Raw genomic sequence first — 57671 nt, forward strand, 5'->3', positions numbered from 1 at the left:
GTCAATACCTGTGATTTGCCGTGTTTCATCGGGGGTAAAGACTTGGGCTTGCGGGTCGACTTGTGTCCAGATTTTCACTGTGGTGGTGCGCCGCATCACCTTCACATCAATCACACCTTGACCGGTAAAAAGCCCCGTTGCAATGGTTCCACCTTTTCCCCGTGCCACAACATTTTTTGTCCCAGCCGTAATGTTTGGAGGAATCTTGAAACTCCCTTCAAGGGTGCCTTTGCTATTGGCAACAAGGCGGCTTGTTGGTAAGACATTCACGCCATCAAAGCTAAGGCTGTCCAAGATTTCACCACTGCCAAAACCTTCAATCTTAAAGTTCAGCTTAATTTGTCTTAAAAAATCGATTTGCTCCTTTGCTGTATTCACCAAATCATCACGGATTTCTGTCTTAACGATGCTTCTTCCACGGTTCTGCCCCATATTCAGTTGATTGGTCACACCAGAGAGCCAATCAGTGCGCTCAACATGCCAAAAATCTGTCGCGGGGGTAAGGGTGACTGTACCAGGGAGGGGCGCAAAATTTTGATAAGGATTGATCTTTTCACAAGCGGTTGTCAATTCTTGCGCAATGATCACTTCATTGGTCCAGTCAAGCGTGACAGGTGCGTTCAAGGGGGCAGTATAAAAGGTTGGATCAATGGCGAGCTGCAAAATGCCGTTGCCTACAGCCCCCGTTTGTTGAAAGCCTTCATCTCTATAAGCGTCATCGAGAAAGGGGTCAGCAAACATGCCTTTTTTGGCAACAGGTTCTTTAGAGTCCACATTGCTTTTAATGCGCTCTAGTTGCATCAAGCGGTCAAGGGAGAGCACCCGTTGAAAATAGCGCCACATCTCATCATAAGGGGCAACCCGTGTGCCATCATTGACCACAACCGGCGTTTCAAGCCAATTGTTGGTGATCGTTGCAAGAGAGAGCACATCATCAGGGACACTTGGTGCCATGGGTTGGTCTGATGAAACCCCTTTGATGTAAACCACATTGCCCCCTGTGTTAAGACCAATACGGTCAATGCGGGGGAGTTTGTAAGTGTAACTCACAATAATATCACCACTTTGCGCTCCACCTGAGACGGTGATTTCCTGTGCTGTGACTTTATCAGCCGTGATTTTTGCGCGATAGCGGTAAGTCACCTTATAGCTGCTCCCTGCTAAAGGTTCGTCTCCCACGGGAGCCCAATCAATGGTGTCTCCGGTTTTTTTAAAATCTGTGCCTTCTTTAAATTCCTTGCTTCCTTGAACGACTTTGATAAACGCGGTGATGCTTTTATCAGGCACACCATCACGCCCGGAGGCAACCGCACCACGGGTGACGTTAACGGTTTTTTCTTTTGTCAACAAAAGAGACTGAATATCAGCAATAGGAAAATAATAGGGTTTAAAGGTAAAACTTGTTTTCCCTTTTGGGGGTGCAAAAATATGCGTTTCGCTTGGAACAACGCTTGTCGAAAAGTCTTGCACCTCTTCATGGCGCAAGGCGGCAAGGCGTTTACGTTTAAAGCCATTGATATTGGCTTCTCCTTCTTGAATACTAAACACTTGGCAACCGTTATTGGCTCCCAATGCACTTACACGGCAGCCACTCACGATATAATGCCCATGGGCGCGGTCATATGTCGCAATAGCTTGCATGGCGGGTTCAAGTAGTGAGGGGGATTTTTGATCAATGAGAACACCATCTTGCAAAATGTAAACGGGGAAAAACGTGCCTTGCTGGTCATCATCTTTGAGAGCCCAGACAAGTTTTGCGATCTCGCGTGCCGCACCTCCTTCTCCTTCTGCTAAAGTGCCCGGAACTTGCCCCAAGAGCTGTGGATCATCTTCATGAGTTATCCATTTCTTTTGTAGCTTTACACCGATTTCTATACGTCCAACCATAGAAACATTCTCTAAGACGGCATTTGAGACGGGAAAGATATCGCCGGCGATATAAATCTTGCCCTCTGTTAAAGTGACGGTTTGCTTATCTTTATTGACAAAGGCATCTGCTCGTTCAACACGGTCTCCTTCTTGTGCCACAAGGCGCCCCAAACGGTCATGACGCCCCCTTATGATGGTTTGAACTTCATTGAGTTCTCCCGCTTGAAGAAAAGGGCGCTGTCCATAAAACACAACGCTTTGTTGTTCATCTTTGCTAACGGATCGATCAATTGCAAAAGGCAAACCACTTTCATGCTTCATATTAAAACCTCAATAAAATTTTGAATTGTTCGCGAACATCAGCACGCAAAGGAATGTTGATAGGTGTTTTAAGGATCTCTACTCCACCACGCAGTTCATCAGCCCCTAGCCAAAGTTTGCCAGGAGGTGTTTGTTCTACGAGAGAGCCATGAACGAGGAGAGAAACAGAGGCGGCATGTTTGTCATCAACATCTTTAAAATTGGTGCGCGCTGCAAGAAACAACATTGTCCCTGTTGTGGAAGGGTTAAATTTGTTGCCACAATGGCTGTAAATACCCTCTAAAGCTGGTTCGACAGGCGCTACAGCATAGCATCTGCGATACCCAATCAGAGCGTTATCGAGATCTCTTAAAGCCAAATAAAGCGTGCGGTTTTGGAACCATTCTGCCATCAATATGTCGCGTTCGTGTTTTTTAACCGAACACCATGGAAAATTTGCCATGTCCCAGGGATAGTCAATTTGGTCCCAGCTTAACTCTTCGTCACCATCATCAATCCAGTTACCAATCAATGTGCCTTCTTCTTTTGTGAGAACGTGGTTGATTTCTGTTGTGCGTCCAAAGGAAAACAATGTTCCTCCAGCTGTTAAGCGAACACCGCTCTCATACTCCAACATGCACTCATCAAGGCGTGACATATTGCCTTCCATAGCCCCCACATCATAACCATAGGTCCCACGGCGAAAATCAGAGCGCAAACTTTTGGAAAGGTCGGTAATTGCTTCAATAGCTTCAAGGCTTTTTCGTTCAGGCAAGTGATCAAAGTAGAGTTGAAAGGAATTCCACCATGCCCGCCCCGTCCATGCGGGTTGAAAGCGTGCAGAAATCTCTAACCATTCAAGCCCCATCTCTATTGCAGCTATAGAGCCGCGAATATTTTGCCATGCAAGACCCTGATCAATTAAATCATAAAGGTTAGAGAAATAAGGGCTTAATTCTTGTAAGCCATATTCGTCTATTAAAAAGGGCAACCAAGAAGGCGGACGCGTGATAAATTTCGCGCGGGGTATTTCTTCGAGTGCCGTTTTAACGTGAGGGTCAAAAGCCATTGCTTCGGCAAAACAACGTTCAAACAAACTCGAATTCGGTGGCAAAAGTGAAGAAAGCATCAATAAGCACGCCCCCCTTCAGACAAAACAATATCCCCTAGTGCGACCGCTTCATCCGGTGCGACCAAAATATCCTCACAAGGATGCGTTATGTTCACATGGTGAACGCCCTCAACCATCAGGCGGCTTAATATCCAACTTATTGAGAGATCACGCCCAAGCCTTTGCGCACGCGCCCATTCTGCTCTTAAATTCTGCTCCGCTCTTTCCAAAACAAAGGCGCCTTCATCCGGTAACAACCAAAAATCAGCAGAAACATTGATCATCCGCTGTACTGCGCTTTTCACAAAGATGTGGTCATTGGTCATTTTAACATGGGGGCAATCAAGGGCTGCTTGCACCTTGGCAATTAAAGCCTCATCAGCCACCCCTGAAGGGGTGTCACTAAAAAGCGCAACATGAATAAGCGGGCTTTTACCCTCACGATAAACAAAAGCATCTTTGACATGGATATCACTAGAGAGAGCAAAATATTGATAACGGGGCACTGTACCCCCTGTGGAATGCCCTTGCCGGATCAAACGAATGCGGCGACGCAAACGCTCATCATCTTCATCCAAAAGGCGCGTAACCCCGTGAAAATCCCCCAAATGATCTAAACTTGTGCCATGCGCAAATGTGAGTAAATTATCCCGCGCCACTTCATTCATCCGCTGGCGCAATAGCAACTCTTCATAAGCCGCCGCTTGCAATTGAATGACCACGGGATCATAAGCGGTTTTTTCCACATTGTAAGGGATATGATGCGCCGCAAAAAGCTCAGTCAAACGCTTAATCTTTTGCGCTAAAAGCCTTTCAACAGAAAGCTCTTCAATCACTTGTGGTAGCGGAAGCTGTAGAAGGGGTAAATGTTCAAGCTCTGCCATAGGAGACCTCTAGCGGAAATTGTCTCTCTTGCCCATGGGACCAATCCCCCAAATGCCCATCGGGGTAAAAAATGCCCCTTAAAACAAAGTGGAATGTTCCCTCACGCGTTGCTTTGGTCAAATCAATCCTCTGCAGTGAAAACCCAGGCTCTCCGCATTCTGGATCATCGAGCGCTTGCACAATTTCTTGATAAAGACGTAAAATCGTTGCAGGATCAGCATTGGCATCTTGGAACTCCTTAACATCACATCCATAATGGCGACGCAAAACCCGTGTTCCCACCCGTGTCATTAAACATTTATGAATGGATTGTTGGCAATGATCCCAACCATATAAGAGAGAGCCATCCTTTTCGCTCATCCCGCACCGCATGCTTTAAGCCCCCTTTGTTGTCTTTGTGGTAGAAACCGTTGGGGGGGCAGAAACAACAGGTGCTGGTTTTTCAGCAATCTGACCAAGAAGAAGCGGATATTTCGCTGCCTCTTCATTTAAACGAATTTCCTCACCCTTCCCCGGTGAACGCTGTCCTGCCACAAAATCGGCATTGGTTAAAATAACATAAGTTTTCTCACGCATCATAAAACTCCTTTAAAGAGGGCTAGAGGTTGTGGAGGGACCCATTTTGACCCCACCATGTTTGTGGCTTGCTCCAACAGATTTTTGATTGTGCTTTAAATCTTCTGCTTGAATCTGCACGCAGTCCGTTAATTCAACACGGGTTGATTGGTGGCAAAGCATGAGCCCTTGTGCACTCAAACGGACTTCGTTTTCCCCATGGGAGAGAATAAGTTCATCTTTAGTCATTCGCAGTGCACCCCCTGCATAACAAAGCGCAAGCTCTTGGAAAGAGCGTGCTGGATTTTGTGCATCATCACTATAGCTATCGCGTACAACCAGAGACGCAGAGCCAATTTCGCCATGGGGATTTAACAAGCGCACTGGATCACCAATGTTTAAAGGCATATTGCTTGAAACAGCACCAGCAGCTTCTTGCACCTGTAGCCAAGGCGATAAAACCGCTTGTCCATTGGCACCTTCACAAGAAAGCTTCACCCGCACCCTATGCCCATCAATTTGCGCCACCCGCCCCATCATGTGCTGGTTGGCAAGACAGCGTTCAAGCGCATCAAGGCGCTTCATGATTTGCCGAAAGGTCTCGCCCAACAAATGCGCATCATTCATGCCAACACCTCATTATCACATGAAATCAAACCACCTTTGAGTTGTCGTTTGTCTTCACCCGCAAAAATATCTTTTCCTAAATGATGCAAATCTTGATGCCATTCCACCACACTGATCGATACACCGCGCTGCTTAATCGCCGCAGAAATAATGGGGTCAATTGACACATCCCGCGGGACACTCAAATGCGTTAACCCCCACAATTGTCCGCTATGGCATAAAACCCCTATCGCTTCTGCCAAAAGCCAACTGGAAACATCCCGCTCTTTACCTGTGGTGATAATAAAAGCCCCTAAATGAAGATCAGCACTCATCTGTCCAGAAGGCATAGGATTTAAACGACTTTCTAACACCGCAACACGCACAGCTGGCGCCACAAGCATCTGTGTTTCAAGCTCTTCTAAATTAAAACGCCCAAATTGACAGCCGCAATCACGCACATCTGGCAAAGCGCCTTTAAGGCTCTTTATCACCGCTTCACGAAACGCATTAATGCGCCCTGCTTGTGTGATCGTTTGTCTCATGAAAAGACCCTTTCCAGCCAATCTTCTGTTGCTTTGACAATTTCCACTTTATTGTGCTCTGAAAGCCCTAAATAGGCACGTGCCGGCATGGTCACTTGATGCACACACACAAAGCGGTGTGCCTTGCCGCTTTTAAGAAAGAAGCGCAGGGCTTTGCCTTTTTTCGGGAAAATAGCCCCACCCAATTGATGAATCCGCGCATAAACCAACCCAGAGCCCACAATCACCTGTTCTGGTGAAGCTTTCATATCAATGGAGCGTGAAAGCGCCCCACTGGCATAAAGAATGGAGGTGCGAGCATGATTGTTTTTCCACTTCTCTCCTTGGGCAGACGTTTTTTCGCTTTGAATGCGCCGCCTTGTGCTCTCTTGGATGAGACGCCCAACCCCTTGTGATAAAGTTCCCATCGAGCTATCAGCGCCCTTTTGTAAAAAGGATAAAGCCGCTTCAAGCCCGCTCTCTTTAATCTCAATATGGGTTGAAACAGACATGTTATCTTCCCATCAAACGCGGTTTGGCATGGAAAAAAGCCCCATCACGAAGCGGTCCATCTTCACTCATAATTTTAGGTTCATCGACCCCCAGACCCGCTTTGCCTTCCGCAATGCGTTTCAAGAGTTCAACCGCCTGTTTGTAGCGATCTTCAATGGTTGTGGTCAGTGCCGTATGGCGTATGGCTAAATTATAAACAGCAATATTGACACAAATCATGCCAAGAGCCGCCGGCTGTCCAGCAATCGGGACCAAGTAGCGATGAGACAAATGCACATCAATCTCACCACTTGCTTGGTTTAGAGCAAGGGCAATAGCTTGATCGAAAAGCACTGGATCAGAATTCTCATCATCAAAAGCACATAAGTCTTTCAAGAAATCATCACCCCAGAGCTCTTCAATCAATGTTTTGCTTGCATAAGCCATGTTTAAAAGTTTCCCTTAGACAACTTCTTGCAGCAACACACCGGCATCTTTTGCTGCCACCAATTCGCACACCCGTTCACCCACACGCACCCGTTTACCACCCGATAAACCAATATCTGGATCAGAGATCACCCCAGAGATACGCTCACCCAACTGAGCACTAAAGCCCCAACTGATGACCGATCCATCCGCCTGTTGCTTGGTGGGATCAATATAAAGCAAAGCGATCTTATTGCCCCAAACGCGCGCCAATTGCGCCGAACGCCCTTTGCGAGCTAAATTCACTTGCGATTCACCAATGAGTAAACGATCGGGGTGTATTTCCATCAGATCAGCAAATTGCGCTTTGGTGACAAAACCATCAGCAGTGTCACCCCCCTTAACGGCTTTAATGATTTTGGGATGACGTTTGAGTTTTGACCAAACAACTTTACCCATCACAATGGTGTTGGGCGTATAGACGAGGGCTTTGTCCTTCGCCTCATCTAAAGTGGCATAAGGATCAGATTTCTCATAATCACTGAATTTATTTTCACCCTTAAGGGTCATCACCCGCTCTGGTGCGTAATTTTCACTTCTTTGCACAAGAGCTGCTACACGCACTTCACGCCCCAATTCCAGCAAATTGGCAAGTCCCTCTACAGCGGTTTTTTCGGGATTATAACGAGAGCGCTTTTCTGCCCGTGCGCGGGCTGCTGCTTCAATATCTGAATTGGGAATAAGGTCATCAAGCCCGTAATCTCTCACACTAGCTTCCCGTTCAAAGGCAGAAAATTCCACCACATTCGGGCGCCCTTTTCGCCCAACCTCAAGTTCAGGAACGGTAAAATTTTCCGCTAGAGGAAATTCACTATATTTAAACACTTCACTTAAAACACCAACACGGGGCAAAACTTTATCGCCAATAAGAGAACCTGCTGGATTGCGATACCCAATAGCAATCGCGGTAAGTGTTGGATCAATGGGAAAAGGTCTGTTCATTTTAAGCCTCGCTTAATTAATTTTAAAAGAAATAACATCACCAGCAGAACCATCACTCATGGCAATGCCAATAGTGCGATCTGCTGCTTCTGCCTTAATAGCCTGCCCCTTGAGGTCAGAGGTTAAAAAGTCACCAAAGGAAACATTGCCTCCACAAACCACTTCGCCCCAACCACATTGGCCAACATCAATCATCTCACCAGCCTTGGCTTCACAAGACCCTGCAGTGCCTAATAATTTATCACCCTTACCAGTAGCCGTTGCCACCATTCCATCACCGCGCGCTGCAACAATGCAATAAGGTGAGATCTCTGCAAAAGCGCGAAAAGATTTCATCAAAATTGTCGTACTCATGATTGGCGCTCCTTTTGCTCGCTAATATAATCAACTGCTTGGCTAATGGTGATGTCGAAGCCTTGTGCTTTCTGCTCTTGTTGATAATGGCGTGCCGCAAGCGCAATATCTTCTGGCGCAAGCTTTGCTTCTTGCACCAAGGCACACACTTCTAAAGGGCTTGTTGAGGCAAGCGCCGGCAACTTCTCAACCAAAGTTTTAAAATGTTCCATACCCCCTTCAAGGCTACAAAGGGCACGATATTCTTCACGTGCAGCAGGCAAAATCTTGCCCTCTTCAATCGCTTTGTCTAAAAGACTCTCAATCGTCGCCTTTTTTTGCTCTTCCCGCAAAAGTGCTAAATCTTCTCGCGCTTTTGTTAATTGGGTATTTAATTCCACCCGTTCTTTTTCGCGTGCTTTAAGCGTTGCTAAAATTTCTGCAGGTTTTGCATCTTCTGCCAGCTCCAAAGCACTGGCAATGGCTGTTAAATCCATCATTTTCTCCGTCAAGGTTGTTGGGGACACCACAAGGGGTATCAAAGGGGGTGTTAAAGGGGTTTCACGGCTTAAAGCCGTCATCACAAGGGCAGGACGGTTCACCAACCCTGCCCCTGCCAAACTTAAAATCTCACCATTTTTAGAATGACGAAACTCAGGGGAAAGATAGCGATACTCTCGGGCAATAATCTTTTTAGCTGCCATATCGGTCCATTTAACCCGACCCCAAATCGCACCATCCCGCTCTGCGAGTTCTTCAATCCAACCGCTAGCCGGCGCTTCCAAGCCGTTCCTCGCTCTGTGATGTTGCCCATGCTCATAATCAATCACAAGTGGTCCTTTATTGGCTGCAAAAGCCTTTAAAATCCTTTGTGGGTCATAATGCCATTCCCGCCCATCACGTGCCTTCACATGGGGCGCTTTAGGCAATAGCTCGACCCATTCCGGCGCTTGGCTAACGGTGGCGTCTTCACATAAAATATCTTGGCATAAAACGTCTGGGCAAAGGTCAATGAACGCGGCATAAAATGTTTCAGCATGCCCATCTTTTTGATCTTCGTGAAATTCCTGTTCCATACATTGCCTATTGCTTTACAATCGTCATTGGCAATACAATGCATGAAACTTACTCCCACCATAAGCCTGACACTGTCAGTCAAAAGAGCATTTCTTTAAAAAAGCACTTTTTTCTCTATTATTCTCCTTGTGAGAAAAACCCCCGTGCCAAACCATCCCATAAAATCCTCTTCCCAGTCACTTAAAGCCTCTTCAGAAAGTCGGTCCAATTCGTCGTGATGTTTTCCACCCTGCTCTTTTCCAACCCCTTCTTTTCTTGTCACAGAAACATCAAAAACACCCCCACAATCAGCACAAACATGAGCCTTTTGTTGCCCCGCATTATCCTCTTGTTCTCTCTCATCATCAGGTGCATTATCAGGAGCCCTTAAAACATCCTCTTCTTTTGTTGGTTGCGAAAAGCCAATCTTATTGCGCACTTCTTGCGCCCCAACACGCAATCCTAAAGGCACAAGTTTTTCTAAAGCATCGCTAATGGCTTTAATATCTTCATTTTCCGAAATCGGCCAATAGACAAGGGGAGTGCGCTCTTGGCGCCCAAAATTAATCTCAACAAAGGGCACAATCAAATCACGATTAGCTGTCAAAGCCAATTGCCGTGCATCAGCTCTGGCAATATCATGGCGCACATTTTCATGAATGCGTGCTTGCGAAAAGGACGCGCCATCATCCGTCGTCATGGTTTGCCCCAATACCCCTTTAGAGATCTGTCGATCTAAATATTCCGCCTTTGCGGCAAAAACCGCATTGCCACTGCCCCCTGCCGCTTCAATAAATTCAATCTCCATCTCTTTGGGAATAATCGCTGCCGCATCACTGGATAAATCACGCACAGCTTGAATAAGAACCCGCCGTTCCTCATGAGAAGAGCTTGCACCATATTTCCCCACACGCAAGGGCATGCCGTAAACTTCTAAGAACGCCATCCAATCTTTCAAGGTATAAGACTTAAACAAAAATGCCCAAGCCGCAAGCCGTGCAAGCCCAGAGCGGATAGGTAAGCCACTTTTCAACTTGGGTCTGTGAATGGAAAATTTATAAGCAGGCAACTCTGTTCCGTACAAAGACCCCTCTTCTTTTAAACGCAAATGAAAGCCATCACGCCGGTCCAATTGAAAAAACCGCTGATCACGCCATTTCCAAGCAACCGGCCACCATTCCTTGGCACTCTTGTCCCACAAGGTTTCAACAATCGCATAGCCTTTTCCCAAAGCATCTAACAAATCCGTCACATAATCATCAACAAAGGTAGGTGCACTAATCATTTCTCGAACAGCATCGGCAATTTTTTTGTCCTGTGCACTGTTGCTTGCAGCAATCACCCCAGGCTCCACCCCTGTGAGAGCATTTTTACGCATGCCAAGCACAGCACGATAATGTAAATCACGCTCTTCCATATCATCAGCAAGTTGGAAAAACTGCTCTGGCTGCCCCCGTGCTGCCTGTTGCAAAATATCAGCAAGTTGCGCAGGTGTTAAACCACTGACAATGGTTTGTGACCATACATCACGAATACCGCCAATGCTTGGACTTGCCACCTCCCGCTCCAACCCTTTGATATGAAGCGCCCTACCCCATTGATCAACCAGTTTTACCATCTCATCATCCCATCAATATATCTTTGATCTCGTCGTTGAAAAAAAAGGCGTTGAAAAGAGTGGGCTTTCATTAAAACCATAAACCTCTCTCACAGGCGTATATTCGTAAATTTCAGGCGCCTGCCGACTGGCAAAATAAGCCAAAGCGCAAGCAATCGCGCTATCACCATGGCGCATAAAACCGTCACTGCCTTTAAAACGATGATTGTCTGGAATTTTCACAATGCCATTAACATAAGCAAGCGCTTGATGATCCGCAACAATGTCACTATCGCGCGGCAAAACAATGGACCCATCACCAAAAGCTTCCAAATAAGCCGGCATTTCTTTGCCATACCAACTTTGCGACAATTGTACTTCCCTCACACAAGCCCCATAACGCTGCGCTGCTTTTTCTGCTAAATAAGCCCCATTGCCACGTGCATCCAAAGCGCCCCCCAACAAACGCGGCAAACCACTAACCACATAAAATAAAATCTCTCTTTGTTGATCAAACGGCATATTGCGCAATTCCACCATAAACCGGACACGGCGCACCAAATCTTGCCCCACTTCCATCACCACAATCGACGTTGCATCGCCGCTGCGCGCAAAATCAACCCCAAAAACATGTTGGCGCCGCCGGTCAAGCCTAACATGCAAAGGTTTTACATGCTTCTCACACCAAGCAAACGCCACTTGACTTCGTTGATCATCCGATTGATTTTTAAAACCATCCGCACAAGCAAAACGCAACACCGCAATATCTCGCGCACAACAATTTTCAATCTGTAAGCGTGTTAAAGCCGCCCCTTCTTGATCTGCCGGTATGGCATCTAATTCTTGGCGCATAGCACTCAAACGCACCCCATAAGAAGCGCGGATTTGCTCTTCCCATTTTTGCTCAGCTGCTAAACTCCAACCCTCCCCCTTCATGGCACAAACCCGTTTAAACAAGCCATTTTTAACCGCCTCACCAAAGGGATAACAATGCAGAGAAAAAGGAACTTTGCCCGCACGTGCCTCACGGATCAGTTCATTGAAAGGATTAAGCACACCATTGTGTGTTGAGATCACACGGATCTTGCCTCCCCAAATCAACAAAGCATTCACCGCATCCAAAACAGAGCGCACATCTTTATGAAACGCCGCCTCATCAATCACCACAATGCCCTGGAGACCACGGATATTTTCAGGACGGCTTGAGAGTGCCTCAATCCGAAAACCTGAAGCAAAGCGCACGCGGTAAGCAGAGATATATTTTGTCGACCCATCCTCTTTTTGATCAGAGAATAAAAATTCCTCCACATCACCACTATTGCTGGTAAGTGCTGAAGCAAAATTGCTCACATAACCAATAAATTCCCGCCCCTTTTCTTTGGTGTCGCCAATGTAAAAAACATTATCGCCACCAGCTTCACGCGTCGCTGCCGCAATAAGGGTATCATCCAAAGCTTCCGCAAAAGTAATGCCGGTCCGCCGCCCCTTTTCAACCAATTTTAATGGTGACTTATCTTCAATCCATGCCCGTTGATGCGCCATCAAAATCCCTTCCTCCAAAGGATCTTGCTCTTTTGGAAAAGTACTCGCCTGCCAAATATCAAAACCGCTCTGATGATCAAAGACATGACTTTTTGAGAGAGGCTGTTCAACCATTTTTTACCCCCAACACTTGCGCGCGAATAGCCCGTGCCGTCTCTTCTGAGAGCCCCGCTGCTGCCGCTGCCACCTCAACCGCTTTGCTTGCCTTGCTTGTAAAATCCTTTTCCAACTTTTGCCGCCTCGTGGTCGACAAATGTTCAGCAGCCAAAACCCCTTTAAGCGCATTCGCCAACTCTTGAGCAGCCTTTGGCGAAAGGCTTTTCCCACTGCTTAACGTGGAAAAAATAAGCTCTTTAATCGCTGCGGCTGTTAACAGAGTAATATTGTCAGAAGCTTTGGCATCAAAGCGCTGAGAAAGACTTGCCGCAATTTCACGGGTTTGTTCTAAGCGGCGTGACATCACCGCTAAACGCAAAGAATAACGATTAAAACTGGAAAAAGAGGGAATAGAAAAGCTTAAACCCGTTTCTTTTTTTAAAGCCTTCAAAGCCGCTTTAAACTCACCATAAATAGCCATTTGTGTCTTCTCACGCCCATTTAAAGCTTCAGCAGCCGCAGCAATAATTTGATCACAAGCTTGCGGCAATAAATCAATCGCCGTTAAACGTCCACGCCCGACCTTGCGCATCCCTCACCTCGTCTTTTATTGATGAACGTTTGGGACGTTTAATCCCCTCAATGGAAAAGCTCCGGTCTAAATGACGCGCTCCCCGTTCTGTTAACGCCGCAAGAAAAACCGAACCTGCCTGTTTTAACGTGACAGCACCTTGATCTTCCATAAAAGCCAGTTCATTGTGCACAAAATCGCGATCACGCCGGATACCATAACTGTATAACAACCGCTCAATCATCGCACTCGATAAAGTTTCGCTGCGCTCACAAGCTAGCCCTTTTAAAATAATCAGCCGCGCTTCTTCACGGATGATTTTATCCATATCTGCTTTCATTTCTTGGCATTCTCCAGTAAAAACTCTTGCAAGCGCTCACCAATGGCTGCCACCGGTTGTAATTGCGCAGAAAGCGTGTTGAGACGCCCATTCAATTTCTCCATATTCACTTCCAATCTTTGCAACGCATCGCGATCAGGCAAAAAGTCCATCTCCGTTTCTAACTTTTGTACACGCTCTTTAAGCACAACGAGATCTTTCAGCATTTCCCGCGCACCTGAAGAAAAATAGGCTCTCAAAACCCCACAAATCGCAATAACCGATAAAAGCAAAGACAACCAGCCATTGGCAACACTGATATCCAAATTCACGAACCCCTCCTTGACTTCATTAAAATGGCTTTGACAGCTGCTCGTCTGTGCTGTTCACAGATCAATAAAGCAGTGCGATCACGCCCCCAATAGTGCACCACTTCGCGCCCATTCAAAGCACGCTCTGGCAGTAAAACAGGGCGGGCACACGCCATGCGAACAACAGGCGGCAATGCAACCGATAAAAACTGATAAGCAAAACTATCCCTTGGCTTGGGTGTTGAGCAAGCGCACACGCTCAAGCCCAATGCCACAGCCAGTAGTTGGCAATACTGCATTGACCTCCTCCATTTTTGTAAGCCTTTGTCTTAAAGCAGAAATCACCCCTTGCGCTTGATGCTCGGCTTCAAACGCGGCTTGCCTTTGTCGCTCCATTTCAAGCTGTGCACGTGCTGAAACCTTGGCAATCTCCAACTGCCAATACACATCACGCGCTCTTTCCGCCTTTAAAACTTGCGCTTTCATAAAGCCAAAAGCCGCTAACATCACACTTGCCAAAAAAAGCAAACCAAAAGACAGTTTTGAAAGTAGATTAAACATTGCGCTTATCCCCCCACCCCGTTATCTCCACCCCATCATAGGAGCTGCTATGCCGCTTATGGGAATGTTTCCTATTAGAAAAATCCACAGAACCAAAACCGCGGTGCACACCCAAATTGCCAACGATAATCGCCACCATCGAAGGAATAGAAATGCCCGCCATATCAACAATATGCGGTGCCCCAAGCAAACCACCAGAAACGAGCAAAAAAATAACCCCCCAAGCAAACCAAAAGGACCACCATAAATAACGCCGAGACCCCCGATAAGATGGCTTCATGTCTCCACCTCGCATGACAGTCCTAAAAGCTTTTTGGCGCGATTTAAATAAGTCAAACGCTGCACAAGTCCATTCTTGCCCCCATTAATCGCCTTGGTAATCCTCACAACATCATCTTGGTCAGCAAGCTTGTTCAAGCCTTTCATCTGCCAAAACCAAACAGCCGACCAAAGCGCTGCTGGAAACTGTTCCAGCACTTCTGGAAATGCCTCACAATCAACCGCTTGTTCATCAACTAAGCGCCAAAACTTCGTAAAACGACGATAATTATTCCGCCCCGTTAATTGGATCAAACCACGCCCCTTAAAGCGCACACCATCCCCAGGGTTGACATTGCCTAAATCACGCCGCCCCTCATAAGCGCGCCCTGAGGCATATTCACGCAGGGTAAAAAAGCCATCACTCTCATGGGCACATTGGCTTAAAAAATGCGCAACACGCAAATGCGTCGTGAGTGCGCCATAAGACAAAGCTTCAGGCAACACACGTGCCATTTCAACGATAATAAAATCTTGGCGCGCATGATGCGTCAGTTTAGGCGCAAGGCAATGAAGAAAAGAGGCATCTATTGAAACCATAACAAACCACTCAATGAATAAAATTCATCGCAGTTTATTGGATTTCAAACCACTAATATAAGCCTGACACTGTCAGTCAAAACTCTCAATACTCATAAAACTCTGGAAATAATAAACCTTGTGGCTCTTGCAAAGAAATTTTCTTCTTCAAGCGATAAGCTGTACGCACATGCATACCAGAAACCGCAGCCGCTGCATCTACCGACCAGCCCTTTTGCAGCGCTTGCATCATTTTTTGCCGCCGTTCAGCATCTCTACCAAGGGGGATAAGAAGGCGCACACCAGAACCATTAAAACAAAAATGGTTGATGAGTTGCTGCGCCTCTTCAAACCCAACAATTTCAATCAACCAATCCGCATTCTCAAGACGCCCAGGGATATAAACTTCTCGCCCACCAAAAGCCCGCATCATATTCCATGCTGCTTCACTGCCCGCAACATCAGCTATTTCACGCAATAAGGCAGGAAAATCGCTATAGATTTCCTCTTGCATGCATGCTTACCCCTCGCTTTTAACACTTTTACGGATTTTCCGCCCCCAAACATTCATCACTTCTCTAAAGTCGCCCCCACTCATCTCACCCAAAGCTTTACCACTTAACGCCATAACACTTTGATGAAAAGATTCCACATCAAACACAGCATCGGGATTCAAACGCTTCCATTGGGCACACAAAATCAAATATCCTGGCATTTTCTGCCATGAATCTTGAATCTTTTTCCCTTTCCAGTCAACCCCACCCTCACGCTGCAACCAACCTTTCAACGCCTCAATAGCTCTGCATGCATCATCGCTATCGCGTAAAAAACGAATATGATCAATCCCTGTCTGTCTTTTCACAAAGGCAAGCAACGCTTTATCTGAACGATCACGAATAATGCCAAGATTCCACCCAGCAATCCAGAGCGCCTGGAGCTTCTTAGCATATTTACCCTCTAAACGCTTCACATTCGGCTCAAAACCACACGCTTTCATTTCAGCGACGACTAAACGCTTCTCTAAAAAGTTCAAATCTTTCGCCGATTGCTTGCCTGTCAAACGATAGAGCAGTGCGCGATAGGTCTCATCATCAAGACCTAAGGCGCGTTTTCCCATATGAAGGACAGCTAAAGACATGTCACCCCCTCACGTCTTCGCCAGATCAATGGTTACAGCACGCCAAGCGCTTTCCAAACTATCGCGCTCATAAAAACGCACATATTCCTTAGATGTCGTCACTCGGATCGCTTCACGGATCGCCCGCATCGCCTCTTTCCAGCGTGGATCATCAATATCCAAACGCAACAGCATAAAGATCTCCCCCCGATTCACCTTGCCTTCTTTATCCGTATTAAAAGCACGCGTAATAATCGCACGGATTTCAGGACGCGCATCCGCAGACCATTCATTTAAACACTCATCAAGAAGGCTTTTGGCAATTTGCAATTGCGGTCCAAAATCAACACTTTCCTGTACTTGCACTTTAATGCGTTGCAAACCATCAAAGCTTGTGTAAGTACAATTGCCCTTTTTGCCACGCCGCTCCACACCATATTCTTGCGCAAGCAAGCTATCAAAATCACTCAAATCCGCAATCGTATGGTTGTTAAAACGTGCAATCCTTGCCGATAACTCTTTCGCAAAACCCATAATTTTGCGCACCGTTTCATCCTCTAACAAATCCGCAGGGCGGATCAGGCTTACCGGCACCAAAGCCCCTTTTGCATCCTTCATATAACGCGTGCCTTCAAGTTCAATTTGTGGATTCATCACCAATGTCCTCCTTATGTTTTTTGAAACCGACGAAATGGCACAACATCCCCTGAAGAAGGCGCACATCCCGCTTTCAATTGCCAACGACACCGCATAAGCTCATGACCTAAAATGTGGTTATAGCCTGCCAAGCGGCGCAAATACTCATTTAATTCTCGAACATCTTGTCCATGCAAAAAAATCCCATCCATTTCATGTTTTAACAAGGCAGAGCGCAAAGCAATCAAGCAATCTCTCACCATATAAGGGTTCCGTTCCATCATTTTCCGCCTCCAAAATCCATATAAATCACACGATTGCTCTCATCCGCATCAGAGCTGTCACACTCAGCCAAAACTTCTGCAACTTCAGCTTCCAAAACCGCATCCGCCTCCCCCAAACGGTGAACACTCAACTCCAATTCAAGCAATAACGCCAAATCAACACACAATTTAAGCTTTTCTCCAATATCAAAACCGCATTGATAATCGTCATAAAGACCAACAAGCGTATCGGATAATTCTTTGTCGCATAAAGGGATCATGCCAATTCCTCCACGTTGCGGTTTTTCCATGCGGCTTTGACATGTTTAAGCGTCACCTCACTCTCATCCCCAAGAGCTGCCATACGCGCCAACATCATAGTTTTATCAATCTGCCGTAAAGCCCCAGCTTTCAAACCAATACCGGTCAAAAACTTTATCGCACCAGCATCTTCAATCCCCCAATCGTGAATGCGCGCCGCAATATCCTCACTATAAGGTTTGCGACGTTTCAAATGCATCGCCAATCGGCTTTTAATTTGTGCATAAGAAGGTCCATTTTGACGATGCACGAGACGTCCCGAAATCTCATCATTGCCAACCAAAGCAAGCCCCGTACCATTGATATCAACAAAGTGACGCAACTGATTAATCGCCTCATCCGTTAAATTTTGCGCCTCATCAACGATCAACAATGTTCCACCCCCCACACGCTCTAATCTCTTGCCAATGGCACGCGTTAAGCGGGTGGGATTATATTCCACCACTTCCAATTCTGCTGCCATATCATTCAAAATACCATGAACACTGCGCGTATGCGGACTTGCTGTCACCAGATAAACATGCGGGCGGGTAGAGCGGTAATAGCGGCAGGTTTCCGTCTTGCCACTCCCCGCATCAAGCGTAATCATCACCATATCCCCCGTACTTTGTGCCAGTGTTAGCGTGTCAATGATTTCACAAGCTATACGGTTCTTTTGAAACGCAGGCTTTTCTGGGATTATCTCCAAAAGCCCTGCCGTTTCTTTTAATGTTTCAACCCATTGTTGAACCTTCGCATTTTGCTTGCCCAATTGCCCCGCATAACTGCCCGCATACCACTGCGAAAAGGTGCCATCCGGCATGCCAATGCGCCGCGCCACCTCTGCCTTAGTCCAATCATTCGTCTGTGCCAGAGCGATCACCGAATCCACAAGCGTGTTCCATAAAGCAATATCATCACTATTGCGGTTTTGGGCTGTCCCATCGGGCTGTTTTTTAGGGCGCGCCCAAGGATTTTTATCAACGGTTGCATTTATCGCGTACTTCATATATATTCCCCTTTCGTATTGATTTAGACATCGACAAGGGGAAGGCTAAAATCTTGCCCCTTGTCTTTTGTCTTCAATGAACATTTAAAACCGTACGCGATACTAAAACGGCTAACCTGACAAATCCCCCTCTCTTTCTCACACATCGGAGAACTTGCTAACTTCAAGGCTCCGCGCTCAAATCAAGGCAAAAGAACCTGAAAACTTAATTATATTGATTAGACTTTGAAATGGATTAAGACTTCTCCTCCCCCCTTTCTTTATTAACGCTTCAAGCTGGTACGCGATACAAAACCAGCCCCCCTTATAGGCACTCTTGTAAGTCCCCCTCTCTTTTCCTATCTTCTAGGAAACTTGATCACTTCATGCACCTCACTTGAAGCGCTAAGGCGTCTTAAAGCTTGGTGCAAATGTTGACTAAATTCTTGCGCATCCAAAGCCTCATCATCCCCTAAAACCGCATCATGAGCCTTTAAAGCGAGATTCCCCGCATTCTTTGGCATCAAACGACTTACCTTTGGGGAAACAGAACGCTTGGATTTTGCATCATCACCCCTCCTTGCAACTTTTGCATAAACATCCGCCAATTGATCCGGCGCAAGCTTTGCTGCCAACTGCTTTTCTGCTTTAACAGCTCTCACATATTCTTTACGCAAACGCCCATTCAAACGCGCTGCCTGCTGGTCGTAAAAACCCACATCCGCAAGGCAAGGTGCTAAACAAAGCAACTGATTATTCAAATCATAAACCCGCAAATCTTGGTGCAAATTATCCGGGTCAAAGCGCACAATCACCTTTTCTCCCGCATAGCTATTCAACGCCCGCGCCCAATAACGATTGCCATAAAAATGAATCTCACCTGTCCCCTTTTGCGTACGCAACGCCTCTGAAGTCAAAAGCCATAAAGCCCTCTGGGCTGCACTTGCTTGCCGAACTATCGTTCCCTCTGCTTGCAAACTCTCAGTAAAGGTCTCATCAAAACTGCGCCCCGCACAATTAACCGCTTTGCGTCCCGCTTGCGCATTATGTGCCACAATCTGCGCACCAACATGGGCTTTAAACGCTTCAAATCCTATCGCGCGCCGCCCATAATCTTCCGGCTTGGCATCCGGTTTATTGCCCGTATAAGCCCCCGCACATAATGGGTGTTTTGAAATCGCTTCTGCCAAATCACGCCATGCCCGCTCAATCGGTTTCGATTGTCCGCTATAAGGGGTGGTCCATTGCAATTGAATACCCAAACTCGTCAAAAGACCCTGCGGTTCATCCGCCTTAATCTTAAAACGAAAGCGGTTTTGCACACCTCCAGAAATCCACTTGCTGGTAAAAGCACGCCCATTATCCAAGGTCATACGCTCTGGTATCCCATAAGCCTCCACCATGTCCCCAATCACCAAACGCACGATTTCCCAAGTCTCAGCATCCGATAAGCGCCATGATAAAATCTTCCCCGAATAAAGATCTTGAATGGCAATCAAATAAAGCCGCACAGGCTTCTCTGTCCAAGGAACGCTCACAAAAACATCCAGCTTATGCCCGTCCATATTCACAGCTTGTAGTGCATGCAAGCTTGAGCGATCACGCCGTTGGGCGGGATAAAGCTTTTTTGCCGTCTCCTCTCCCTCACGCGCTAAAACCACAACCGCTTTGGAAACTTGCGCCTTAAAACGACGCCGCAAAGCCCGCTCTGAAGGAATAGGCTCCCAACCTTTCTCCCGTGCAACCGAAACCATCCGCCGATAACACGCCGAAAAAGCAGGGCGAGAAGAGCGTAAATAATCCGAACATAAAACCTCCCACGCCCCCTCATGACAGGGCGCAAATTGCGAAACAGTCTCCTCACCATAACAAGGCGCCAGCGCTGCCAACCAATCAGGGCGCTCATATCCTTCAACCATCTGCCGCCAATTAAAAAGCGACATCCGGCTAACCCCAAACTGCACCGCACACAAACTTGCTGCATCATGCACACCCATACCGGCATGAAGTAAATCCTCCATAAAGCAAAGTGCCTTCAAACGCTCTTCACAGCGCCTTTTATGCGCCTTTGAAAGCCCTTCATAACGCACCCAAACACTTTCCTTTTGCATGCTCTGTTCTGCCCTTTGCAAAACATCAACACTCCCCTCCCGCAACAACAACGCCGCCCGCGCCCCCTCCGGCAATAAAGAGATGTGATACTCCCAAACTGGCTTGGTCTTGCTTTCCACCTTCCGTGAGAGTTCAGAATTTTTTCTCCAATATGCCCGTCCGTGGTTTTCAAGACTTTTATATGTTTTTGGCAATCCTGGCAAAGCCGCTTCAGCCAATTCAGCAATACTAAACCACTCTTTCATGGCTGCCCCCGTCTAATACGAACCGGAACCGCACGCATCGCTTTCAACCGCGCCGCAATCTCACGCTGTTCCTGCTGCAATCTTGCAATTTCTGCCAAACGCGCTTCATCCCCTTGCAACAACAGCAAACCATCTTCACTCACCACCTCATCCCAGAGCCAAAATGCCTCTGTCGCCCGCACAAATGCCTTAAACCGCGGCAGGGAAATATCCACCTGCTTACTTTCCGCAACATAAGCATCCAAACTCGCCTTACTTAAACAACCAATGCCTAAATAATGCGCCATACGCTCTGCAATCACACTGCGCTCAACCCGGCATTCACGCAAAGCCCGCGCCATCGCCCGCTTAATGCGTGAGCGAAACCGCCCTAAATCAATCTGCGCAACGGGTTCACGGCAAGGAAAAACCGGACGTTGAAAAAAATCAAGTTGATGAGAACCACGCGTCTTCATGCCTGCCCCTCCCCCGATTGCTTGTTCAAATAATCATAAAACCGTGCCCGTGTCTGTGCATCCGCTCTCTGCCACACACTCAACAATTGAGCAAAAATCCGTTCCTGCTCATTAACTTTCGGGGGTATATTAATCCCATTGACCAAATCAACAGCCCGCCGTAAATCCCCCTCAACCTGTTGCAAAGCAATTGCCACCCGCCGCTGCGCAACCGGCTCCATCTTCGCCAACTTCAACAACTGCGCTTGGTTATCCGCCAACGCCGTCCCCCGCAAAACAGACCGCAACTCCGGCTGTAAATGCCGTGCAATACAGTTGAGACGTTTTACAACATCTTGAGAAAAACCAATGCGGTCCGCCACATGTTTAGCAAAAGATAAAACTGTCCCTTTGCCATCCTTTCCCTCTATTTGAGCAATAGGTGCAAGTTGCACCAATTGCTCAAAATCTGTTTCACCACCGATCAAAGGTGCAACTTGCACCTTTGATTTTTTATCCCCTTCACACCCAGTTTCATGGTGCTCTGAAGAACCATCTTTGGGCAAAGGGACAACTTGTCCTTTTGCCACTTTGTCCTTTGTATATTGATTACCACCGATCAAAGGGTAAACTTTACCCTTTGATTTTCTGTCCCCACCAACCTTAATCTCCCCATACTTCTTTTCCCACAATTCACGGTAAGTCTGGACAAAAAGCGCACGGTCAATAACAGACAATTCATTGCGAAAGAGGTTTTCTGCCACTTCTAAAAGCGCGGCATTCTCTTTATCTGCTTGCACCACAACCGCTTCAATGGCGCTATACCCTAAAAGCTCCGCCGCCCGTAACCGATGCGCCCCCGCAATCAAAGTATAATGCCCCTCTTTAGCATTGGGGGTATGGCGCACTGTAATCGGGTTCATTAACCCCTCCCGCGCCATCGATTGCGCAAGTGCCTTGGCATGCTCATCATCAACAGGGCGTATACGCTCCGGTACAACAATCAAATCTAAAGCAATCTCTTGAAACTGTGCCATCACGCCCCCACCTTTCTGATCTCTTTAAAGAATAAATCCATCGCACGCCCCGCCCATCTTCGATAAGCTTTCGCAAAAACGGGTTCTTCCAAACGCCGGTTAATCACTTGCATAGATAGAGAAATAGAAGTCCGCTGACGTGCCTGTATCGCAACAATACGCCGCCGCGGCACCTCAAACTGATAATGCAAAATATGAATAACAATCTGTCGTGCTAACGCCGCATCAAATAAGCCATGCGGAGGGTCAATAATATACCGGATTGGCAGATGCTTAAATCCACTACTCACGGCTTTTAAAGAACAGGAAAGCATCACCTGTAAACGTTCAACTTCTGAATAAGGATTAATGATATCGCTTCTGACATCTGGGGTCCATAAATTACAAGCAGCAACCATAACCACCCCCTATAAAAACAATATGACCACCATCTAACCGCCAGAACCAACCCATGCAAACGGCTGTTCTATGATGCAACTCTATGCAATTTATCTTGCCTATTTCGTACTGATCTTTAGACATTGATAAACCTTTTTATCTTATGGTATTTAAATTCATGGCAAATGCGCAAAAACGCAAAGCCGTGTAACGAAGTTCAAGCAGCATTCCCACGCAAAGCAGAATGCGCACGCGAATCTGTATTGGCATGTTTTGCTGCTTTAAAAATGCGACGGCGACTTTTGGGGTAGCGGTCGCTAAAAACCTGCTCGACGGGCAAACCGATAAAATCGGCAATGGCGCGTTCGGCTTTCTCGTTAGACCGTGTCCAAATGTGTTGAACACTGGATGACGAGAGTTGATAAGCTTTCGCGAGCTCCGCCAAGGTCATGTTACGGCGGCGTAGCTCGGCTAAAATACTATGGCGATCCCATACTTGAATGCATGTTTGGGTGGTTGTCATAAACTTCGCTCCTGCTTCAAACGGATGCTCAAACCATCCGTTTTTTGTGGGGTTAATTGTAAAATATCTGCCCTCTATATCGGGCGGTAATTAGAGGTATAATGCAAAAAATGCATTAAGTCAACGCAATATTTGCATTATTGTGTAATTTGTGGCAAAAAAAGAAATTGAACCCAAAACAGAACAGGCAAAGCGGTTACGTTTGATACGAGAAAGCTTAGAGCTTAATCGAGATCAGATAGCTACCCGTTTAGGTATTAAAAAAGCAATTTATGACCATGCTGAAAGAGGGACCACTTTTCCCAATGTGGAATTTTTGACTGCTTTATCACAGCAATTAAATGTCAACTTAACTTGGCTAATTACAGGTGAAGGCGAAATGTTTATGGAAGTAACGAAAGTTACAGATTTAGCGCCTACTATCCCTGCTGGACTCATGAAAAAGCTTGGTCGCATAGCTTATACAACCTATCGCGATGCTAAAATAAAACTCCCCCCTGAAGATATAGCGGAACTCGCGGCGGAACTTTATAAAAAACTGCAAGAGCTGGTTCAAGACATTAATGACACGGAAGAAATAGAGCTTACTTTGCCTCTCCTAAAATTGCATTTAAAGCGTCAAATAGAAGCTGAAAGAGCACATCTAGAAACTACACAAAATACGGCTTAATGCCTCTCTAAAATGAAAAATTGATATGAAAATCTTTTTACATTAAAAAAATAATATAACCATTTGATTAATAAGTATATATTACCTCTAAAAGGAGATAATCATCAATAGGTGAAAATCTTTTTTGCTTTTTTGGTCATTTTTGGCTGATTTTGGAATCAATTGAACTTTTGGATTGATTTTTTTCAAAGGGTCTTCAAAGGCGGTTTTCTGGGCTTTCACAGACTTTTCAAAATTTTTCACAGGGTTTTCAAAGACCTTTCAAAGCCTTCTCTCATTTTTACCATGAAAACGCACTTTTTTCTGATTTTCGGTAATTTTCGCAATTTTAGGTGTCAAAATACAATTTTACAAAACGCGCATTTAATGGTAAAAATTGTACATAAAAACAACAAATTACCACGTATTCCTACCTAATCCCACCTAATCCCACTTAGTATAAAACCTAGTGTCAAACTACATAAAGCGTAGAGCTTAATGATCTTTTCTTCCATGCCAACGGGTACAGATTTTTTGCCAATCTCAACAGAAGACAAAAATGATACGGATACATCTAATTTCTCAGCCATATCTAAAAGGCGTTCAGAGTGATCAATACGAAGTTTGCGTAAAATTTTGCCAAATGATGTAAGCATATAAAAAGTCCTATTAGAGAAGAAATATTTCTGCTGATTCTAACAAATCTTTTCAAAATTTTCTTCAATTATTGCGAATCAGAACTTCTTTTCTAGGCGTTTTTTTTGCCGTACCTGCTGTCCAAAGGGTCTCTACTTCTAAAAAATCAAAATCTTTAAAGATCTCTCTTACAGCATCACAATCATTCAGACTCAAAACAAATTTGCCTTGAATACCTTTAAGAACTTTTGCCATGCTCTCAAAATCATCTTCAACAAAATTCCCAGAGCTATAGCACTTCTTCTTTACAAGATAAGGTGGGTCTAAATAAAACAAACTATCAGGTGCATCAAATAACTTCACAACCCGTTCCCACGATATGTTTAAAATAACTGTATTAAGCAGTTTTTTCCTAACACGTTTCATCCTTACTAAAAGTTTGTCCGGATTAAAGCTTACCGTTTTTTTTCCTACAAAGCTAAAAGAGTAGTAATCTTCTTTCCCAAAGGAAGCATTCCCCATCCATCCAGAACCATTCGTGCCATAGGTATAGCCAACATTCAGGGAAGCACTTTGCGAATGATTGTGCGTGCTTTGCGTATTTTGTGCACTTTCAAAGGTGATATTTTGTCCTGCACTCAAGTTAATGTTCCCACTCCCTTCATCATTGATCAGAGGGTTTGTACCAGCAATAATATCAGTACCAACACCATGGATGTTGCCTTTGTGAGCGTTCATGTTGACAGCATGTCCCCCTTGTATGGTCGTTGTTGTCGCATTGGTGCCTTGAGAAGAGGCTTCTGCCTTATGAGACTGAAACCCTGCTGTGATGCTGGCTGAAGCATCAAGACCATTAAAAAGAGTATCCTTGGTTACTCCCCCCTTCATCCCATTATAAAGACCTGTTCCTTTGTTATAGAGATCATAGCCTTTCAAGCTAACAATCAAACCATTGCCGATTTTGTGTTTTGTATCCCCATGACCAAAACGTTTTGCCGCATCCTTTACGTCTTTTACAGTACCAATAATGCCAACATTGACAGAAGCTGTCACACCGGCAAAAAACTTTTCATGCTTTTCTTGTGTATTAGTGGTATCATAGCTTTCCGACAGTGTGATATTATTGCCTGCATCAATATTGACATCACGATTTGCCGAAACATTTGTCGCTTGAAAATTCGCATCATTGCCGGCATTAAAATTCGCATCATTGCCCGCATAGAAATTAGATGCTGTATTAGTCTTTTCCCATTGATCGCCCGTATCTTTATTGCTCTCAACACCAACACCAATAGAGCCACCACTGTTGCTCTTTTCAAATTGAATGCCAAAGCCCTGTGCGTTCTTCCTTTGAGTTTGCGCTATGACTATTGTGACCAGGTGAAACGTTCACATTATGGGCTGCCGAGACATTAATATTTTCCTCTGCATTAAAGTCAGAACCCACCACGTTCACATCTTCTTTTATAGCGGTGATGGTAATATTTTTTCCATTGAGAGAAGAGCCTTGATGTTCAAAGCTTTCCTCATTTTCTGTCTTGGATTCACTTCCATATATCGACACAAAGCCCTTGCCAGATCCCACACCAAAACCCGTTTCAGACTTTTCTGAATGGCTCTTATGATGGTCTGTCATGCCATTAATCGTCACATTTTCTGCCGCAACATTGATGTCTTGATCTGCAATCATATGAGAAGCCGTAATTGTGGCATCTTTTTTTGCTTGCAAATCAATATTGCCCGTCGCCAAAAAAATGGAGGAAACCGTTGTGGTATGGGATTCAGCTGTATTGGAAGATTCCTCATGCAAAAAACCACTTTTTGAGGATTGTTGTTGCTGATCATACTTCTCTTGCGCACCTTTGATGAGAATATTTCCCAGAGTGAATGGTAATATCCGCTTGCTTCTGATCAGATGTTTCCTCTGCCTTACCGGCTGTGAGAACCGATCCTGTGATTGCCGTGTCATTCCCCGATTCAATGGCAACCCCCTTGCCCCCCGATATCAATGAACCAGAAACTTCTGTTGCATCCATCTTGTTATGTTCGGATTTGCTGCTGCTGAACATCCCTCCCTCTTTATGGTAGTTCATCTCATAATGTAAGCTATTTTCCGCATTGTTGATGAGAACATCGTGGCTTGCTTTCAGCCCCACCTTGCCATCAGCTGCAATGGAACTGCCCGTAATGGTGAGATCATGTGGTTTGCCATCCTGCCCCGCAATAGCCGTGATATCTCCCCCAGATTTTATCGAAGAGCCAACAGCAACAGAGGCTTGCATATCCACTTTAAGATTTTTATTCTGAAGATGATATTCCATCTCATCGGCTTTAGTATCTATTGTGATATCCCCTTGGGCACCAAGAGCGACATTGCCCTTTGCATCTATATCGGAGGCAGAAACATGGATATCTTTTCCAGCTATGACCGGCAATATCAGTGTATAGAGAAATCGCTCTATCCTCATCTCCAAAACCATAATCACCATACCAAATACAGAGATTTTGAAAGAATTCAAATCTGGACGATTATTTCCACTCCATTACTTATTATTTATTTAACTGGTTATATTCTGTATCTGCGTCCCACCTCATCATAGTAGCCTTTAGCTATAAGAATAAAAGCAGATTTGATTATCTATTTTAATAACTAGAACAACATATTTAGTGATCTATTGTTAATATCACCAGATTAATTCTACAATAGTACATTGAATTAATATGTATTTTTTATGTTATATGTTTTCACAGTTAAATTGAAATCATATTGAGATATATCTTGCTTTTTATCTCGATATTTAAAAAGGCTAATCTAAAAATTACAAACCATAAATTTTACTTCTCTTAAAATCATTTTCTTATTTGTCACAAAACTTAATAAACAACTCAAATGACCATTTTAGTAAAATTTTCTTCTTTTTAGATTTAGATAATGAGAAAAATTATTATTGAGGATGATGTTAAATTGAAAAGTTTGGTGCACCCGACAGAATTCGAATCTGTGACCTCTGCCTTCGGAGGGCAGCGCTCTATCCAACTGAGCTACGGGTGCTCCACACCGATTATCAAAATCAGTTGTGGTCTTTTAACTAATCATACACTCAGCTTCAATGCTAAATTAGCATTCTAATAAAAAAATTACTTATTTGTAAATTATCTAGCAACGTAATCTTTTTTCTTTTCTACAATGATACTTTATCTTGAAATAGCTTCTCTTTTGGTCTTCAATACTCTTTTTATTATAAAAATAGCTTTTATTATAACTTCAAAACTCTCAAAAAATAAGTTACAAGATGCGTTATAATTATCAGGATAATTCTTAAATGATTACATTACCAAGTCGCTTTCATTTTATTTCCGCAGAGACTGAGGAAGCTATCAAAGCTACCCAGAAATTAATTTCCGTCTACGGTCATTCTTCTCTGGAAGAAACTGATATTGTTGTTGCAATCGGTGGTGATGGAACAATGTTACAAACCGTACGAGATGTTATGAACACTGGAAAACCTATTTACGGTATGAATCAAGGTTCTGTAGGATTTCTTATGAATGAATTTCATGAAAAAAAATTGCCCGATCGTATTGCTGTCGCCCATAAAAAAGAAATTCATCCCTTACGCATGATTGCAAAAGCTGAATATCAAGAATCTATCGAGGCACTTGCAATTAATGAAGTATCCCTCTTTCGGCAATCTTATCAAGCAGCAAAAATTCGTATCACCATTGATAACAACATACGTATGGAACAATTAAGTTGTGATGGTATCCTCGTCGCGACACCTGCAGGATCAACTGCCTATAATTTATCAGCACAAGGACCTATTCTCCCCCTTATGGCCCCTCTTATGGCTCTCACCCCTGTTAGCCCTTTTCGCCCAAGACGTTGGCATGGCGCATTGCTCCCCAATACAGTAACGGTGCGTTTTGATATGCTCGAACCTGATAAACGCCCTGTCAATGTTGCTGCGGATAATGTTGAGGTTAAATCTGTCCATTCAGTGACTATTTCAATGGCAACAGAAGTAACAGCTTCAATCCTTTTTGACTCAAGTCATTCATGGGATGAGCGTATTTTATCAGAACAATTTCGCTATTAATGATTGTATTATGCGCTTTATATGTATATGATTGTTATAGTTGGCTTTTTTGTAAAAGCATCTTAACACTCTTTAAGAATGAAGAATATTAGTTGTACATATCGTTGAGATAGCGAAGTTAAAAGTACAGAGCAATTGATAAAAAAATGATACCATCTTTGAATAGTTTTGATGATTTAGGTCTTTCCTCAAAGGTTATTAATGCTGTAAAGTTAGCAGGATATACAGTTCCAACGCCTATTCAAAGTGAAACAATTCCTCATGTTCTTCAAAGAAAAGATGTTCTAGGAATCGCTCAAACAGGAACGGGTAAAACCGCCTCTTTCGTATTACCTATGCTCACTCTCCTTGAAAAAGGTCGTGCAAGAGCACGAATGCCCAGAACACTCATCCTAGAACCAACAAGGGAAATCGCAGCTCAAGTTGAAGAAAATTTCGATAAATACGGAATAAATCACCGTTTAAATGTTGCTCTTTTGATTGGTGGCGTTTCTTTTGAACACCAAGATCGTAAACTTGAACGAGGAGCGGATGTTCTTATCGCAACACCAGGGCGACTTCTTGATCATTTCGAGCGGGGTAAATTACTCCTGATGGGCGTTGAAATCCTTGTTATTGATGAAGCTGATCGCATGTTGGATATGGGCTTTATTCCTGATATTGAACGTATCTGTAAACTAACCCCTTTCACGCGTCAAACTTTGTTCTTTTCTGCTACAATGGCGCCAGAAATTACAAAGCTGACAAAACAATTTTTACATTCTCCTGTATCCGTTGAAGTTACAAAAGCATCCTCAACAGCAACTACAATTACACAACGGCTTGTCAAATCTGGAAATAAATCGTGGGATAAAAGAGCAGTTTTACGAGAGCTTATCCAAAATGAAGGTTCTAAACTTCAAAATGCTATTATTTTCTGTAATCGAAAGAGAGATATCTCTGAACTGTTTAGATCGCTCATCAAACATAACTTTAATGTAGGCGCACTTCATGGGGATATGGATCAATATTCACGTATGAATACCTTAGCCGATTTTAAAAATAATAAGCTTACGCTTTTGGTTGCTTCTGATGTTGCGGCCCGTGGGCTCGATATCCCTGCGGTAAGTCATGTGTTTAATTATGATGTTCCTACACATGCTGAAGACTATATCCATCGAATTGGTCGTACAGGGCGTGCAAATCGTCGTGGAAAAGCTTTTACAATCGTCACGAAAGATGATCAAAAATATATCAACGCTATTGAAGAAATAAGCAATGAAAAAATTGAATGGCTCAATGGAGATCTTTCGACTTTAATAACCGATGATCAAACAGAAGATATTGTTGTAAAGAAAAAATCTTCACAATCATCAAAGAAAAATGCTGCCAAAGACGCTCTTTCCCCCCCTAAAAAAACTGTAAAAGAGAATAAAATAGATTATATCAAAAATATGAAGCGTAAAAAAAATCCATCCGAGCAACAACACTCACGAAAAAATACGAATTACGCGCCCCTTGGATTCGGTGATGATATTCCAGCATTCATGCTCATAAAAACGCGTAAATAGGTTCGTACTTTACTCTCTCTAAGCGTACAATAAATAAAAAATGCTTTTAAAAAATTTCTCTTATTTTTTAGAGAGTTTTTCTATTACCTTTTCGCGGCCTAAAAGCTGCAAAAGCTTTCCCATTTCAGGTCCATGATCCATGCCCGTAAGTGCTTGACGTAATGGCATAAATAAAGACTTCCCTTTCCGCCCCGTTTGTTCTTTTAATGCTTTCGTCCAAACTTGCCAACTTTCATTCTTCAATACACCTTCAGGTAAAAAATTGAGTGAAAGCTGCACGAAAGCACGGTCCTCTGGTGCCACGGTATCAAAACTCTTTTCATCATGAATAATTTTCCACCACAAGACAGCATCATTAACTTTATCAATATTGCTTCTTATCGTATTCCAGAAATATTCTGCCTTTTCTCCTTCAATAGAAAGACTTTGAAGACGTGTTTTAACGTCCTCATAATTTAGTTCATGAACAAGATGACTATTCAGAGTACAAAGATCAGCAATATCAAATTTTGCAACCGATTTTGATGTATTTTGTAAATTAAAATGTTTTAAAAGCGCTTCTTGATGGGGATAGGGATGCACATTTTGCGATGTCCCAATCAAAACAGCAAGACATTGAACAGCTATCGATTCAAATCCTTCTTCCCGTAGGGAACGAATAGAAAGATCATTGTTACGTTTTGAAAATCCTTTTCCTAAGACTGTCGCCAATAAATTGAAATGACCAAAAACCGGTAATTCTGCACCCAGAGCTTTAAAAAGAGCAATCTGGGCGCCTGTATTTGTAACATGGTCATCGCCACGAATAATATGTGTAATGGCCATATCTACGTCATCCACAACAGACGGTAATGTATAAAGATAGGTTCCATCTTCACGAATAAGAACAGGATCTGAAAGAGAAGCCAAATCTATCGTCTGTTTTCCCTTTACGGCATCATTCCAGCAAACTTCTGTTCGCTTTGTTTGCAAAGGATTATTTTCAAAATTAGGAAGAAGAAAACGCCAATGAGGTTTACGACCTTGAGATTCAAAGTTTTTTTTATCTTCTGCTGTCAACTTCAATGCAGAACGATCATAAATAGGAGGCAATTTACGAGAAAGCTGGATTTTACGACGTCGTTCTAATTCTTCTGCTGTTTCATAACAGGGATAAAGCAAACCACGTTGTTTGAGAATTTCTGCTACTTCATCATATCGATTAAACCGCTTAGATTGATAATAAATTGCATCTGGTTGAATTCCAAGCCATTCAAGGTCAACAGTAATAGCATCGATATATTCCTGTTTAGAACGTTCAATATCTGTATCATCATAGCGCAAAATAAACTTTCCTTTATGCGCCCGTGCATAAAGCCAATTGAAAAGCGCACTACGAATATTACCAATATGAATATAACCTGTTGGAGAGGGAGCAAAACGAACTTTAACCATAAAAGAATACTCAATTTTTATCGCGAAAATGATTGACAATAGGATAACGACGATCGCGTCCGAAATTCTTGTAACTGATTTTTACACCGGGTGCAGATTGTCGCCTTTTATATTCAGCACCATAAAGAAGCTGTTCAATTTTCTCAACAGTTTCTCGTACATGTCCACGTTGAACAATATCACAAATACTCATGTCATTTTCTACAAGAGATTGCAAAATATCATCTAGAATAGGATAAGGGGGGAGAGAATCTTCATCTTTTTGATTTTCCCGCAGCTCTGCAGAAGGTGCTTTTTTTATAATATTGGGTGGTATGACAATTCCTTCTGGTCCCTTTAAATGATGCAAGTGATTTTTATTGCGCCACTCAGCTAATGCATAAACCTGCATTTTATAAATATCTTTAAGAGGATTAAAACCTCCATTCATATCACCATACAATGTTGCATATCCCACAGCCATTTCTGATTTATTGCCTGTTGTCACCACCATTGAGCCCAATTTATTTGAAAAAGCCATTAAAAGTGTACCGCGTATACGACTTTGAAGATTTTCTTCTGTTACATCAGCGGGTAAGCCTAAAAAAAGAGGCGATACTATATTCAAAAAAGCTTCAACAGCTTGCTCAATCGGTATGACTTTATAGTGACATCCCAAAAGATTGGCACATTCTTTGGCATCGTTTAATGATTCTTGCGAAGTATAATGATAGGGCATCATAAGGGTGCGAACCCTCTCAGCACCAAGAGCATCTACTGCCATTGCTGTACAAAGAGCTGAATCAATTCCTCCTGAAAGACCAAGAATAACATCTTTAAAACCGTTTTTATTGACGTAATCTTTCAAACCTAAAACACAAGCTTGATAATCAGCGGCTAATCCATTGAGAAGATTTTCATTAGGCCCTGAAACACAGTGCCACCCGCTCGTTTTTCGTTGCCAATGGCTCAAAGCAAGATGGCTGTCAAAGTGTTTCATTTGAAACACTTTTTTACCTTGTCTATTCAAAGCAAAAGATCCCCCATCAAAAACCAGCTCATCTTGACCACCAACCTGATTAGCATAGATAATGGGTACTCCAGATTGAAGTGCTTGCGTATGAACAACGTCTATACGTTTTAAGGTTTTATTACGATAATAGGGAGATCCATTAAGAACCAGAATAATTTCAGCACCTTTATCTTTAAGCTCTGTACTAAGAGAGAGATCATTCCAAATATCTTCACAAATCACTATTCCTAATTTTATCCCATGATAAACAATAGGCTCAGGACGTGGTCCGGAAGAAAATAGACGCTTTTCATCAAACTCAGCATAATTAGGTAAATCAAACTTAAAATTTTCAGCAATGACTCGCCCTTCATCAAGAAGCACGACACCATTGTAAATATTGCTATTACGTCTTAATGGAAGACCAATGACAATTCCTGGTCCGCCTACGGTTATTTTTGCTAGTTTTTCAACAGCCTCTTCACATGTTTTTGTAAAAGCAGGTTTTAAAACAAGATCTTCGGGCGGATAAGCACTTATAAAAAGCTCCGTGAATAGAACAAGATCAGCTCTCTCTTCTTTAGCCTTTTGATGTGCCATGACAGCTAAAGAAAAATTTCCTTCAATATCACCGACAGTAGGATTTAATTGGGCAACTGCTACCCGAAAGTTATCTTTCATAAGTCTTTATATCGCTTCATCAGTTTGGCAACCACAACTTTATTCTTCACCATCAGAAATATTATTTTTTTTAATTCTTTTCGTCCATAACGATCTAAAGTAAAAAATGTCAGACAAATTTTTACCTAGCCACCAGCAGCAAGTGCTAACGAGTCAGTTGCACGATTTTTCTTAAGGAGTTCAGCAACAAGAAAAGCTAACTCTAACGCTTGATCTGCATTTAATCTTGGATCACATTGTGTATGATAACGATCAGATAAATCATCTACAGAAATAGCATGGGCCCCACCCGTACATTCCGTTACATCACGACCTGTCATCTCAATATGAATTCCACCTGGATAGGTTCCCTCTGCACGATGCACTGCAAAAAAATTCTCTACTTCTTTTAAAACATAATCAAAGGGACGCGTCTTATAACCATTGGCAGTAATTGTATTACCATGCATTGGATCACATGACCATATCACCTCACGCTTCTCGCACTCAACGGCACGGATGAGTTTAGGTAAATAACTCTCAACCTTATCATAACCAAAGCGCGTAATAAGAGTAAGCCGCCCTGGTTCATTTTCAGGATTTAAAATATCAATTAATTTTAAAAGCTCATCAGATTCCATGGAAGAACCACACTTTAATCCTATAGGATTTTTAATACCGCGACAATATTCAACGTGAGCATGATCAATTTGACGTGTACGGTCACCAATCCATAACATATGGCCAGATGTTGCATACCAATTTCCTGAAGTTGAATCAATCCGAGTCAATGCCTCTTCATAACCAAGCAAAAGCGCTTCATGACTGGTATAAAAAGATGTTTCACGCAATGAAGAATGCGTTTTGGATGTAATCCCTATGGAACGCATAAAATCAATTGCTTCAGAAATACGCTCTGCCAATAATTCATAACGTTCCCCCTGCGGACTGTTAGAAACGAAACTCAACATCCATGTGTGAACATTTTCTAAATTAGCATACCCTCCTTGTGAAAAAGCACGCAACAGATTAAGTGTTGCCGCAGATTGGCGATAAGCCATAGACATCCGTTGCGGATCTGGAATACGAGAAACGGCTTCAAACTCAATGTCATTGATAATATCCCCGCGATAAACAGGAAATTCAATGCCTTCTCTCCTTTCAATATCAGAAGAGCGGGGTTTTGCAAATTGACCAGCAATACGACCAACTTTAACAACGGGTTTAGAATTCCCAAAGGTTAAAACAATCGCCATTTGCAAAAATACACGAAAAAAATCACGGATATTATCAGCTTCATGTTCTGCAAAGCTTTCAGCACAATCACCGCCTTGCAATAAAAAAGCCCTGCCTTTCGCAACAGCTGCTAATTCATTTTTTAAATCACGTGCTTCACCGGCAAAAACCAAAGGAGGATATCTTCTCAGCCTTCGTTCGACATCTTCTAACATAGACTTATCCGGATAAGTCGGAACTTGTTTAATTGGCCTTTTCCTCCAAGAGTCAGGCGCCCATTCTTTTATCATTACACGCTCTCTAAAAAAAATTAAGCTTCCAGCTTAGCATATCAAAAACTTTTTACCACACTACGGGGTGCTGTTTAATTTTCTATTTTCTTTCCATTTTCATATATATAACTTGGTTTATACATCGTTACTAATTCTTCTGCCATCGTTGGATGCACCGCCATCGTCTCATCAAAAATATCCTTCGTCAGCTTACCCTTAAGAGAAATTCCAATAAGTTGTGCCATCTCACCAGCGTTTTCTCCTAAAATATGAGCACCTACAACAATACGGCTTTCACCATCAACAATGAGCTTCATAAACATTTTGTCTGAACTCCCGGAAAGAACATTCCGCATAGGACGAAAAACTGTACGATAAATTTCAAGACTCTTATAACGCTGTATCGCCTCTTCTTCTGAAAGACCTACCGTTCCAATTTCAGGTTGTGAAAAAACGGCTGTTGTAATTAAATCATAATTAGGTTTTGTGGAAATATTTTCAAATGCGGTCTTAACGAAACACATTGCATCATGTATCGCAACAGGTGTTAATTGAATATGACCCGTTACATCCCCTACAGCCCAAATATGGGGGATATTTGTCGTCATTTTCTCATCAACAATAACACCACCAGACGCATTAACTTCTACACCGGCCCTTTCAAGTCCTAAACCCACTGTATTGGGCATACGCCCCGTGGCTAACATAACTTGATCCGTGTTGATCGTTTGCCCATTTGATAAAAGAACATTATAACTATTTTCTACCACCTGCACTTTAGAAACTGTCACTTTATAGAGAATAGAAATCCCTTTTTCAATCATTGCATCATGGAGCAATTGTCGTAAATCGTGATCAAAACCACGAAGAATTAAATCACCACGATGAAGGAGTGTCGTCTTTACACCTAACCCATGAAAAATATTAGCAAATTCAACACCAATATACCCTCCACCAACAATGATTATTGATTTTGGGAGTTCATCAAGATCAAAAATCTCATTAGAAGTCACGCAAAAATCGGCACCTTCTATAGTCATATTTGGTGCAACTTTTGCCCCCGTTGCAATCAAAATTTTTTCAGCAGTTACCCGCTCACCCGTAGTAGAAAGCTCTAATGTGTGATCATCGATAAAAGTAGCACGACTTTCGTAAATATGCACATTGTTATTTTCTAACCCCTGACGATATAGCCCTTCTAATCTTGATATTTCTTTATTTTTAGCCGCAACCAACTTTTTCCAGCTAAAAATTGGATCCGCATATTTCCATCCAAAACCAATGCTTTTCTTAAATTCTTTTGCATATTGTGAAGCATAAACATAAAGCTTTTTGGGAACACAACCACGAATAACACAAGTTCCCCCTATCCGATATTCTTCTGCTATAGCGACACGCTTACCAAGACCTCCAGCAAGCCTTGCTGCACGCACCCCACCAGAACCACTTCCAATAACAAATAAATCAAAATCAAAAGAGTCCACAAACTATTCCTTTTTATATATTTACAACGATAGGTTAAAGTCATTTATTATTAAGCGAAAGTCTTTTTTCTTTTAAAAAAATATTTTTCTATAAAGCAATAGTCTAAAAGAGTAGACTCTTAATAAAACATTTAAAACGGCGAAAAAACGCCGCTTTTAAAAGTAAGAAATTTCCGATTACAGTCATGATATCAGTCAAGTTATTTTTTATTTTCTGGAGCTTCTGATTTTATAGGCATAGTAGAATTATTCAAGTTAAGTGTTTCAGACATTTCTTTTTTCACATTTTCTACAAGATCCTGCATAAGAGCAGAGCGCCATACATCAAATGTAGAATAGGAATCACGTGCAATATTAGGAACTTCTGTCAAAAACTTTTTACCGGTATCAGAATTATAAAATGCTGTGATTGCATCAAGCTCTTTTTGCGTAAAATACTTTGCATACACATGGGCAATCTCTTTTTCTAGATCAGAGCGCCTTTTAATTAAAGCAAGCGCCTGCTTATCAACAATATCAGAAATAGCTGTTGCCAAATTCGGATCATCACTGATCAGTTCATTTTTAAAATCTTGGACTGCATTTGGTAAAAAACTATCAAATTGATCCGTTGCATGGATAGCCCTAATCGCCTTTCGGGCTGAATCTAAATGTTGATCACTCACACCCTGTGCATAAACCATTCCAATATTCACAAAAAAAACAGCAATTGTACTGAAACACACGAAAAAACGCTGAAAAGAAAATATTATTCTCATTTAATGATTACCCCAATCGCTAATTATAATTTAAATTCGTTATTCTACCCAAAATCTTTTTTTATTGTGCTAACACATCACCATGTAAATGTCTTTTCTAAAAATCAAATGGTTCTAAAATTTTTATTTGACCATCAGCCATAGCGATAATTGCACGTGAAGCCAACCCCAAAAAAAGACCATGCTCAACAACACCAGGAATGGAAAGAAGAGCATCCGATAATAATTTGGGCTGAAAAATGCATCCCCAAAATGCATCAAGAATAAAATGACCACCATCTGTTTTAAAAGGATTCTTTCCATTCATTCGCAATGCAATTTCTCCAGAGAGTCCTAAATTATCAGCGACTTTTTCGATGGCTTTACGTGTTGTATGGATACCAAATGGATTCACTTCAATCGGTAGTGCAAAAGCACCAAGTCTTTTGACCATCTTTGTTTCATCAGCAATGACAAGCATTGCACGAGATGCCGATGCGACAATTTTTTCATACAACAATGCTCCCCCTCCCCCTTTAATGAGCATCATCTCAGGACCAATTTCATCTGCTCCATCAATATCAAGATCCAGTTCATGTATTTGTTCTAAAGTGCGAACAGGCACTCCAAACTTATGACAGAGCTGTTCAGAATATCGTGAAGTCGCAACACCGGTCACATGTAAACCGTCTGCAACACGCTCACCAAGAAGACGAATAAATTCATTAACAGTTGAACCAGATCCGATACCAAGCCGCATATCATCTTCAATAAATTCAAGCGCTTTAATAGCTGCCCTTTTTTTTAACTGCTGAACATCCATGAATGACTTTACCTTTTATCCGCAAACAACATTTATCACCACTATTACTACCAATAATAATGATAATAAAAGGCAGTCTTTTTACTCAATCTATCTAAATTTAACCACCATCTCTTTTTGAAGAGATGTTACTCGTTATAGAAATATATGATAAGAATAAAATAGGATAATCAACAATTATCTTTTTTATTTCTCCGAAAAAATTTGGAGACTTTTCCTCATTCACAATAAAATCGATAAGCTAATCAATAAAAAAAAACGCAAAAATGTATCAGAAATATCTTCTGTTGTTTTTTGTTTTGTTAATTGTCCAGATATGAAAAAATGCGCAAATTATATGTTTTTTTGTGAATATTTTCTGTGCATATTCCACGGTCTATAAAACCCTAGAGAAGACCAAATGATATCCCCACCTTTAGTCATCATAACGCTTCCTCTTAATAACAAGTGCTGGGGAGTAAATATTATTTTTGCCTTCTTATGACATGTTGGATTATGCATTACAAATGTCTGAATAAGAATATCTGCCTCTATACAGTGATCTATTCTTTCACGTAAAATGATAACTTTTAATCCATCCTCTAATAAGGATGTACATACATAATGATCACAAACAAATTGTCCGTGAAACGAAGGACCGTACTTTGTTGGTTTAATCGTTTTATTCAAACGAAATGACTTTTTCCAGATAGCTGTTGTAAACTTAGAATGATGATAACGATCAATATATAATTTTCTATCATGGATAACACCCACGAGACGCATATTATCTGCTATAATCAATTGTACAGGTGAATGCATTATACAAATAGAAATACCAGCCAAAATAAAAAGACTAAAAAAGAGCCTGATAGGTGTTTTGAAAAAAGTTAATCCAACCAAGCCTACACTCAATAAAACTAATGCAGACAACGGCATAAAGCCAGGATTCAAATCAGGAGAAATAGCCTTAATAGCATGTGCAATCTTTATCACAAGATCAATACCAAACCCCATAATTTGAAGAGGAAGCCATTCGAATCCTCCTAACATTGCAAGAACTGCGATTAATCCAAAAGGGATGACCAAAATTGAGATGATAGGCAAAGCAACAGCATTACTGATAATGCTTAAAGATGCCATATTAGAAAAATGATAAGCAGCATAAATTCCACTTGCACTTCCTGCTACAAACGAAGACACACATGTTGAAAGTATTGATAAAAAAGCAAAATTTATCACTCTTTCTCCAACATAAGAGGAAATTATTTTTCTTGTACGAAAAAGTGACCTTCTGCTCCACCAATCAAAAAAAGCAATCAAAGCAGCCGTCGCAGAAAAAGACATTTGAAAGCTGGGGCCTAATATTTCATGGGGTCGAATCGCTAGAGTTATCAACCCCGCAATAGAAAAATTACGCATTGTTATAGCAGAGCGATTACATAATATAGCAACCAACATAACAGCAATCATCACAAAACTTCTTTGTGCTGATACTGCTAAACCTGACAAGAGCAAATAAAAAGCCGTTATCATAAATGCAACGATAGCAGCAAATTTTTTATTGGAATAATAGGAAGAAAAAACTGGAAAAAATGCTAAAAAACTACGGATGCTCAAAAGAACTAGGCCGCTCAACAAAGCCATATGTAAACCTGATATAGATAAAATGTGCGCTAATCCAGCCGTACGCAGTGCCTCGTTTATCTCATTTGAAATACCAGCACGTTGTCCTGTTATGAGAGCTGCAGCAACACTTCCCTTTTCTCCTTCAAGAGCTAGAAGGATTCTTTGTGTCATCTTCATGCGTAAATTTTCAATTTTCTGTAGAATGATAGCGAATATTCCATCAGGCGGAGAAACGGATATTTTTATTGGTTTTCCTAAATAAACGCCTTGCGCCCCAATCCCTTTAAAGTAATTATGAAAACTAAAATCGTAGCCTCCTGGACGCACCGCCCCAGAGAATGCGCGAATCTTAACTCTCCCATACAGGCCATCGCCAATTGCTAATCCAGATGGCAAATATCTTGCCGATACGCGAACACGATGAAGACTATGGTATAATATGGGCTTTTCTGTACTCAAAACATCCAAAACTAAGCGAAATCCCCTTTTGGGAACTGACTCAACGGAAATAATTCTTCCCGTCAATGTGGTGACAATGTCACTGCTTAACATGGGGGTTGCAATACGCCACGTTTCTATTTTTGCCGCCAAAGCGCCCAATGCGATACAAAACAAAAATCCCGCAAGAATCCATATTTTTCGGTAAAAACGTGCAAGATAGAATATTCCCCCAAAGATGCTAACCGATACCCCCAATTGTCCCCAACTTGGCTCCAGTTCTAAATGAAAATAAAAAATGATTCCTAAGGAAAAAAAGACTAAAATCAGTGAAAAAAGAATACCAAAAGAAACTTCTTTCTCGATACAATCCGCTAACCATTTTCTAATAACAATGATTGCTTTCTTTAAGAGCATTAATAAAAAAAGTTTTTGTTGCTTATAACTGCCATTCTTTGCATCATCACAGCTAGAAAAAATACCCTGCCCTATCTGATATGCATTTTTTCTTTCTATAACAGATTTTGCGGATAAACCCTCTTTAACTTTACTTTGATTAAACATCCGCTCCCCACTTTAACTCGCAATGCGGCTATTGCACACCCCGTCACCTATGCTAACATGACCTTTCTATAAAGTTCCATAAGTATATCTCAATTTAAAGGAAAATATTCGTGTCTGTTATTACTCGTTTTGCCCCCTCTCCCACAGGATTTCTACATATTGGTGGTGCTCGTACTGCTCTTTTTAATTGGCTTTATGCAAAACATACCGGTGGAAAAATGCTTCTACGCATTGAAGATACAGATCGAGAACGCTCAACAGAAGCAGCTGTAAAAGCCATTATAGATGGCCTATACTGGATGGGACTTAGTTATGATGGTTCCCCTATTTCGCAATTCGAACGTGCAGAACGTCACCGCCAAATCGCCGAACAGTTGGTCAAAAATGGCAAAGCGTATTATTGTTATGCCTCACCTGAAGAGTTAGCTGAAATGCGTGAAAAAGCCCGTGCAGAAGGACGCCCCCCTCGTTATGACGGACGTTGGCGTAACCGGGATGCTTCTGAAGCGCCTCAAGGTGTCAAACCTGTTATTCGCATCAAAGCTCCTGAGGAGGGAGAAACAGTTGTACACGACCGTGTTCAAGGTGATGTTCATTTTCCTAATAAAGATTTAGATGACTTTATTATCTTGCGCTCTGATGGTTCGCCTACCTATATGCATGCTGTTGTCGTTGATGATCACGATATGGGTGTCACACATATCATACGGGGTGATGATCATCTAACCAATGCAGCCCGACAAACGATCATCTTTAAAGCTATGGGATGGGATATTCCTGTTATGGCTCATATTCCTCTTATCCATGGTGAAAATGGTGCAAAATTATCAAAGCGGCATGGTGCGCTGGGTGTTGATGCTTATAAAACAATGGGATACCTTCCTGCTGCTTTGCGCAATTATCTTGTCCGTTTAGGGTGGAGCCATGGTGATGACGAACTTATGTCACTTAAAGATATGATTTCTTGGTTCGATATTGAAGATATTAACAAAGGTGCTGCTCGTTTTGATCTCAGAAAGCTCGATTCCATCAACGGACATTATATGCGCATGAGCAATGATCAAGAACTTTTTGATGCCGCTCTTGATATTCTACCAGAAACCAATGGGGGAGCACAAATCATTGAAAGACTTGATGAACAACGTCGTGTTCAATTTTTCAAAGCAATCCCACATTTGAAAGAGCGTTCAAAAACACTGTGTGAACTGATTGACAATGCCTCCTTCATTTTTACGCAGAGACCATTACAGCTTAGCGAAAAAGCACAAATGCTTTTAGATAAAAATGGACGAACCATTTTAAATGATCTTTACCTTTCCTTAAAAGCTTGCCCCTCTTGGGATACAAAAGCTCTCGATGAAACTCTTCGCTCTTATATCCAAACACAGAATCTTAAATTTGGATCTATCGCCCAACCTCTTCGTGCGGCTCTCACAGGATGTACCACATCGCCAGGTGTTTTGGATGTTCTTATTTTACTAGGACGCGATGAAGCTCTTCATCGCATTAATGACCAACTTATCACAACGATAGGTTCATGATGTGTACTAGGTATATCTCCTCAAATGAGTATCTCATGTAGATACTTCAACGTAATCTAAAAAGAGTTTTTTTATCTTATATCATTGAAATACAGTTTTTATTGAGTAATAATGATCAATAAGGAAATGTTTTTAGATTGCATGTCCTCATTTTTAGAGGCAATCTACCCTCAATACAAGTAAGAAAAGCTTCAGTTATTATATATCTCACACTCTCATGAAGCAGAGTCTTAATTTTTAGAAGAGAAGGATCTGAAAGGAATACCGAATGTCTGAGAATAACGCGCATATTATTGTGAACGATAAAAAAGTAGAGCTTCCCCTGCGTAAAGGCACGAGTGGACCCGAGGTCATCGAAATCGCTTCTCTCTACAAAAAAACCAATATTTTTACCTATGATCCTGGTTTTACTTCAACAGCTTCTTGTGAATCAAAAATTACTTATATTGATGGCGATAAAGGGATATTGCTTTATCGTGGATATCCTATCGAACAATTAGCTGAAAAAGGAGACTTTCTCGAAAGTTGTTATCTTCTCCTTTATGGGGAACTCCCAACACAGAAAGAAAAAAACGACTTTGATCGATGTATCATGCAGCATACAATGGTCCACGAGCAATTTTCACGCTTCTTCCACGGCTTTCGTCGTGACTCTCATCCCATGGCTGTCATGGTTGCCTGCCTTGGTGCTATGTCTGCTTTCTATCACGACTCTATTGATATTACAGATCCACACCAGAGAATGATTGCTTCTGTTCGTCTTATCTCAAAAGTTCCAACACTTGCTGCTATGGCTTATAAATATAGTATTGGACAAGCATTTGTTTATCCCCGCAATGATCTTAGTTATGCTACAAATTTCCTCCGTATGTGCTTTGCTGTTCCTTGTGAAGAATATAAAACAAACCCTGTACTTGCTCGGGCGATGGATCAAATCTTTATCCTTCATGCCGATCATGAACAAAATGCTTCTACATCTACGGTACGTCTTGCTGGATCATCAGGTGCTAATCCGTTTGCCTGTATTGCAGCAGGTGTTGCATGCCTTTGGGGACCAGCGCATGGTGGTGCCAATGAAGCATGTCTAAAAATGCTACAGGAAATAGGTTCTATTAAAAGAATTCCTGAATTTATTGCACGTGCAAAAGATAAAAATGATCCTTTCCGCCTTATGGGCTTTGGTCATCGCGTCTATAAAAATTATGACCCACGTGCAAAAATCATGCAAAAAACTTGTCATGAAGTTTTAAAAGAGCTCAATATTCAAGATGATCCGCTTCTTGATATTGCAATAGAACTGGAAAAAATTGCCTTAAGTGATGAATATTTTATTGAGAAAAAGCTTTATCCCAATGTTGATTTTTATTCCGGCATTACATTAAAAGCTTTAGGCTTTCCAACCGAAATGTTTACTGTTCTTTTTGCATTAGCACGCAGTGTTGGGTGGGTGGCACAGTGGAAAGAAATGATTGAAGATCCTGCACAAAAAATTGGTCGTCCTCGACAACTCTATACAGGCTATGCTATGCGTGACTATGTTCCTATAGATAAACGTGTTAATTAAAGAAAGAAATCAATAAAGCTTCAGTAAACTGAAGCTTTATTATAAATGAGTAAACAACATCCTTTAAAATTTTTTACAACGATGATCAATTAATTTTAAATGAAACTATTAAAGTTCATCCCATCATTAACAATAGCTTTCTTTCCTATATTTCTCCTCCCATACTTGTTGATACAAATAAATCATTTTTTTGACTATGGTCCAGTGTAATAATAATAACAAAATGGGGACAGATAATTTTTTACATTGCTCCTAAAGAGCTTACAGATTATAAGGGGGCTTCATCGTTTCATATTTTTCAGCTTATTGAATAGGAGAACATTATGAAGTTATTAATAAGAGTTCTTATAATAAGCGCAACACTCTTTACCCTACCAGCTAATTCTCAAACTTTGAAAATTGCAAGTGATGCTTCTTATCCCCCTTTTAGTTATATTGACTCAAATAATGAGCTTAAAGGGTTTGATATTGATATATCTTATGCTCTTTGTGAAAGAATGAATATTGAATGTACCATTGTCACGCAAGAGTTCGAGGGGATGATTCCCGGTCTTCTGGCAAAAAAATACGATGCGATTGTTTCTTCCCTTTCTCCTACAAAAGAGCGCTTGCAAAAAGTTGATTTTACAGATCCTTACTACAACACAGTACTGGCAGTTATTGTTACCAAGGCTTCAGAAATTAAAGAAATCTCGACACAAGCCTTTAGAGGTAAAAATCTTGGTGTACAATCGAATACAACACAATCTGCCTATGTAGAAGACCACTATGCTTCTGAAGGTGTAAATATCAAACTCTATCCTTCTACAATAGAAGTCAATCGTGACCTTTTAAACCATCGGCTTGATATCATCATCTTTGATAAAGTAAAGGCATTAAATTGGCTTGAAAATGAAGGAAAGGATTGCTGTAAGCTTCTAGGAACTTTAGAAGAAACAAAATTTCCTGTCGCAATTGCAATCCGTCAAAATAATAATGATCTTAAAAATAGCTTCAATAAAGCAATACAAGAAATTCGTGCTGATGGAACCTATGAAAAAATTATGAAAAAATATTTTACATTCGATCTCAATTAAATATCACAATGGATTGAAATTAATCTCTTTAAGGAAGATTTTTTAACTCTTTGTTGAATATGCAAGTGTAATTAGAAATTCAGTGTCTTGAAAGGTTTGGATTTATCAAAGATAATAATTTCTAATTATTTCTCGATTTTTGAATGTTTATGGAATCCAATGATAACAATGAGATTTTATTTTATTAGAATCTAATTTTTTATGTTAAAATTGAATAATCTTATTTTAAAAGAACAATCTCCAATCTTTACTCCTACAATGATGCAAATTAGTCGTTTCAGGAAAGTTGAGCTATCATACAAGCAATAAGATATTTATTCTTCTTTCAATCAATAAAAAAGATAATTTTTGGGGTAATAATGTCTAGTATCATAATCTAATATCATAATCTAAAATAAATACCGATAAATTTTTGCATTGCTCTAGAAAAGCTTACAGATTATAAAAACGTGAAAACTTCATATTTTTCCGCTTATCCAATAGGAGAATATCATGAAACTATTAGCAGGAGCTCTTATAATAAGCGCTGCGCTACTTACCTCATTGGCTGATGCGAAAACATTAAAAATCGCCAGTGAAGGCACTTATCCTCCCTTTAGTTATATTGACTCAAATAATGAGCTTAAAGGGTTTGATATTGATATATCTTATGCCCTTTGTAAAAAAATGAATGTTGAATGTACCATTGTCACGCAAGATTTTGAGGGAATGATCCCTGGACTTATTGCAAAAAAATATGATGCTATTGTTGCTTCTCTTTCTCATACACAAGAGCGTTTACAAAAAATTGACTTCACAGATCCTTACTACGATACAGCACTGGCTATCATTGTTACCAAAGCTTCAGGAATTAAGGACCTTTCGGCACAAAGCTTTAGAGGCAGAAATCTTGGTGTGCAATCGAATACAACACAAGCTGTTTATGCGGAAGACCATTATGCCTCTGAAGAGGTAAAAATCAAACTCTACCCTTCTACAATAGAAGTAAATCGTGACCTTTTAAATCATCGACTTGATCTGATTATTGTTGATAAATTACAAGCATTAAATTGGCTTAAAAATGAAGGGAAAGATTGCTGTCTCCTCCTGGGAACTCTGGAAGAAATTAAATTTCCTGTTGCAATCGCACTGCGTCAAAACAATAATGATCTTAAAAATAAGTTCAATAAAGCAATAAAAGAAATCCGTTTGGATGGAACTTATGAGAAAATTATGAGAAAATATTTCACAAACGATGTTTATTAAATGTCACTATGATATTTAAATAAAATCTACTGTTTACTTCTAAAAAATTATCTAACTCTTTCATGAGGAACGCGAGAATGATTGAAAATTTAGCATTGCTATCATTTAGCAGTGGTGGATGGGGAACGGTTATACTTTCTAGCGCAGGAGTGACATTGTCATTGGCGTTATGTTGCGGCTTTCTAGGACTTCCTCTAGGACTTCTAAATGCAGTGATGATTCGATCCAATATTAAGATGGCTAAAGCTATAGCTCGTCTCTTTTCAACGGTATTTCGTGGGCTACCAGAACTTTTAACCTTGTTTTTAGTGTACTATGGATTACAAAGCCTTATTCAAAATATCTTTGACTATTTTAATCTTGAAGTCATGTTCAGTATCAATGCTTTTGTTGCTGGTGTTCTTGCACTGAGTATGGTTTTTGCCGCTTTCTCTTGTGAAGTTTGGCTTGGAGCATTCAACATTTTTGATAAAGGGCAATATGAGGCTGCTAAAGCTTTAGGGCTTTCACGCTCAACCACATTCTTTCGTATTGTCTTCCCTCAGCTCATTCGAAATGCCTTGCCAGGACTTTCTAATAATTGGCTTACTTTACTGAAAGATACATCCCTTGTTTCAACCATCGCACTTGTTGATCTCATGCGACAAACGAATTTAGCTGTCGCTGCAACCAACAAACCCATGCTATTTTATCTTGTAGCATGCTTACTCTATTTATTATTTTCAGCGTTTTTTGGCACAATCCTACGCCATTTGGAAACATACACTCAAATAGGCTATAAAAAGGTGCAAAGTCAATGATTCCTGAGTGGCTTTATTTCCTTTTTAATCCTGATCTTTTAAGCCGTTATGGGCCAAAATTTATTGATGGCTTGATTGTTACTGTCGAGCTTGTTTCTATCTCTTGTTCTCTTGGTTTTTTTCTCGGTATGCTTATCGCTTTTGCACGTTTATCAAAGAATACATTTTTACAATATTTTGCAAATGTTTATGTCTATTTTTTCCGCGGCTCTCCTTTGTTAGCCCAACTCTTCCTTTTTTATTATGGGCTTGGTTCAATGAACAGTTTTTGGCAACAAGTTGGTCTATGGTGGTTTTTTCAAAACGCATGGTATTGTTGTCTTTTTATTTTCACACTCAATTCTTCTGCCTATCAATCTGAGATCTTTAAAGGAAGTTTTCTATCCGTAGCCACGGGACAACGTGAAGCATCAAAAGCTTTAGGTCTGAGCAATTCTGTCACATTTTTTAGAGTTATTCTCCCACAAGCAATGATTGTAGCATTACGTCCCTTGGGAAATGAGTTGATTTTAATGATTAAATCGAGTGCCATTGCCTCACTGGTTACTGTTTATGATTTAATGGGGATTGCTAAACTCACTTATTCGCGTACATTCGATTTTCAAGTTTACGTTTGGGCCACACTTATCTATCTTTTTATTGTTGAACTCATTCACCGTTTTATTGTTTTTATTGAACATCATCTCACGCGATATTTACGGTAAAATAAAATGATCATAAAAAACTTTACCAAACTAAAATGTTGAATTAATCAATTTATTCATCAATGAAAGAATAAAGCAAGATGAATTTAAAAAATAATCAATCAATCTCTCCCAATCAGAACTCTGTGATCTCCATTCGAAATCTCAATAAATGGTATGGAAACTTTCAGGTCCTCCATGATATCAACTTTGATGTTCAAGCTGGTGAACATATTGTTATCTGTGGGCCATCCGGATCAGGAAAATCAACGTTAATTCGTTGTATTAACCAATTAGAACAAGCACAAAAAGGTTCAATCTGTATTCATAATGTTGATATCAATACTGCTCCTATACAACAGCAAAAAAATGTTCTGCGAAAGATAGGAATGGTTTTTCAGAACTTTAATTTATTTCCCCACATGAGCGTTATACAAAATTGTATTTTAGCCCCTATGACAGTTCAAGGGCTTTCCAAACAACAAGCAAAAGAACGGGCAATTCGTTACTTAACGCATGTCGGTATTGAAAAACACTGTGAAAAATATCCTTTACAACTTTCTGGTGGACAACAACAGCGTGTCGCAATTGCCCGTGCGCTTTGTATGGAACCTGAAGTTATGCTTTTTGATGAACCCACTTCTGCTCTTGATCCAGAAAGTGTGGGAGAAGTTTTGGAAGTGATCGCTCAATTGGCCGATACTGGAATTACAATGCTTTGTGTTACCCATGAAATGAGCTTCGCAAAAAAAGTCTCAGAAAGAATACTCTTTTTAGAAAATGGAAAAATTGTTGAAGACACAGCCTCTGATAAATTTTTTGCCAACCCTAAAAGTCAACGTGCTTGTGAATTTCTTGCTAAAATTAAACATTAATTATCAAGATATTGCTTTATTTATACAATTTTACCTTTGCTTTTTAAAAGAGTGATAATTTTTTGCGCACCCATAGTCCCTGATGGGATTTCAGTTTTCATTTTCTGTTCCACCACCTCAAAACCATCGAATTGAGCCTGGCGCAATAAAGGATTAGATAAAAGTTGTCCTATCTGTCTTGCTAACATGCCAGGACGTATCAATTCATTTAAATATTCTGGAATAATAGGTTTATCAGCAATAATATTTGGAAGAGCAGCACTCCATAACATCATTTTAGGAAAAATAAATAATTTAGAAAAATGATCAAGTTTATAGCAAAGGACCGTAGGAATTTTTGCTAAAGCTAATTCAAGAGAAACTGTTCCATGGGCTGCAAGAGCAACATCTGCTTGTGCAAAAGCATGCCATTTTTCATCTTCACCAACAACAATTTCTACTTTGCATTTCCAGTCCTGTACAAAGTTACGGATTCTATCCACTAAATGCGGTAAAGCTGGTAAAACAATACGTAAATGAGGGATACGTTGTACGAGAATATCCACTGTTTCTCGAAAAATAGGCATTAAAGAACGAATCTCTAAATTGCGTGATCCTGGCAAAATAACCAATGTGGGCGATGATGTTTGTTGACCACACAAATTTCTTTGTTCTACTTGACGTTTTTTTTCTGACTGAACTCTCAAAAGAGGAGGATATGTCAAAAGACGATGTCCAACATAGGTGGTAGCAGGACCTCCCAAATCCTGCATAATCTTTTCTTCAAAAGGAAAAACTGCTAAAACATGATCAACAAATCCCCGCATAGCTTTTGCACGCTCTGGCCTCCATGCCCAAACGGTTGGTGCAATATATTTAATAATCGGAATAGAAGGTGCTAGAGCACGTACCTTTTTTGCAACACGATGCGTGAAATCAGGACTATCAATGATAATTAAGCAATCAGGTTGTTCTTGTGCTATAAATTTGGATAAATTGCGAATATGGAGCAGCAGCAACGGTAATTTTTTTAATACCTCCTTTAAACCTATTAAAGCAATATCATGAGAATCAAAAAAGGGGGTTAAACCTAATGCCTTTAAATGCCTCCCCCCAACACCTATCAAATGAATGTTACATCCTATTTGTTGTGATAAACAAGAAATTAAATCTGCCCCGAGAAAATCGCCAGATTCCTCACCTGCAACAATAGCAACTTTTAAGAAACAATCATTCATGATCAAACTTTTCAAAGGTTTCTATAAATAGAGAATATTTGTTGGCTTTTTCTATTGTTGTTTTCAACGATAATATGAGACTTCTATTTGCCTCCACCGCAATTCCAGATAAACCACTCTTTGCAATATTCATTATTGTCGTAGGCCCAATTGATGGCAAATCAACGCGATTATCCTGTTGTGGCTTTGCACATTTTACAAGAACACCTCCTTGAAGGGGGATTTGCCCTCTTTCTCGCATTTCACAAACACGCCATAACATATTATCGGTTCCCTCAGCGCCCTCCAAAGCAACTACCCTTCCTTGAACAACGACAACGGCTTGTCCAATATCTAATTGACCTAAAAGCTTTGCTGCTTCTGCTGCTAAAAAAATATCTTTCTTTTCTTTCTTTGTAGCACGCCGTACTGTTAAATTAAATTCTATGGGCGCTAAAAGATCTGGAACTATCTCGTGAGCACCGATAACACAAAAACCATGCGCTTCAATAACTCGTATAAAAGCTTTTAATAACGCATCATCACCCCTCCTCAAAGCCCCAATTAACTTAGGAAGAGCTAAAAATGTTGTCCAGTCTAATCGCAATTGTGTAAGGAGTGGTCGCTTTTTGACACCACCTGCTAAAACAACATTATAAACTCCAGCTTCTTTTAAGATTTTAACGAGTCGCGCTAACTCTACAATTGATAGCTCGCAGTGCTCATAGCGATAAAGAACAGAATCTGCCTCACCATGCAAAAGCACAAGAAAAGGATTCTCTCCATTCTTCTCAAGAGCCTGCGCAACAGTAATCGGTAGAACACCACTTCCTGCTATAATAGCAGTACGGCCGGAAAAAAAATTTCTGGCACCCCAAATAGGCATTTTTAATCCTTATGTTCTTTTATTCTATCACCTTCAAATTTTGGTGTACAATAAAAACGCTTCCCTTCTTCCTTAATAAAATTAACAACGTCAGCAACCGACTGAGAAGAAGAATAAAAAGAAGCAACATCATTAACTCGCTCTTTAAAGGGCTTGCTATGATCAAAAAGCATCGCAACCGCATGACGGAGTGCGTGAATATCTTGACGCTTAAGCCCTGCACGCTTCATGCCAATAATATTGAGCCCGGCAAGTTTTGCCTGCACACCAACAGCTGTTCCATAAGGAATCAGATCACCCACTAGTGCAGATACACCGCCAATAAATGCATGATGCCCAACACGAACAAATTGGTGAACAGCAGCACCACCACCGATAATCACATAATCACCAACAGTAACATGACCAGCAATCATTGCATTATTAGCAAATGTTACATGATTGCCCACATGACAATCATGAGCGATATGCGCATAACAAAAAAATTGACAATTATCACCAACAACTGTCATTCCTACACTCGAATCAGAGCCTCTATGCATTGTGACCCCTTCACGAATCATACAATTCTTACCGATAGAAAGGGTCGTAGCTCCCCCTTTATGTTTATTATTTTGCGGCTCTTCTCCCAAAACTGCATGAGAAAATACTTTACTCTTGGCTCCTAACGTTGTCTTTCCCCTTATTACAACATGACTTGTCAAACTACACTCATCACCAATAACAGCCTCTGAACTAATATGGCAAAATGGTCCAACGCGTACATTCTCACCAAGCTGCGCTCCCTTCTCCACAAGAGCAGTTGGATGGATTTTCGTACCGGACATTTTTAATTTCCCATCAAATATCGTTTATTCTTCTTCAACAATCATCGCAGCAATTTCTGCTTCAGCGACGCGGACATCTTCTACTTTTGCAACACATGAAAAACGCCTCATACCAGATCTCTTTTTCAAAAGCTGAACATGAATTTTGAGCTGATCACCAGGCATAACAGGTTTACGAAATTTCGCATTATCAACCGTCATAAGGTAAACTAAATTTGTTTTCTGATTGCCTAAATTTAAAAGTGCTATTGCTCCAGCTGTTTGGGCCATAGCTTCTAAAATCAAAACTCCAGGCATAACAGGTTTTGCAGGAAAATGTCCCGTAAAATGCGGTTCGTTAATCGTTATATTTTTAATACCAATCGCTTCTTGTTCACCATTAATATCAACGATACGATCGATCAATAAAAATGGATAACGATGCGGTAATATTGATAGCAGTTTTTCAATATCAACAGCCTCTAAATCTCTAGTTCCTTCAGTGCTGATCATCTCAGCTTTTCTCCTTTTTAACTTTTCCCATACTGCGCAACGTCGCCACTTCACGAAACCATTGTTTAAATGGTCGTGCTGGGCTTCCTCCCCATTTTTCACCATCCGGAATATCATTCATAACGCCACTACGACCAGCAATCTGAACACATTTACCTATTACGATATGATCCGCTACTCCAACCCCTCCGCCAAGCTGAGACATGTCCCCTATCGATGTACTCCCCGCAATTCCACATTGAGCGGCAATAAGGCAATAACGACCAATTTTTACATTGTGGGCAATTTGTACAAGATTATCAATCTTACTTCCTTCTCCAATAACAGTATCTTGAAATGTCCCTCGATCAACCGTAGTATTCGCACCAATTTCCACACCATCCTCAATAATAACGCGACCAAGTTGTGGAATTTTCTCAATTCCAGCTTTTCCCCCAACATAACCAAAGCCATCTTGCCCAAGGCAAACACCAGGATAAAGCTGAACCCTATCACCTATTAAGGAACATTGAACGGTTACTTTAGGAGCAATATAGCAGTCACGTCCAATACGGCAATTTTCACCAATGACAGCTGTGGATGAAATAAGAGTTCCTTCACCAATCTCAACATTTCTACCGATAACAGCTCCCGCTTCAATACACACATCATGGGCAAACTTAGCTGTTGGATGAATATGTGCATGCGGTGAAATCTCTTTCTGTCCTAACCAAGGCATTGGCTTGACAGAATCAGGAAACAAAATACGACCAACATGAGCAAAATCACGCTGCGGTGTGGATGTCACCAAAATTGCCATCGTGTCAGGAACTTTAAAAACAATATCATTCGTACAAAAAACAGCAACAGCAGAACTATCTCGTAGAGCATCAGAAAATTTGCGATGCTCCACAAAAATAAGAGAGCCTTCCACAGCACTCTCAAGCGAAGAAAGAGTATTAATAACTTTATGAGAAAACTCTGGATTAAGAAGCTTTGCACCCGTCAACTCAGCAATATTTGCAACTGTCAATTGCCGGGACGGCGTAAAAAAAAATCTATCCGCCATCAAAAAACTTTCTCTGCCAGCTTAAGTTATTCTCTTCAAGTTTTTCCTTCTTAAAACCACACAAATCAAAACTTCGTAGAAATACCAAAATTCAATTGCTGCAAACGATCACCCTCCTGCTTTGTTATTGGCCAAGCATAATCAAAACGCAAAGGACCAAACGGAGAATCCCACATCAAACTCACACCTGCAGATGAGCGCCAAGCACTTTTAGTATGGGTAACAGGTGGTTCACCCTTAAAAACGGCTTTATAATTATTGCCATAGAGCGTAGCAACATCCGCAAATAAAGCACCGCGCAATCCAAATCCTTCAGGCACAACAGGAATAGGAAACTGTACTTCAGCAGTCGCATTCATATATGTCGTTCCCCCTAAGAAATAAACTTCACCCTTACTGGAAACCTGACGAGGACCTATTCCATTATATTTGAACCCTCGGATCATATCAGTATTTGCTTTAAACATATCGAAAATACGAACACCCTCTTTGCCTATTTCATGGATATAACCACCGCCAAAGGAAAGTAAACCAACAATATCCTTCTGATCAGAAAGAGTCTTGTACATCATCGCCTTACCCGTGGTTTTCAAGAACTTTGCACTCCCGCCAAGTCCTGCATACTCCTGAAGAAGATGCACATACCATCCATCATGAGGGTTTCTCATATCATCAATCGTATTATAGGTTAAACCATAACTAATCGATGAGCGTTTCCAAGGACTCTGCTTAGCTGCTTGAACAATCGCACCAGAATATTTCCCATATAACTCTATTATATCACTCTCTTTGTTGAAATCATACTCTCCGCCAAAATCATATTCTTCTTGCACATAAGAATAAGCAACATTCGCAGATAATTGATTATTAATAGGCAACGAAAACCGTAGTGATCCTCCTGTCTGCCGTACATCATAGGCTTTATCAGCACGATAAGTGCTGCGAAAAACATCAACGCCAGCCGATAAGCGGTACCCTAAGAAATAAGGATCAACAAATGATAAATTATAATTACGGGATTTCTCTTGCCCCGCTCCTAACCCTAAACGAACGTACTGACCACGTCCTCCAAGATTACGCTCAGTAACAGAGACTTCAAGTGACATACCAGGGCTTGTTCCCCCCGTTGTATAACCTCCAGAAAGAGAGAGATCTCCTGTTGAAGCTTCAACGACATCTATCACCAAAATAACCTGGTCAGATTGCTCAGTGGGAACCATTGAAATATTAACGGCTTTGAAGAAGCCTAAACTTTCTAGACGACGTTTCGCCCGCTGTAATAAAGTCTGATTGTAAGCATCCCCTTCATTTAAATCGATCTCACGACGAATGACGTAATCACGCGTTTTCTCATTGCCCCGTATATCAATACGCTGAATATATGCACGCGTACCTTGTTCAATATTATATAAAATTGAAATCGTATGATTTGCTAAATTACGGTTTCCCCGCGGCTCAACTTTAGCAAAAGCATATCCTGAATCAGCAACCCTATTATTAATAATAGCAACAGACTGTTCAATATCTTCTGCACTATAAACATTACCTGGCTGAGTTTTAAGCTTGCCCTTCACAGATTGAACGTCAATCCCATCAACATCACTTTCAACCTGAATATCACTAATTTTATAGCGCGGTCCTTCATCAAGAACGAACGAAATCTTATACGTATTGCTTGCAGCATCAAAAGTTGCCTTAGAAGAGACAACACGAAAATCTGCATAACCACGATTATAATAAAAGCGCCGTAAAGCTTCTTCATCCGCAGCAAGGCGCTCTTCGCTGTAAACATCACCTCCCAACAACTTCGAAAAAATTCCTGAAGATTTTGTTGAAATCACATCACGCAACCGGCGGCTTGCAAATACAGTATTTCCCTTAAAAGTGATATCTCTAATCTTTGTTTTTTGTCCTTCAACAACATTAAACACCACATTAACACGCCCTTTTCCAAGGTTAATCGTTTGAACGTTAACAGTGATATTATTACGACCTAGAGTTTTATAAGCTTCACGAATTGTATTTATATCAGCAGAAAGCTTAGCAGAATTAAAAGGTTCATTTGGCTTTAAAGAAATAAACCGTTTAAGATCTGGGTCTTTAAAAGATTTATTTCCCTGAAATAATATTTGATTAACAACCTCATATTCTTTTACGAATACAACCAATTTATCACCTACTTGATTTATTTTAACATCATAAAATAAACCTAATTCGAAAAGATTCTTCACAGCATGATCAACATCACCACTGGAAATCCCTTGTCCAGCCCTAATGCCCATATTGTCCCGAATCGCCTGAGAACTTACAAACTTATTTCCACGAACCTCAATAGAACGGACTACAGATGCTTGTATTTCCCCAACCGCAGCAATTGACATAAAAACCGTTGCTGGGGCAATCATCCCCATCTTTAACACCAACACAGATGCTGCATTTAAAAACTTTGAATTCGTAGTCATTGGCTTTTTTCACCTTACTCTTGTTCCTTGGACACGATGCCTTAAAAAGCTAACTGCCATAACAATCTTTTTACAGCGAGACTTTTCATCCCTTAATTACTCATTATAATGTACAATGCCACAATATTTTGCAGACATGGTAAACAACCTTCAATTTATTTTTGCTATTATTACCCAATTTACAAAGCGTTTTCCATAATTTAATTAGCTAAACCAACAAAAATAATCATTAAAGAAGACAAAAATCATAAATAGGAGAAGAAGAGAAAAACCTAAACGAAAAAAAATCCCCTGAATTTTAGTGGATATTTTTCTCCCAGTAATGACCTCAATGACATGAAATAAAAGATGCCCACCATCAAGCGGTAGAATCGGAAAAAGGTTAATAAGCCCAACGCTCATTGAAAGAAAAGCGGCCAAATTCAATAAAGAGATAAAACCTGTCTCGCTCACTTTCCAAGCAATTTTTACGGTTTTAGAAGGCCCACTTAGCCGACAACGATCTTCTTTGCCTCCGATTAAACGGCTCATAAAAAGAACAGTTTGAGTAGCAATGAACGCAGTACGGTTTAAAGCTTCTCCTATAGCTGTTACAAAACTATAGCGAATATGTTTTATATAAGTTGGATCTAAACGTGCAGGATTATTTAAATCAACAGGAACACCTACACCGATCATAGTACTTTGTGTTCGATTCCCAAACCCATCATCTCGCTCAATGACTTTTGGGGTAATGACTGTTGTAAATACGCGCCCCATGCGTTCTATTTTAAACTCTATTGGTTCTCTTCCATGAAAAGCTACATAATTCATCAAATCTTCAAAACTTTCAACCCGTCGACCATCCATTTCAACAAAACGGTCCCCTAATTCCAAACCGGACTGAATAGCAGGGCTCTCTTTTACTAAAGAACCAACAACGGGTTCAATGGCGACACGACCATAAATAAAGAAAAGAAACGTTAGAATAACAATAGTAAAAAGAGCATTGAAAAAGGGACCAGCAAAAACAGTTGCTGCTTTTTTCCAAGCATGCGCCCTGGCAAACGAACCATCAATAACCGGAGATGATGGTGATAATAGCGCCTCGTTTTTATCCTCCTCCCCAACAAACTTTACATACCCCCCTAAAGGGATAAGTGCAAAACGCCATTTCGTACCATGCTTATCTATATAACTAGCTATTTGTGGTCCAAATCCAAGAGAAAAAACTAATGCCTTAATACCACACCACCGACCAATGAGATAATGCCCAAGTTCATGCACAAAAATGATAAGCACAATGATGAAAAGAATACTCAAACTTCTTAAAAGAAGATCACCCATAGTAACCATATGATTTAAAAGTCCCAAAATATTTTCTCCCCATTAAATCATACTAAAAAGATTAAAAGGTGCATTCATATCAGACATCAATGAACCAATTAAATAAAGAAGGCAAGTTGCTCCTACCAATCCATCCATACGATCCATAAAACCACCATGTCCAGGTAATAAAGAACCGGAGTCTTTAACAGAAAATCGTCTTTTAAGCCATGATTGTCCTAAATCACTCAATTGTGAAACAATTGACAAAACAAGCGTAAGAAGCGGCACAAAAAAACTTGCTAAATTTATATCAAAAAATCCAAAAGCAACCCATATACCACCAAAAACGCCGACAAATGTACCACCAAGTGCTCCTGACCATGTTTTATTAGGAGAAAATTGTGGTGCTAATTTAGGCCCCCCTAATGCACGTCCAATAAAATATCCACCAATATCGGTTCCCCATACTATCGTAAATAAGAAAATAACGACTTGGAACCCCAACATCTCATGATCCCGTAAAAAGCATAAAGCCACAACAGGAAAAGATGCATATAAAAAACCACAAAAAACCCAACCACTGTTTTTTATAGATATAATAGCCAATACTGCAGCCAACACGATTAAAACACTAAAAATCAATGAAGCAGATATATTCAACACTAAAAAAAAGCTAAAGAGAAAATAAAAAATACCTGCTAATATCTTTTGTAAAACACACCACTTCTCTTGAGTAATATTCATCCACTCATAAAGAATAAAACCGCCGATACACCATGCAAACAGAAAAAAAGTGGTCCCTCCCAACCATGTTAGATACAAAGCAATAACGCCAAACACAAAAGCCGTTAGAACACGATAAACCAAATTAGACAAGACAACATCCAAACAATAAAAATAGAAAATACAACCTCTAAAATTGATTCAAGAAAAACTTCCCTACCCAGTATTTTTATTTCACACTTGTGCAAATCTCTCTTATAATTTATCATAAGTGGTTTAGTTTACCAAGATAGCGCTTATACAGCGAATAATCAATGAAAACAGATCAAAAATCTCCCTTATTTAGATTAATCTTAAAATAAATTTTCAAAGATTTTCTTAAACATAAAATGAGAGAGTGGTTATCTAAACCCTGCATAAATTAACTTAGAGTTTTTTTCGTATAAAAGAGCTCCTCTATTAATTCTTCATCATTAAAAACGAATTACGCCCCATAACATCGGCTTGTCCGATCACCCTGCGCACATGTTTTATAATGGATGGTAATAGTAAGGTATTATTTTTGTGCTATATTATCTCAAACTCATCTTAGAATATTTGAGTCATCCCTCATAATGTTTCTCATCATGCGATTTAGTAATACCTCCAGTAAAGAAAAGACTTCACTCACAGATTAAAGAATAAAAGTATAAACCCTTTAAAATCAATCTTTTCCCTATAAAGGTGATCGAATAGCTCCC

The 57671-nt window shown here is 41.1% G+C and carries 61 protein-coding genes, 1 tRNA gene and 2 pseudogenes; 10 read left to right on the forward strand and 54 right to left on the reverse strand.

The window, feature by feature from the left end; translation table 11 throughout:
* The 33 genes from PVV59_RS05920 to PVV59_RS06080 all read right to left on the reverse strand — a co-directional run.
* Nucleotides 1-2190: DUF4815 domain-containing protein (locus PVV59_RS05920; RefSeq protein ID WP_273755243.1), on the reverse strand; the 2190-nt coding region annotated here is incomplete at its 3' end.
* A gap of 1 nt (nucleotide 2191) precedes the next feature.
* Nucleotides 2192-3298, reverse strand: a complete 1107-nt coding sequence (locus PVV59_RS05925) for a phage tail protein (protein ID WP_273755245.1) — start codon at nucleotides 3296-3298, stop codon at nucleotides 2192-2194.
* Nucleotides 3298-4164 carry a baseplate J/gp47 family protein gene (locus PVV59_RS05930; protein ID WP_273755247.1) on the reverse strand — a complete coding sequence of 289 codons (867 nt, stop codon included), beginning with the start codon at nucleotides 4162-4164 and terminating at the stop codon, nucleotides 3298-3300. Before PVV59_RS05930 ends, PVV59_RS05925 begins: the two co-directional genes overlap by 1 nt.
* Complete coding sequence (locus PVV59_RS05935; protein WP_273755248.1) at nucleotides 4151-4537, reverse strand: GPW/gp25 family protein; 387 nt, start codon at nucleotides 4535-4537, stop codon at nucleotides 4151-4153. Before PVV59_RS05935 ends, PVV59_RS05930 begins: the two co-directional genes overlap by 14 nt.
* A gap of 3 nt (nucleotides 4538-4540) precedes the next feature.
* Nucleotides 4541-4741, reverse strand: coding sequence for a hypothetical protein (locus PVV59_RS05940; protein WP_273755325.1), 201 nt, complete (start codon nucleotides 4739-4741; stop codon nucleotides 4541-4543).
* 12 nt (nucleotides 4742-4753) lie between these two features.
* Nucleotides 4754-5347, reverse strand: a complete 594-nt coding sequence (locus PVV59_RS05945) for a baseplate assembly protein (protein ID WP_273755250.1) — start codon at nucleotides 5345-5347, stop codon at nucleotides 4754-4756.
* The gene (locus PVV59_RS05950; RefSeq protein WP_273755252.1) at nucleotides 5344-5871 is read right to left on the reverse strand and encodes a hypothetical protein; all 528 of its coding nucleotides are present in this window, start codon (nucleotides 5869-5871) and stop codon (nucleotides 5344-5346) included. Before PVV59_RS05950 ends, PVV59_RS05945 begins: the two co-directional genes overlap by 4 nt.
* Nucleotides 5868-6362, reverse strand: coding sequence for a phage virion morphogenesis protein (locus PVV59_RS05955; RefSeq protein WP_273755255.1), 495 nt, complete (start codon nucleotides 6360-6362; stop codon nucleotides 5868-5870). The genes PVV59_RS05950 and PVV59_RS05955 overlap by 4 nt, the downstream gene beginning before the upstream one ends.
* A 1-nt stretch (nucleotide 6363) precedes the next feature.
* Entirely contained in the window at nucleotides 6364-6789 is a 426-nt protein-coding gene (locus tag PVV59_RS05960; protein ID WP_273755257.1) for a gp436 family protein, read from the reverse strand.
* A gap of 15 nt (nucleotides 6790-6804) precedes the next feature.
* Complete coding sequence (locus PVV59_RS05965) at nucleotides 6805-7770, reverse strand: capsid protein (protein ID WP_273755258.1); 966 nt, start codon at nucleotides 7768-7770, stop codon at nucleotides 6805-6807.
* A gap of 12 nt (nucleotides 7771-7782) precedes the next feature.
* Nucleotides 7783-8124 (reverse strand): hypothetical protein, encoded by a 342-nt coding sequence (locus PVV59_RS05970; RefSeq protein WP_273755259.1) that lies wholly within the window; start codon nucleotides 8122-8124, stop codon nucleotides 7783-7785.
* On the reverse strand, nucleotides 8121-9179 hold the full coding sequence (locus PVV59_RS05975; RefSeq protein WP_273755260.1) for a phage protease: 1059 nt from the start codon (nucleotides 9177-9179) through the stop codon (nucleotides 8121-8123). Before PVV59_RS05975 ends, PVV59_RS05970 begins: the two co-directional genes overlap by 4 nt.
* Nucleotides 9180-9274: 95 nt before the next feature.
* Nucleotides 9275-10777, reverse strand: a complete 1503-nt coding sequence (locus PVV59_RS05980; RefSeq protein ID WP_273755261.1) for a DUF935 domain-containing protein — start codon at nucleotides 10775-10777, stop codon at nucleotides 9275-9277.
* Nucleotides 10778-10789: 12 nt separating this feature from the next.
* Nucleotides 10790-12412, reverse strand: a complete 1623-nt coding sequence (locus PVV59_RS05985) for a hypothetical protein (RefSeq protein WP_273755262.1) — start codon at nucleotides 12410-12412, stop codon at nucleotides 10790-10792.
* Complete coding sequence (locus tag PVV59_RS05990) at nucleotides 12405-12986, reverse strand: phage protein Gp27 family protein (RefSeq protein WP_273755263.1); 582 nt, start codon at nucleotides 12984-12986, stop codon at nucleotides 12405-12407. The genes PVV59_RS05985 and PVV59_RS05990 overlap by 8 nt, the downstream gene beginning before the upstream one ends.
* Nucleotides 12949-13305, reverse strand: a complete 357-nt coding sequence (locus PVV59_RS05995) for a hypothetical protein (RefSeq protein ID WP_273755264.1) — start codon at nucleotides 13303-13305, stop codon at nucleotides 12949-12951. The genes PVV59_RS05990 and PVV59_RS05995 overlap by 38 nt, the downstream gene beginning before the upstream one ends.
* Nucleotides 13302-13616, reverse strand: coding sequence for a DUF2730 family protein (locus tag PVV59_RS06000; protein ID WP_273755265.1), 315 nt, complete (start codon nucleotides 13614-13616; stop codon nucleotides 13302-13304). The genes PVV59_RS05995 and PVV59_RS06000 overlap by 4 nt, the downstream gene beginning before the upstream one ends.
* Entirely contained in the window at nucleotides 13613-13852 is a 240-nt protein-coding gene (locus PVV59_RS06005; protein ID WP_273755266.1) for a hypothetical protein, read from the reverse strand. The genes PVV59_RS06000 and PVV59_RS06005 overlap by 4 nt, the downstream gene beginning before the upstream one ends.
* Nucleotides 13818-14156 carry a hypothetical protein gene (locus PVV59_RS06010; RefSeq protein ID WP_273755267.1) on the reverse strand — a complete coding sequence of 113 codons (339 nt, stop codon included), beginning with the start codon at nucleotides 14154-14156 and terminating at the stop codon, nucleotides 13818-13820. The genes PVV59_RS06005 and PVV59_RS06010 overlap by 35 nt, the downstream gene beginning before the upstream one ends.
* Nucleotides 14149-14436, reverse strand: coding sequence for a hypothetical protein (locus PVV59_RS06015; protein WP_273755268.1), 288 nt, complete (start codon nucleotides 14434-14436; stop codon nucleotides 14149-14151). Before PVV59_RS06015 ends, PVV59_RS06010 begins: the two co-directional genes overlap by 8 nt.
* Nucleotides 14433-15014 carry a peptidoglycan-binding protein gene (locus PVV59_RS06020; protein WP_273755269.1) on the reverse strand — a complete coding sequence of 194 codons (582 nt, stop codon included), beginning with the start codon at nucleotides 15012-15014 and terminating at the stop codon, nucleotides 14433-14435. The genes PVV59_RS06015 and PVV59_RS06020 overlap by 4 nt, the downstream gene beginning before the upstream one ends.
* A gap of 85 nt (nucleotides 15015-15099) precedes the next feature.
* The gene (locus PVV59_RS06025) at nucleotides 15100-15507 is read right to left on the reverse strand and encodes a helix-turn-helix domain-containing protein (protein ID WP_273755270.1); all 408 of its coding nucleotides are present in this window, start codon (nucleotides 15505-15507) and stop codon (nucleotides 15100-15102) included.
* 6 nt (nucleotides 15508-15513) lie between these two features.
* Entirely contained in the window at nucleotides 15514-16131 is a 618-nt protein-coding gene (locus PVV59_RS06030; RefSeq protein ID WP_273755271.1) for a gp16 family protein, read from the reverse strand.
* Between the two features lie 9 nt (nucleotides 16132-16140).
* A complete protein-coding gene (locus tag PVV59_RS06035) occupies nucleotides 16141-16764 on the reverse strand; it encodes a DUF3164 family protein (RefSeq protein ID WP_273755326.1) in 624 nt (207 codons plus the stop codon).
* Nucleotides 16765-16778: 14 nt separating this feature from the next.
* A complete protein-coding gene (locus PVV59_RS06040) occupies nucleotides 16779-17030 on the reverse strand; it encodes a hypothetical protein (protein WP_273755272.1) in 252 nt (83 codons plus the stop codon).
* A complete protein-coding gene (locus PVV59_RS06045; protein ID WP_273755273.1) occupies nucleotides 17027-17290 on the reverse strand; it encodes a hypothetical protein in 264 nt (87 codons plus the stop codon). Before PVV59_RS06045 ends, PVV59_RS06040 begins: the two co-directional genes overlap by 4 nt.
* Nucleotides 17287-18318: an AAA family ATPase gene (locus tag PVV59_RS06050; protein ID WP_273755274.1), complete on the reverse strand. Its 1032-nt coding sequence runs from the start codon at nucleotides 18316-18318 to the stop codon at nucleotides 17287-17289. Before PVV59_RS06050 ends, PVV59_RS06045 begins: the two co-directional genes overlap by 4 nt.
* Before the next feature lie 338 nt (nucleotides 18319-18656).
* Nucleotides 18657-20654 carry a transposase domain-containing protein gene (locus PVV59_RS06055; RefSeq protein WP_273755275.1) on the reverse strand — a complete coding sequence of 666 codons (1998 nt, stop codon included), beginning with the start codon at nucleotides 20652-20654 and terminating at the stop codon, nucleotides 18657-18659.
* Nucleotides 20651-21109 carry a hypothetical protein gene (locus tag PVV59_RS06060; RefSeq protein WP_273755276.1) on the reverse strand — a complete coding sequence of 153 codons (459 nt, stop codon included), beginning with the start codon at nucleotides 21107-21109 and terminating at the stop codon, nucleotides 20651-20653. Before PVV59_RS06060 ends, PVV59_RS06055 begins: the two co-directional genes overlap by 4 nt.
* Nucleotides 21106-22125, reverse strand: a complete 1020-nt coding sequence (locus tag PVV59_RS06065; protein ID WP_273755277.1) for a ParB/RepB/Spo0J family partition protein — start codon at nucleotides 22123-22125, stop codon at nucleotides 21106-21108. Before PVV59_RS06065 ends, PVV59_RS06060 begins: the two co-directional genes overlap by 4 nt.
* Complete coding sequence (locus tag PVV59_RS06070) at nucleotides 22125-22523, reverse strand: hypothetical protein (RefSeq protein WP_273755278.1); 399 nt, start codon at nucleotides 22521-22523, stop codon at nucleotides 22125-22127. The genes PVV59_RS06065 and PVV59_RS06070 overlap by 1 nt, the downstream gene beginning before the upstream one ends.
* The gene (locus PVV59_RS06075) at nucleotides 22507-22647 is read right to left on the reverse strand and encodes a hypothetical protein (RefSeq protein WP_273755279.1); all 141 of its coding nucleotides are present in this window, start codon (nucleotides 22645-22647) and stop codon (nucleotides 22507-22509) included. The genes PVV59_RS06070 and PVV59_RS06075 overlap by 17 nt, the downstream gene beginning before the upstream one ends.
* Before the next feature lie 73 nt (nucleotides 22648-22720).
* Complete coding sequence (locus PVV59_RS06080; RefSeq protein WP_005864619.1) at nucleotides 22721-23026, reverse strand: helix-turn-helix transcriptional regulator; 306 nt, start codon at nucleotides 23024-23026, stop codon at nucleotides 22721-22723.
* Nucleotides 23027-23177: 151 nt separating this feature from the next.
* Here PVV59_RS06080 and PVV59_RS06085 point away from each other — a divergent pair, with 151 nt between their 5' ends.
* Nucleotides 23178-23696 carry a helix-turn-helix transcriptional regulator gene (locus tag PVV59_RS06085; RefSeq protein WP_273755280.1) on the forward strand — a complete coding sequence of 173 codons (519 nt, stop codon included), beginning with the start codon at nucleotides 23178-23180 and terminating at the stop codon, nucleotides 23694-23696.
* Nucleotides 23697-24157: 461 nt separating this feature from the next.
* On the opposite strand, the pseudogene PVV59_RS06090 reads toward PVV59_RS06085, so the two are convergent.
* The 6 genes and pseudogenes from PVV59_RS06090 to PVV59_RS06110 form a co-directional block, all read right to left on the reverse strand.
* Nucleotides 24158-24331: pseudogene (locus PVV59_RS06090) on the reverse strand (XRE family transcriptional regulator); the annotation flags it as partial.
* A 64-nt stretch (nucleotides 24332-24395) separates the two neighbouring features.
* The gene (locus PVV59_RS09860; RefSeq protein WP_273755327.1) at nucleotides 24396-25364 is read right to left on the reverse strand and encodes a hemagglutinin repeat-containing protein; all 969 of its coding nucleotides are present in this window, start codon (nucleotides 25362-25364) and stop codon (nucleotides 24396-24398) included.
* Between the two features lie 78 nt (nucleotides 25365-25442).
* Nucleotides 25443-25691 (reverse strand): annotated as a pseudogene (locus tag PVV59_RS09865) (hemagglutinin repeat-containing protein); the annotation flags it as partial.
* Nucleotides 25627-26121 (reverse strand): hemagglutinin repeat-containing protein, encoded by a 495-nt coding sequence (locus tag PVV59_RS09870; RefSeq protein WP_342753274.1) that lies wholly within the window; start codon nucleotides 26119-26121, stop codon nucleotides 25627-25629. The gene PVV59_RS09870 and the pseudogene PVV59_RS09865, both read right to left, overlap by 65 nt.
* A gap of 31 nt (nucleotides 26122-26152) precedes the next feature.
* Nucleotides 26153-26791: a hemagglutinin repeat-containing protein gene (locus tag PVV59_RS09875; protein WP_273755281.1), complete on the reverse strand. Its 639-nt coding sequence runs from the start codon at nucleotides 26789-26791 to the stop codon at nucleotides 26153-26155.
* A 495-nt stretch (nucleotides 26792-27286) separates the two neighbouring features.
* Nucleotides 27287-27363: transfer RNA gene (locus PVV59_RS06110), tRNA-Arg, on the reverse strand.
* A 271-nt stretch (nucleotides 27364-27634) separates the two neighbouring features.
* Here PVV59_RS06110 and PVV59_RS06115 point away from each other — a divergent pair.
* Nucleotides 27635-28408 carry an NAD kinase gene (locus PVV59_RS06115; protein WP_273755282.1) on the forward strand — a complete coding sequence of 258 codons (774 nt, stop codon included), beginning with the start codon at nucleotides 27635-27637 and terminating at the stop codon, nucleotides 28406-28408.
* Nucleotides 28409-28554: 146 nt separating this feature from the next.
* Nucleotides 28555-29958 carry a DEAD/DEAH box helicase gene (locus tag PVV59_RS06120; RefSeq protein ID WP_273755283.1) on the forward strand — a complete coding sequence of 468 codons (1404 nt, stop codon included), beginning with the start codon at nucleotides 28555-28557 and terminating at the stop codon, nucleotides 29956-29958.
* 60 nt (nucleotides 29959-30018) lie between these two features.
* On the opposite strand, the gene gltX (PVV59_RS06125) is transcribed toward PVV59_RS06120, so the two are convergent.
* The 7 genes from gltX (PVV59_RS06125) to PVV59_RS06155 all read right to left on the reverse strand — a co-directional run bounded on the left by gltX (PVV59_RS06125) (nucleotide 30019) and on the right by PVV59_RS06155 (nucleotide 40205).
* Entirely contained in the window at nucleotides 30019-31392 is a 1374-nt protein-coding gene (gene gltX / locus PVV59_RS06125) for a glutamate--tRNA ligase (protein ID WP_273755284.1), read from the reverse strand.
* A 10-nt stretch (nucleotides 31393-31402) separates the two neighbouring features.
* Nucleotides 31403-33064 (reverse strand): NAD+ synthase, encoded by a 1662-nt coding sequence (locus PVV59_RS06130; RefSeq protein WP_273755285.1) that lies wholly within the window; start codon nucleotides 33062-33064, stop codon nucleotides 31403-31405.
* A 125-nt stretch (nucleotides 33065-33189) separates the two neighbouring features.
* Nucleotides 33190-34569, reverse strand: a complete 1380-nt coding sequence (locus PVV59_RS06135) for a class II 3-deoxy-7-phosphoheptulonate synthase (RefSeq protein WP_273755286.1) — start codon at nucleotides 34567-34569, stop codon at nucleotides 33190-33192.
* Between the two features lie 74 nt (nucleotides 34570-34643).
* Entirely contained in the window at nucleotides 34644-36035 is a 1392-nt protein-coding gene (gene gor, locus PVV59_RS06140; protein WP_273755287.1) for a glutathione-disulfide reductase, read from the reverse strand.
* 200 nt (nucleotides 36036-36235) lie between these two features.
* A complete protein-coding gene (locus PVV59_RS06145) occupies nucleotides 36236-36793 on the reverse strand; it encodes a DUF2059 domain-containing protein (RefSeq protein WP_273755288.1) in 558 nt (185 codons plus the stop codon).
* 97 nt (nucleotides 36794-36890) lie between these two features.
* Entirely contained in the window at nucleotides 36891-37595 is a 705-nt protein-coding gene (gene rpiA / locus PVV59_RS06150; protein ID WP_273755289.1) for a ribose-5-phosphate isomerase RpiA, read from the reverse strand.
* Nucleotides 37596-37928: 333 nt separating this feature from the next.
* The gene (locus tag PVV59_RS06155) at nucleotides 37929-40205 is read right to left on the reverse strand and encodes a ComEC/Rec2 family competence protein (RefSeq protein WP_273755290.1); all 2277 of its coding nucleotides are present in this window, start codon (nucleotides 40203-40205) and stop codon (nucleotides 37929-37931) included.
* A 110-nt stretch (nucleotides 40206-40315) separates the two neighbouring features.
* Here PVV59_RS06155 and gltX (PVV59_RS06160) point away from each other — a divergent pair, with 110 nt between their 5' ends.
* From gltX (PVV59_RS06160) to PVV59_RS06190, 7 genes are all read left to right on the forward strand, one after another.
* Nucleotides 40316-41746, forward strand: coding sequence for a glutamate--tRNA ligase (gene gltX / locus PVV59_RS06160; protein ID WP_273755291.1), 1431 nt, complete (start codon nucleotides 40316-40318; stop codon nucleotides 41744-41746).
* A gap of 268 nt (nucleotides 41747-42014) precedes the next feature.
* The gene (gltA, locus tag PVV59_RS06165) at nucleotides 42015-43310 is read left to right on the forward strand and encodes a citrate synthase (RefSeq protein WP_273755292.1); all 1296 of its coding nucleotides are present in this window, start codon (nucleotides 42015-42017) and stop codon (nucleotides 43308-43310) included.
* 323 nt (nucleotides 43311-43633) lie between these two features.
* On the forward strand, nucleotides 43634-44386 hold the full coding sequence (locus PVV59_RS06170) for a transporter substrate-binding domain-containing protein (RefSeq protein ID WP_273755293.1): 753 nt from the start codon (nucleotides 43634-43636) through the stop codon (nucleotides 44384-44386).
* A 492-nt stretch (nucleotides 44387-44878) separates the two neighbouring features.
* Nucleotides 44879-45631 (forward strand): transporter substrate-binding domain-containing protein, encoded by a 753-nt coding sequence (locus PVV59_RS06175; protein WP_273755294.1) that lies wholly within the window; start codon nucleotides 44879-44881, stop codon nucleotides 45629-45631.
* Between the two features lie 77 nt (nucleotides 45632-45708).
* Nucleotides 45709-46431 (forward strand): ABC transporter permease, encoded by a 723-nt coding sequence (locus PVV59_RS06180; RefSeq protein WP_273755295.1) that lies wholly within the window; start codon nucleotides 45709-45711, stop codon nucleotides 46429-46431.
* Entirely contained in the window at nucleotides 46428-47135 is a 708-nt protein-coding gene (locus tag PVV59_RS06185) for an ABC transporter permease (RefSeq protein WP_273755296.1), read from the forward strand. Before PVV59_RS06180 ends, PVV59_RS06185 begins: the two co-directional genes overlap by 4 nt.
* A gap of 80 nt (nucleotides 47136-47215) precedes the next feature.
* Nucleotides 47216-47989: an amino acid ABC transporter ATP-binding protein gene (locus PVV59_RS06190; RefSeq protein WP_273755297.1), complete on the forward strand. Its 774-nt coding sequence runs from the start codon at nucleotides 47216-47218 to the stop codon at nucleotides 47987-47989.
* 20 nt (nucleotides 47990-48009) lie between these two features.
* On the opposite strand, the gene lpxB is transcribed toward PVV59_RS06190, so the two are convergent.
* The 8 genes from lpxB to PVV59_RS06230 all read right to left on the reverse strand — a co-directional run bounded on the left by lpxB (nucleotide 48010) and on the right by PVV59_RS06230 (nucleotide 57084).
* Nucleotides 48010-49206 (reverse strand): lipid-A-disaccharide synthase, encoded by a 1197-nt coding sequence (gene lpxB, locus PVV59_RS06195; protein ID WP_273755298.1) that lies wholly within the window; start codon nucleotides 49204-49206, stop codon nucleotides 48010-48012.
* Nucleotides 49199-50071: an LpxI family protein gene (locus PVV59_RS06200; protein WP_273755299.1), complete on the reverse strand. Its 873-nt coding sequence runs from the start codon at nucleotides 50069-50071 to the stop codon at nucleotides 49199-49201. The genes lpxB and PVV59_RS06200 overlap by 8 nt, the downstream gene beginning before the upstream one ends.
* Before the next feature lie 2 nt (nucleotides 50072-50073).
* Entirely contained in the window at nucleotides 50074-50898 is an 825-nt protein-coding gene (gene lpxA / locus PVV59_RS06205; protein ID WP_273755300.1) for an acyl-ACP--UDP-N-acetylglucosamine O-acyltransferase, read from the reverse strand.
* A gap of 24 nt (nucleotides 50899-50922) precedes the next feature.
* Entirely contained in the window at nucleotides 50923-51390 is a 468-nt protein-coding gene (gene fabZ, locus PVV59_RS06210; protein WP_273755301.1) for a 3-hydroxyacyl-ACP dehydratase FabZ, read from the reverse strand.
* A gap of 1 nt (nucleotide 51391) precedes the next feature.
* Nucleotides 51392-52438, reverse strand: coding sequence for a UDP-3-O-(3-hydroxymyristoyl)glucosamine N-acyltransferase (lpxD, locus tag PVV59_RS06215; RefSeq protein WP_273755302.1), 1047 nt, complete (start codon nucleotides 52436-52438; stop codon nucleotides 51392-51394).
* 65 nt (nucleotides 52439-52503) lie between these two features.
* Nucleotides 52504-54900: an outer membrane protein assembly factor BamA gene (gene bamA / locus PVV59_RS06220; protein ID WP_273755303.1), complete on the reverse strand. Its 2397-nt coding sequence runs from the start codon at nucleotides 54898-54900 to the stop codon at nucleotides 52504-52506.
* Nucleotides 54901-55104: 204 nt separating this feature from the next.
* Nucleotides 55105-56253, reverse strand: a complete 1149-nt coding sequence (locus PVV59_RS06225) for an RIP metalloprotease (RefSeq protein WP_273755304.1) — start codon at nucleotides 56251-56253, stop codon at nucleotides 55105-55107.
* 15 nt (nucleotides 56254-56268) lie between these two features.
* Nucleotides 56269-57084, reverse strand: a complete 816-nt coding sequence (locus PVV59_RS06230; protein WP_273755305.1) for a phosphatidate cytidylyltransferase — start codon at nucleotides 57082-57084, stop codon at nucleotides 56269-56271.
* Nucleotides 57085-57671 lie beyond the last annotated feature (587 nt).

Source organism: Bartonella sp. MM73XJBT.G (assembly GCF_028618435.1).
In the GTDB taxonomy this organism is placed as follows: domain Bacteria; phylum Pseudomonadota; class Alphaproteobacteria; order Rhizobiales; family Rhizobiaceae; genus Bartonella.

Bases quoted from the DNA above. Each gene is read 5' to 3' on its own strand.
- PVV59_RS06145 (WP_273755288.1), bottom strand. From the start codon at position 36,793: ATGAGAATAATATTTTCTTTTCAGCGTTTTTTCGTGTGTTTCAGTACA.
- PVV59_RS06155 (WP_273755290.1), bottom strand. From the start codon at position 40,205: ATGTTTAATCAAAGTAAAGTTAAAGAGGGTTTATCCGCAAAATCTGTT.
- PVV59_RS05940 (WP_273755325.1), bottom strand. From the start codon at position 4,741: ATGCGTGAGAAAACTTATGTTATTTTAACCAATGCCGATTTTGTGGCA.
- lpxB (WP_273755298.1), bottom strand. From the start codon at position 49,206: ATGAATGATTGTTTCTTAAAAGTTGCTATTGTTGCAGGTGAGGAATCT.
- gltA (WP_273755292.1), top strand. From the start codon at position 42,015: ATGTCTGAGAATAACGCGCATATTATTGTGAACGATAAAAAAGTAGAG.
- PVV59_RS06200 (WP_273755299.1), bottom strand. From the start codon at position 50,071: ATGCCTATTTGGGGTGCCAGAAATTTTTTTTCCGGCCGTACTGCTATT.
- lpxD (WP_273755302.1), bottom strand. From the start codon at position 52,438: ATGGCGGATAGATTTTTTTTTACGCCGTCCCGGCAATTGACAGTTGCA.
- PVV59_RS05985 (WP_273755262.1), bottom strand. From the start codon at position 12,412: ATGGTTGAACAGCCTCTCTCAAAAAGTCATGTCTTTGATCATCAGAGC.
- PVV59_RS06050 (WP_273755274.1), bottom strand. From the start codon at position 18,318: ATGAAGTACGCGATAAATGCAACCGTTGATAAAAATCCTTGGGCGCGC.
- lpxA (WP_273755300.1), bottom strand. From the start codon at position 50,898: ATGTCCGGTACGAAAATCCATCCAACTGCTCTTGTGGAGAAGGGAGCG.
- PVV59_RS06060 (WP_273755276.1), bottom strand. From the start codon at position 21,109: ATGAAGACGCGTGGTTCTCATCAACTTGATTTTTTTCAACGTCCGGTT.
- PVV59_RS06010 (WP_273755267.1), bottom strand. From the start codon at position 14,156: ATGTTTAATCTACTTTCAAAACTGTCTTTTGGTTTGCTTTTTTTGGCA.
- PVV59_RS05980 (WP_273755261.1), bottom strand. From the start codon at position 10,777: ATGGTAAAACTGGTTGATCAATGGGGTAGGGCGCTTCATATCAAAGGG.
- PVV59_RS06180 (WP_273755295.1), top strand. From the start codon at position 45,709: ATGATTGAAAATTTAGCATTGCTATCATTTAGCAGTGGTGGATGGGGA.
- PVV59_RS05990 (WP_273755263.1), bottom strand. From the start codon at position 12,986: ATGCGCAAGGTCGGGCGTGGACGTTTAACGGCGATTGATTTATTGCCG.
- PVV59_RS06190 (WP_273755297.1), top strand. From the start codon at position 47,216: ATGAATTTAAAAAATAATCAATCAATCTCTCCCAATCAGAACTCTGTG.
- PVV59_RS06070 (WP_273755278.1), bottom strand. From the start codon at position 22,523: ATGGTTGCTGCTTGTAATTTATGGACCCCAGATGTCAGAAGCGATATC.
- PVV59_RS06080 (WP_005864619.1), bottom strand. From the start codon at position 23,026: ATGACAACCACCCAAACATGCATTCAAGTATGGGATCGCCATAGTATT.
- bamA (WP_273755303.1), bottom strand. From the start codon at position 54,900: ATGACTACGAATTCAAAGTTTTTAAATGCAGCATCTGTGTTGGTGTTA.
- gltX (WP_273755284.1), bottom strand. From the start codon at position 31,392: ATGGTTAAAGTTCGTTTTGCTCCCTCTCCAACAGGTTATATTCATATT.
- PVV59_RS06185 (WP_273755296.1), top strand. From the start codon at position 46,428: ATGATTCCTGAGTGGCTTTATTTCCTTTTTAATCCTGATCTTTTAAGC.
- PVV59_RS06130 (WP_273755285.1), bottom strand. From the start codon at position 33,064: ATGAAAGATAACTTTCGGGTAGCAGTTGCCCAATTAAATCCTACTGTC.
- PVV59_RS09875 (WP_273755281.1), bottom strand. From the start codon at position 26,791: ATGGTTTTGGAGATGAGGATAGAGCGATTTCTCTATACACTGATATTG.
- PVV59_RS06175 (WP_273755294.1), top strand. From the start codon at position 44,879: ATGAAACTATTAGCAGGAGCTCTTATAATAAGCGCTGCGCTACTTACC.
- PVV59_RS06065 (WP_273755277.1), bottom strand. From the start codon at position 22,125: ATGGCACAGTTTCAAGAGATTGCTTTAGATTTGATTGTTGTACCGGAG.
- PVV59_RS05945 (WP_273755250.1), bottom strand. From the start codon at position 5,347: ATGAATGATGCGCATTTGTTGGGCGAGACCTTTCGGCAAATCATGAAG.
- PVV59_RS05955 (WP_273755255.1), bottom strand. From the start codon at position 6,362: ATGTCTGTTTCAACCCATATTGAGATTAAAGAGAGCGGGCTTGAAGCG.
- PVV59_RS06040 (WP_273755272.1), bottom strand. From the start codon at position 17,030: ATGATGGAACGGAACCCTTATATGGTGAGAGATTGCTTGATTGCTTTG.
- PVV59_RS05960 (WP_273755257.1), bottom strand. From the start codon at position 6,789: ATGGCTTATGCAAGCAAAACATTGATTGAAGAGCTCTGGGGTGATGAT.
- PVV59_RS06045 (WP_273755273.1), bottom strand. From the start codon at position 17,290: ATGATCCCTTTATGCGACAAAGAATTATCCGATACGCTTGTTGGTCTT.
- PVV59_RS05950 (WP_273755252.1), bottom strand. From the start codon at position 5,871: ATGAGACAAACGATCACACAAGCAGGGCGCATTAATGCGTTTCGTGAA.
- PVV59_RS05930 (WP_273755247.1), bottom strand. From the start codon at position 4,164: ATGGCAGAGCTTGAACATTTACCCCTTCTACAGCTTCCGCTACCACAA.
- PVV59_RS05970 (WP_273755259.1), bottom strand. From the start codon at position 8,124: ATGAGTACGACAATTTTGATGAAATCTTTTCGCGCTTTTGCAGAGATC.
- PVV59_RS05925 (WP_273755245.1), bottom strand. From the start codon at position 3,298: ATGCTTTCTTCACTTTTGCCACCGAATTCGAGTTTGTTTGAACGTTGT.
- PVV59_RS06115 (WP_273755282.1), top strand. From the start codon at position 27,635: ATGATTACATTACCAAGTCGCTTTCATTTTATTTCCGCAGAGACTGAG.
- fabZ (WP_273755301.1), bottom strand. From the start codon at position 51,390: ATGATCAGCACTGAAGGAACTAGAGATTTAGAGGCTGTTGATATTGAA.
- PVV59_RS06055 (WP_273755275.1), bottom strand. From the start codon at position 20,654: ATGAAAGAGTGGTTTAGTATTGCTGAATTGGCTGAAGCGGCTTTGCCA.
- rpiA (WP_273755289.1), bottom strand. From the start codon at position 37,595: ATGGATGTTCAGCAGTTAAAAAAAAGGGCAGCTATTAAAGCGCTTGAA.
- PVV59_RS05935 (WP_273755248.1), bottom strand. From the start codon at position 4,537: ATGCGGTGCGGGATGAGCGAAAAGGATGGCTCTCTCTTATATGGTTGG.
- PVV59_RS06035 (WP_273755326.1), bottom strand. From the start codon at position 16,764: ATGAATCCACAAATTGAACTTGAAGGCACGCGTTATATGAAGGATGCA.
- PVV59_RS05965 (WP_273755258.1), bottom strand. From the start codon at position 7,770: ATGAACAGACCTTTTCCCATTGATCCAACACTTACCGCGATTGCTATT.
- PVV59_RS06170 (WP_273755293.1), top strand. From the start codon at position 43,634: ATGAAGTTATTAATAAGAGTTCTTATAATAAGCGCAACACTCTTTACC.
- PVV59_RS06135 (WP_273755286.1), bottom strand. From the start codon at position 34,569: ATGATAAAAGAATGGGCGCCTGACTCTTGGAGGAAAAGGCCAATTAAA.
- PVV59_RS05975 (WP_273755260.1), bottom strand. From the start codon at position 9,179: ATGGAACAGGAATTTCACGAAGATCAAAAAGATGGGCATGCTGAAACA.
- PVV59_RS06020 (WP_273755269.1), bottom strand. From the start codon at position 15,014: ATGGTTTCAATAGATGCCTCTTTTCTTCATTGCCTTGCGCCTAAACTG.
- PVV59_RS06025 (WP_273755270.1), bottom strand. From the start codon at position 15,507: ATGCAAGAGGAAATCTATAGCGATTTTCCTGCCTTATTGCGTGAAATA.
- PVV59_RS06075 (WP_273755279.1), bottom strand. From the start codon at position 22,647: ATGTCTAAAGATCAGTACGAAATAGGCAAGATAAATTGCATAGAGTTG.
- PVV59_RS05995 (WP_273755264.1), bottom strand. From the start codon at position 13,305: ATGAAAGCAGATATGGATAAAATCATCCGTGAAGAAGCGCGGCTGATT.
- PVV59_RS06030 (WP_273755271.1), bottom strand. From the start codon at position 16,131: ATGTCTTTAGCTGTCCTTCATATGGGAAAACGCGCCTTAGGTCTTGAT.
- PVV59_RS06120 (WP_273755283.1), top strand. From the start codon at position 28,555: ATGATACCATCTTTGAATAGTTTTGATGATTTAGGTCTTTCCTCAAAG.
- PVV59_RS06015 (WP_273755268.1), bottom strand. From the start codon at position 14,436: ATGAAGCCATCTTATCGGGGGTCTCGGCGTTATTTATGGTGGTCCTTT.